Source organism: Geobacter hydrogenophilus (assembly GCF_018501225.1).
GTDB classification, from domain to species: domain Bacteria; phylum Desulfobacterota; class Desulfuromonadia; order Geobacterales; family Geobacteraceae; genus Geobacter; species Geobacter hydrogenophilus.
This window is the reverse complement of record NZ_JAHCZI010000002.1, coordinates 1-57,671: the sequence shown is the minus strand read 5'-3', so window position 1 is coordinate 57,671 and position 57,671 is coordinate 1. Positions and strand designations below refer to the sequence as shown.

Here is a 57,671-nt window from a genome sequence, read left to right as displayed (position 1 = left end):
CCGTCGTTATCAGTCAACAGGGAGAGTTCACCTCGGCGGTGCAGATAGCCAAGGCAGCGGCCGATATCAAGGATCTACTGAAAAAATCTCCCGGCAGCAACTACCTGATCAACCGACGCAGGAATCCCCGATGACTTCACGCATGATCATCATAATTCTGGTTACGGCTTGCCTCTCCGCCTGCACCACCGTCCAGAAGTCCCTGGAAGGTCAACGTCTGCGCTCCGCACAACAAGACAAGCTCGAGCAAGCGGTGAAATTCATTGAAAGGGGAAACTCGGAAAAGGCCGAAGTCCTCCTTGAGGAGGTCGTGGCGGCACCAGGAGTGCGGGGGATCACCGACGAAGCCCTTTTTCGTCTTGCTCTCCTGTCCATGCCATCGGATCTGGATCGGGAAGATTTAGCCAATGCAGTAAAATACCTCGACCGACTTCAGAAAGAGTATCCGGTCAGCCCCTGGGCAACCCAGTCGTCATCACTTACCGACTTACTCGCCGTCCTGCCGCGTCACCTCCAATCAACAACGGAACTCCGTCGTCAGATAAAGAGCCTTAGGGACCTGAACCTCTCTCTGACTCGCGAAAACAAGGAAATGAGACTTAATATCGAGAAGATAAAAAACCTGGACCTGCAACTGGAGAAGAAGGTCAAACCCTAATACTTGTTAAATTAACCGACACAATTACTGGCCAAAATTCAAAAAACTTTACAGAAAAGTCTCCACACCCCCCTACAACAATAAAACCCCTTGAAAATACACTGAAATATTAGCACAAAATTCTGGCACTTTTGTTGCGTACCATTACGTGACCCGTTCTTCTTTCAGCACTATTGAAAAAAGATACCCCTCGCGGGAATAGGCGTTCACATGACCTCCGTACCAGACGATCTCCGGCTGTTCGAAAAGAAGTTCTCCATACTGCAGGAAATATCGAATGCTTTGGTTGCCACGGACAATCTGAGTGCAATCGCCAACCTCATGCTCGACCTGGCCATCAACTACACAAGGGCCGAGAAGGGGTCTCTCATGCTCGTCAACGAGCGGGATGAACTCTACATTCTGGCGGGGCGCGGCATAGATCTCAATCTTGTAAGAACCTACCGGGCAAAGATCGGCGAAGGAATTGCCGGGGTTGTGGCAAAGAACCGCACTCCCGTGCTTGTTGAAGATCTGGCCAACGAGCCGCGGTTCAAGGGGATAACCCGTGACCGCTACCGGACCAACTCCTTCGCATCATGCCCCATCATAAGCAAGAACCGGCTCCTTGGCGTCCTCAACATCAACGACAAGGCAGACGGAGCCCCCTTCAACGAAGACGAGTTCTCCCTCATCAAAATCATTGCCAACCAGGCAGCTATTGCCATGGAGAATGCCATACTCGTCGGCCAACTCCGCTTCAAGGCCGCGGAACAGGAAGGGATCAACCGCAAGCTCATCGAAAGCGACGTGGTAAAGACCGAATTCATCACCCGGGTGTCCCACGAATTGCGTACCCCCCTCAACTCCATCAAGGGTTCCGTTTACTACCTGAGACAGTCCGAACGCCTCTCGCGGCGCGAACAGGAAGAGTTTTTCGACATCATCTCCGGCGAGACGGACAAACTGATCGGCATCGTTGAAAACCAGCTTGACTTCCTCCGCTTTGAAGACGAGACGATGCTCATCAACAAGACCCTGGTAAGCCTCAGGGAGGTACTGAATGAAGTGTGCGGCTCAAAGAACATCAAAACCCTCTTTGCCCGCAAAGACATCAGCATTGACGTGGAGATAGGTGATGGACTTTCAGATGTAGTCGGCGACCGAATCAGAATAGTTCAGTTTTTCCTCAATATTCTTGAAGGGTTGAGCTACTTTCTGGAACGGGGCGACGTGGTTCTCATTTCCGCCCGGGAGAACGATGACATTCACGTATCCATAGAACTTCCGCGCAGACTGCCCGACAGCATCACCCCTTACCTCTTCAGTTCAAATCATATGTTTCAGACCGATTCCCCCGACGAAAAACTTAAACTCTACCTGGCCCGCAAGGTAGTGGACATTCATCGCTGGGATCTGGTCGCCGAGAACACTGCCACGGGTCTCCTGGTTTCTCTTATCATACCAAAGAGCGCCCGGCAGAAGGTAGACGCCGTCGTCAATACAACCCTCGATATGTTCCTGGAGTTCATTGCCGAGGTTCTCGATGTGAACATGTGCTCCGTGATGCTCTGCGACGACATGACGGGCGATCTCATGATCAAGGGCGCGAGAGGCCTTGACGATCACATGATCAAGCAGACCCGCGTGCGGATGGGAGACCGGATCGCCGGGTGGGTCGCCCTTGAGGGTGAGCCGCTCTTTATCGAAGATATCGAGCAGGATCCCCGTTTTGGGAGAAAGAGCGTTCCCCAATACAACAGCAAATCGCTCATTTCGCTCCCCCTCAAGGTGGGCGGCAAGGTCATCGGTGTCCTGAACCTCAATAACAAACGCTCAGCCAGTCCTTTCACCGGTCGGGACTTCGATCTGGCCCAGGCGATGTGCGAACGGGTTGCCTACTTCATGGGTCGGGTCCACGGGGGGGATCACCAGGGGGACGAATTTCGGCAACTGATGACCTCGTTCGACAGCCTCATCACTGCCGAAAAGAAATACCACAAGAAAGATCCCCGCCTCCCCGACATTGCCATGGGAATCGCTGCTCAAATCGGACTCGGAGAAGAGGAACGAAGGTCGATACTCTTTGCGTCGGTTCTCTACGACCTGGGGCTTGTGCTCCTCGAAGAGAGCATCCTGAACAAGAAGGGAAAACTCCTCCCCTCGGAAGAACACACCCTCAAGATTCACCCTTACACAACGGTGGGGCTCCTGGATTCATTCGAATTCTCCGAAGAGATCAAGCGGGGGATTCTCCACCACCATGAACGATATGACGGGACAGGTTATCCCGACGGACTCAAGGGAGACGAGATTCCGCTCATCTCACGGATCCTGTCGGTTGTGGACGCCTTTTGCGCCATGACGTCGGAACGGCCGTACCGTCCCCGAATGGCCACGGCCGATGCCCTTGCAGAAGTTCGCACGCATGCGGGGACGCTCTACGACCCGAAGGTGGTGGAGGCGTTGGATTTCGTCGTTGGCCAGGGTGTGGGGTAGCACGGAGCAAGATAGACCAGTGGACGGCCGTTCCGCCGCGCCAGTCACCAATCATGCGTTAATGCCGTGCTTCCTCATGAGATCATAGAGTGTTGGCCTGCTGATTCCCAACTCTTCCGCAGCCTTGGCAATATTCCCCTTGCTATTGGTAATAGCCCCCCTGATCATCTCCCGCTCAACCTGTTCCCTGGCTTCACGCAGGGTTGTCACCTCACCAATGCCTGCTTTTCGTGCCGATGGTCGCTCGGTGAAGCCCAGGTCGTCGGGCTCGATTACTGCCCCCGATGCCATGAGCACTGCCCGCTGAACCTTGTTTTCCAATTCGCGCACGTTCCCCGGCCAACCATAATTTTCAATGTATTCACGGGATGTTTCACTAAAACCTTTTATCTTCTTTTTGAACTCATTGACGCACCGCTTCAGGAAGAAATTGGCTAAAAGCATAACATCGTCGCCTCGGTTCCTGAGGGGAGGAAGCGTGACAGTTACCACCCCGATCCGGTAATAGAGGTCTTCCCGAAACCTCCCCTCTTCCATGGCGCGAACGATATCGACATTGGTGGCCGCTATGATCCGGGAGTCAATGGAGATATCCTCCCTCCCCCCAACCCGTTGAATGGCTTTTTCCTGTAGGAAACGAAGGAGCTTGACCTGAAGGTTGAGGGGAAGCTCACCGATTTCATCCAGGAAGAGTGTCCCCTTGTGGGCATACTCCACCTTCCCCTGAACCCGGGCCATTGCTCCCGTGAACGCGCCTTTCTCATGCCCGAACAACTCGGACTCAAGAAGATTTTCAGGGATTGCGCCGCAGTTGATGGGAATGAACGGACCGTCCTTGCGCAGACTCTGAGTATGGATGGCGCGAGCCACAAGCTCCTTGCCGGTGCCACTCTCGCCGTGGATAAGAACCGAGATGTCAGAAGTGGCAACCTTCCTGATCGTTGAGAACACCTGCTGCATTTCGGCACACTGGCCGATTATCCCTTTTACATCCGGACCGCTCCCCCCAAGGGCGCTCTGCAGGCGACGGTTCTCATCCTCAAGGGTCTGCAGGTGAAAAGCCCGCTTGATGATAACCTTGAGCTCATTCAGATCGATGGGCTTCTGGTAAAAGTCATAGGCCCCCATCTGCACCGCCTTCACGGCGTTCTCCTTCCCCTCGTTGCCGGTTATGACGATCACCTTTGCGTCGGGGGCGATGCGAAGCATCTCTCCGAGGCAGTGAAACCCCTCTTCTGAACTGTCCTCATGGGGAGGGAGCCCCAGATCGAGAGTAACGACCTGGGGGCGGTGCTTGCGGAAGAGTTCCAGCGCCTCCGTGCCATCGGCGGCCAGATGAAGGGAATACTCCTTCCCAATCCCCCATCTGAGTTGGCGACGGATATCTTCGTTATCATCAACTATGAGAAGCTTTTCCATCAATTGCACCTCTATTTATTTACGGTTATTCCGAGCGCCGGCCCCTAAACTCCGCTGTTAAGCCATACGGTGAAGACCGTCCCGACCCCCACGGTGCTCTCCACGTCTATTCGACCGCCATGGGCTTCCACGATCTGCCGGCACTGATACAGCCCGATGCCGAGGCCCTTTTTCTTGGTGGTCTTGAAGGGCGAAAAGAGCTGTGTCCGTAGGAAATCTTCCGGTATCCCGCAGCCGCCATCGCTTACCTGGATAAAGGGAGCACTGCCGCTGCCGACCTCTACCCTCACGGGGCCCTTGCCGTCAGTTGCCTCTAAGGCATTGACTAAGAGATTCATCACCACCTTCTGAATCTCCTCACGGTCGGCTTCTGCCGGCGTATCGGCGCCGGAGACAGAAATCACTCCACTGCCCGGCACCATGGCAGCCGTGTCGACGGCAAGACGATGGAGGTCAACCCGCTCAAGCTCCAGCGACCGTTTCTCCGGGAGGTTCTTGAGCCGCGAAATCAGGACTTTCATCCGGTTGACGGTGTTCGACAGGGTGTCGAGCAAGTCATCCTGAAACTCGGGGTCGGCAATATGCTCTCGGCCGTTGTCCACTGTCAGCGACAGCGTGTAGACCAAATTCTTGAGGTCGTGGATAATGAAGGCCGAAACCCGTCCCATGACTTCCAGTTCCCTCGAACGGGCCAGTTGTTCGGAAAGACGGTAGTTCATAAGCGCCGATGCCGCCTGGCGGGCAAGGGTCTTCATCAGGTCGTAGTCCTCGTAAAGATACTGCTCATTCTTGTTAACGGGCCTGCCGAGGACCAGAACGGCCTCCAACCTGTCGGGGCCAAAAAGCGGCACCAGAAACTGGATACCATTGGCGGTGAAATAGGTTTCCTGCTCGGGAAGGCGCACAGGTGCGTCCTCCCGCAGATTGATAACCCATGACCGTTCGATCATGGGGGTCAGGACCGGATCATCCGGACTCAGAACGACGGCGGTGCCAGGGAGTTCGTGGCCGGCCACCCAGTTGAACTCATTGCTATCGGAATTGCGAACGAAAAGTCCGCCGCACCCCATGGCGAATATCGCGCAGTAGCCCGAAAGAATGGCAGCCATCAATTCCTCCCCCTGCCGTGCCGATGCCAGGCGATCGGTGAACTGGAGCCACTGGGTACGATAATCGTACTTGCTCTGGTAGAAATTCTTGTGGAGAAAGACCTTGATCTTGCGCTTTGCAGTCTCTGAAAGGAGAACCACCAGGAGGCAGATACCGACGACAAACGCCACACCCAGAGCCAGTGTCTTCTGGTGTCCCTCCCCAAAATACCGGAGTCCCTCCCCCATAATCCCCAAAGCTACCAGGTAGAGACCCACCGCAAAGAGGACCACTGATTTGTACGCCATGCTTTTGGAGACGGCGATCCTGACCCCGTTGCCGCGAACCAGCAGAGAATAGAGCATCATCACCAGGGCAAGGATGAAGACCAGGGACCGTAGCGGCATCAGATTCATGTTTATGGTCCGGTAGAGAAGTCCCTGACTGTAATAAAATATAAGCACGGCCAGGAAACTTCCCGTACCGATGAAATCGAACTTGATCTTCCACCGCGACGAAAGCGAAGCGTTACTGAAAGTGGCCTCCAGATTGATAAGCGAGATCACAACGTAGACCAGGAGCCCGCAGTAGAAGACATATCCGGCGTTTGAGAGAAAAAGTATCCGTTCAGAATCGAAGTCGGGCGAGTAGAAAAACGATGAACGCGGGAGTGCAAGGACGGAAGCGGGAAATACCAGGCTTGCCGTCAAGAGGATCCTCTGGGCAACCGGGACAAACCGAACCCCCACGGCGCGGGCATGGGTGAGGCTGAAGGCAAGCCACGCCGCCGGCACAACCCCTTCGGCAATGAGGCTGTAACGCTTCCAGTCGAGCGGATCGCCGAGGTACCCTGCCACTGAGGCCAGATCGCAGAATTCAACGGACGCCGAGACAGCAATGGCCGCCACCGACATGTAAGCGGCGATGGTGCGCCCGCTCCGCCAGATCGTACTGGAAACGTAGACCGCAGCCAGGATCAGAGCTATCGATGAAAGGACGATTTGAATCATTCGTTACCCGTAACGCTACAGCCTCCAGAGCCTGATGCCGGCGGCACGGACCGCGTCTGGATCGTAGATACCCTTCACATCCACGAGCACCGGCCCATCCCCCATCAGCCCCTTGACCCCTTCCACAGACAGTTCCCGGTAGTCGCGATGCGCAACAGCGGCAACCACCGCAGCGGCCGGCTTCAGCTCCCCGAAGGGGACGAGCCTGACGCCATACTCGTGGGAAGCCTCTTCCGAATCGGCCAAGGGATCGTGCACCTGCACCTCGATGCCGTAATCCTCCAACTCGCGGATGATGTCGATCACCTTGGAGTTGCGGAGATCGGGGCAGTCCTCCTTGAAGGTGAGCCCCAGCACCGTCACCGTGCAGCCACGTACGCAGTGCCCCGCATGGATCATCCCCTTCACCGCCTGCTGGGCAATGTACTTCCCCATGCCGTCGTTGATCCGGCGGCCCGCAAGGATAACCTGGGGAATGTAGCCGATCTTCTCGGCCTTATGAGTCAAGTAATAGGGGTCGACGCCGATGCAGTGTCCCCCGACAAGCCCCGGCCGGAACTTCAAGAAGTTCCATTTGGTTCCGGCCGCCTCCAGCACATCATTGGTGTCGATGCCGAGACGATCGAAAATAAGGGCCAGTTCATTCATGAGAGCGATATTCAGATCCCGCTGGGTATTCTCGATGACCTTTGCAGCCTCGGCCACCTTGATGTTCGCCGCCCGGTGGACCCCGGCAGTCACCACCGACTCGTAAACCCGGGCGACGGTCTCCAGGGTCGCCGCATCCTGCCCCGCCACCACTTTCTTGATCTTTGTGAAGGTGTGTTCCTTGTCGCCGGGGTTGATCCGCTCGGGGCTGTAGCCAACCGTGAAGTCACTGCCGCTCTTCAGGCCCGACACCCGCTCCAGCACCGGAACGCACTCATCCTCGGTGACTCCGGGATAAACCGTTGACTCGTACACAACGATATCGCCTTTTTTCAGAGCCTTGCCCACCGTTTCCGATGCCTTCAGCATCAGGGTGAGATCGGGCTGGTTGGCCTCGTCAACCGGCGTCGGCACCGCGACGATATGGAAATCCGCCTGCTTCAGCTCGTCGATGGAATCGGTGAAAAGGATATCAGCAGCCTTCAGATCCTCCGTTTCCACTTCCCCTGTCCGGTCATGTCCTTCCCTGAGCTCTCTGATGCGCACCGGGTTGATATCAAAGCCGACTGTTTTCCTGACCTTGCCAAAAGCCACTGCCACGGGAAGCCCCACATAGCCGAGACCAACGACGGAAACCGTACGATTGAGAGAATTCATGCATGCTCCTGATCCAATTAATTAACACTGACAACATTGTCAGCTCTCACGCTACAGTGAATTTATCTTTACCAGACAACACCGGGCGTGTAAAGAATATCGACACAAAAAATGAGGCTACATTGTAAACTGATCCGACAGGCAGAATCTGGTATACTCTTCGAGTTCCGCCATTCAATGAGGTATTCCTCCATGCTCAGTACCTACGCCGCCCGAATACTTCTCGCAGCAACCATCTTCGTTTTCAGCATCACAGCCAAAACCCTGGCCAGGGAAAACCTGGAGCCCTATGCTGCTACTCCGGACCGGGTTCTCGTCATCTACAACGCCGACTGGAAAAACAGGAGTGAAGGGAGCACTGCGGAACAGGATTCGCGGGAAGTAGCCGAGTACTACGCGGCCATGCACGCCGATCCGAAAACCGGCAAGAAACCCTATCTCCTCGGCCTGAGCTGCCGCCACCCGGGCAAGAAGCATCTGAATGACTGGGCCATCCGGGAAGAGAGCACCGATAACCGCAACGGCATCGCGTTCAGAGGCAAGGGACCAGCCCCGGGCCGTGGTGAACTGGTCCGTGATTCACGCAAGGTGGAAGTCCACATTTCGGAGCCGGACGCCGATTGGGAGACCCTCCGCATTTCCTGCCGTTCCGAGGTGACCGGAGAGGAAAAAGTCGTCCCCCCCATCTCAACGGCTTTGCAGATCAGCGGCATTCCGGCCAAACCGGGCAACGATGCCGTCTATCCTCCCCCTGCGGACGGCAAGGGCAGGAGCATCCGGCTCGACGCCACCAGATTCTTTGCCGGGACCGTCACTGTTTCTATCACTTTAAAAAACCATGCCGGCACGGTGCTTCGAGACCTCACGCTCCGCTACCATGACATCCGGAACTTCATTTTCTCCCCCACCGGTCCCGATGGCATTCCCGACGACAGAATCCTTGAGGAAGATGTACTGACACCCGTGCGAAATTTCCTCGAAGACCCGCGAAATGCCCTTCCCGACGGCACACGCCTCAAGGATCATATCCTCTACATCGTCGTGGTGCATGGCGTCCCCTATGCGGGAAACGGCGTCTTCGGCCTTGACCACGGCGTCACTGCGAGCTGGGGCGAACACGGCTCCCTCACCTCTGTCGAGCAGCGGTTGCAGACCATCTACTATCCTTGGGCAACCTTGCGACCGCCCATAATTTCCCTCTACAGTTCCCGGGGCAAAGACTCCGACAAGGGGGTAATCAACCACCTGATAACGACAGCCATGCGGAATCCCCTCGGAGGAACCCGCTGGAATCCCTACATGCATCCTGATGCATACTCCTTCCTTAGGAAAGGAGCTCCACCCCCCACATTCGTCAATCTCCCACCCCTTGAACGGGAGCGGCGGGAAAAGGAAGAGTCCTTTTTCGCCTACGCCGTGTCCCGACTGGACGGCAGCACTCCCGAAGAGGCCAAGCGGCTGGTCGATTATGCCATCTACGCCTCGAAGTACCTCCGCCCCGAGATGGACGATGAAGAGCGGAGAGATGGCATCAAGCGGCTTTTCTCCTCAAAACTCCCGGTGCTTCTGGAATCGGCCGTGACTAAGAAACTCTCCGGGGGGAAAGAGTTGGCCGCACTTGGATTTCCCATCCGAGAATCGGAAAGTGGGCAGGGAGTACCCTTCTTGGCCCGTCCAGCAGGCGACACCGCCAGCAGCGACAAACCCGGAACGAGGGACTGGCGGCGCTTCGGATTCTACCCGGGAGGCATCGAGAGGTTCGTTTCCAGTTCCAACGGGCTTAACCATAAAAAAGCCGGTGTCTGGCAGCTCATCTCGCAAGGGGTCACCGTTACTGCGGCAGGCTCACCGGCTGGCAGCGGTGGCCCCCACATCACCAACACCACCTTCTGGGACAACCGGATTCTCCAGAAATACCTCCTGCGCGGTAGGGACCTGGGGGAATGCTTCCTCCGCTCCACCTATCACGTGAACTGGTCCACGTCGCTGATCGGCGATCCCCTCTTCCACCCCGACCTGAACCATACCGTTATGGACCAAACCCTGCCGCGGGCATCCAAGGGACTCGCTATCCGGTGGGCAGTCAGAGACGACAAAACCACCGCTATAGTCGGCACGGAGCTGGACTTCGATCCAAGCGCACCGGAAGTAGCCCTCATGAATGTCACCGTCACGGCAGCCGATACTCACCCTTCCACAACCCAAACGGCTCTTTATTCGCGGAGGCCAACCATTGTCGTCACCGGCTTAAAACCCGGCATCTCCTATCACTTCACCGCAGAACTGACCGATCCTTACGGAAATCGGTCCGTCCTGCGCGAGGTCGTCAGCGCAGCTCCCGGATCAGGGCAATAATCCTGCCGCGAACCTCATCAAAGCTTCCAGGTGGCCATGCGCCGTAGTTCCCCTCCGCCTCCGTCGGACCTGCGCCAAGACTCTTTTTCAGGCGCTCCAGTTCACGCTCAACACGGACGCCCCGCCCGTCGCCCCGAGACTTTGCCCGGGCAATGAGTCCGCGGAGTGTCTGGATATAGCGATAGTCATTGATGCCATCCCGGATTGTTTCCCAGACCGGCGTGGAAAGCGGACCAGCAGCACCCGGATAGGCTACCATAACCTCGGGACCATCCAGCACAGTGAAGGGGTTGCCATTGCTTCCCTGGCTCATCTGGTAGGTCCATGGCACGACACCGTTCACCCCCCAGCGCCACGCGCCGAAGCCGAAGACATAGCGGGTATAGCTCAGATTCTGCCCCGTCAGTGCCCCGTTAGGATAGATCCACCATTCATGCGCTGTTTTCCTGAGTCTGTCGGCCTCGGCATCGTTATCCGGATCACCGGTACAGATTACATCCATTTTCGGCCAGGGACGGGTAATCAGGGTCCTGAATCCCATCTCGCGCACGATTCCATTGAGCGTTTCACCGACTTTGGTGCGCATCTTGTCCCGTCGGTCTGGCTCATCCACCACCTGGATCAACACCCGTTCCTTCGCGACTCCCTTTTCGCGGCACAATCGTTCCAACTCGGAGAGAAGAGCCCGCAGACGCCGCACGGCCACCGCTTCGTCATACAACAGAATGCTCCCGGGATGTTGCGGCTTGGCTGTATGGAGCAGATGCCCGAGATACCAGACAAAGGGACCGGAGAATCCCTGACTGCGATATGACTCAAGAGCAGCCTTCAGTCCTTCGAGCACAGGTCGTCCCTTGTCGTCAGTGCGATAGAAGAAATGGGAATGGGGATAGGCGACGTTCATGCCGTGGGTGCGGAAATCCCGATAGATCTCCTCTCCCCGCTTGGCGAGGATTCGCTTCTCCTCAGCGCTCCATCCGGGATTATCCAGTTCGTAGAAGGCGTAATCCATCATCATGCCGAAGCGGATGTCCGGTTCCGGCAGCGTGAATGGCAGGACTTCCACCATTACCGGCAATGTGAGCAGTCCTCCTGACTTGGTCCTGACCTCAAAAGCCCCCTGGTAGGTGCCGGGAACCGCGTCAACTGGAACGGCGAGCGTCAGCCAGAAGCCGCGAGTCTCATCCTTGCCGACTGTCACCGTCCCTGGTTCGATGAGTCGGGGAGCCCGGCGGACATGCAGCGTGGTTGATTTAGCGTCCTCCCGTACCACTTCGGACAAGTCTCGTACAACTCCACAAGATACCCCCAGGCGAAGGACCAAGCGGTCGGCGTTCTGCGGGGGCGACACCTGGGGAGATACAACGCCGAGATCCCTCCTCGCATGAAGGGAAAGCGCGACGGAACGCAGTTCACCCCGAGCCACGCGAATGGTAATCATCTTACCAGCCGGCTCTTTGCCAGGCACGCTCCCGATAAAGACTCGCTCCTGAGGGCTGTGTGCGAATAACGTTCCCTCGTCGCAGTCGACACGCGCATAGACCGAACGAACCACCTGGCTACCGCCTTTATCCTGGTCAGGGAGAATCCGGAACGGTTTATACTCATAACCAGATGACACAAAAGTGCGCCCCAGTTGGTTTCGACTGAACTCTTTTCGGAGTTGGGCAACCACCCTGCCTTCACGGTCCTTGACTCGAAGTTGAACCGAGTAGAGCCCTTCGGGTATGAAATAGGGATGATCCCTGTCAGCCAGGTCCACATTATCAAGAATATCGAAACTGAGGCTCCCCGTGGGCCCATCAAGGGTAGAAATAGTGTCTCGTCCGACCGGGATGCCGTTAAGGCTCAATTCGCCATCGACCGCAGACTTTTCAAGGGAGAGATTGCCGGTTCCGACCTTGAATCCGACAATGAGGGAGGAACGGAGGTATGGTTGCTGGAGGTAAACGACGCGGTTGCGGATTTGGTAAGAAATGATATTGACTGATTCAGTCTCAACCGGTGGCAGGGAGCAGGCAGCAAGGGCCGCAAAAAAGATAACCGCAACACTGCCATTGAAAATTGTCTTTAGCCTGATCTTCATACAACCCGCAACTGATATGTCTGATTGAGTGATTGAGAAAAAGAAAAAGCTCCTTGTGATGGGATTTCATTCGACAACCGCGACAATCACGAGGAGCTTAAATTTTATTATAGCACGGATATGAAACAAATTTTAGTTTAGAGTTGTTCTCTTCCCCGCAGCATTATGCGGAACTGTCGTTACCTCAATAGGCATTAAGGTCCACATACCAGGAGTCAGGAAGATTTATCTGGTAAAGATCATATTTCCCCCCCGATGAATACGGAGTTCCCCAGTTGGAGCCGAAGAATATCTTTGTGCCTCTCTTGTTGATCTTGGCAAACGGATCATCGCTGTAACTTTTTCTCTCACTGCGCGTATTGGCTACCCGCCAAACCGGGGCGTGGTTGAGATTATCCGGCGTATTGGCCATTCTCTTCAGCCTCACCATATAAATGGATTGATCTGCCCACTTTGTCGGCGCGGATGGGAAATTTGGCGTATAGGTCGAAACAACCGCCCATCCCGGCTTTTGGCGAGAGAGCCCTGAAATATGGTATCCACCCGAGCCCATGGGAGCCAACCAGTTAGATTCGCCTGTTTCGATATCCACCATCTTGAGCCATGTGCCGAGATCGGTATACCCGCCCTTATAATACCTCTGTCCGCACACCACAACCTCCTTGCCTCCCGAATCGTAAGTTATGTCAGCATGGTTGGCGCAACCCAAATCTCTTCGAGTGGTAAAGTTCCTGTCGTAAATCCTGTGAACGTCTCCAGTCCAGACATATTTGCCCGAAGGACTCATGGATACGAAACCCGCGTCTTGCCAGATGGGATTGTCAGGGGTAATGCTGGAAATGATCTTCCCCTTGTCCTTTTCGTAAAAATCCTTGTCGTAAACCACCTTGGCAACGTCGAACCAGGTCGGGTTCTTCGAGGGATCGTAGCAACGTATATTGAATGCCCAGTATCGTGAATCATCCGAAGGCTTCCCCTCTTCCTGCATGGTTTGACTGCACGAAGGGTAATTGGTTCCCGCCACCGCGGGAAAATCTTTCCCAAAGTCATGCAAGGCTATGTTTTCATCCGTAACAACGTTGTACTTCCACATAGTCTTTTTCCACTGGTAGTAAAGAACGTTGGGATCTTTTGCATCCCATCTTGCGTCTATGGGACTCCCCCAGCCCACATACTTGATAGGAATCTCTTTTATCTTGTTGTATGGAGGGGTTGCATTGTAGATGTGCCAAGCACTGCTGCCAGAAGCATAAGACTGAACAAGGAGCTTGGTTCCGTCGGCATTTTCGATGTCATGCTTGGGATACCCAGGTTGAGCATACCCCGATTTCCCAGTTGAGGCTATTCTCGGGACTTCAGTAATGGAATCGGTAATCCTGGTAATCTGGGTATTGAACAGAGGATCGACATAACTTTGACCTTTTGCCGGCTGAGGGACAGACGGGATTGGATAAAAATTCGTATCATTGACAACGTAATTGATCTTTGCGGTGCCAGTTGCTGCAATTGCTTGATGCGACGTCATTATCACTGTCGAAATAACCGTGTAAACCGATAATACAGCAAGTTTTTTTATCATCTTATACTCCCTGAGTCTTGCATAATGGTTTCATATTCCAGGTGATTCAAACGCTGAAATATCCCGTCTTGCGACAGTTGATTACTATCTCTTGCGTAATTCACATCTCTTCACCTCCTTCCATGCGTAATCTCAAACCGCTTGATTTCTAACAGACTTTAGATAAAAAAAAGCCGGGGCCAAAATATGAAAGATATTTCGGCGACCCGGCTGTCTCAATGAGACCCTTTAGGCTTTCCGTCCCATCCTCACGGATGGTTTAGTATTATCGTATATCGGTTATTGGTATTTATTGTTCCTTATCGGCTGGCTAGGTTTAAAACTTTAATGCTAATTTGTCAACACTATCAACCTAAGCTTTATCAATGCTTGCAGTAGTTTTTACACTAATTAACCTAACTTATTTAATGTAAGCTCAGTCATATCTTATTCTTGGTGCTATATATTTTTTTACCTGCATCGAAAATATCAATATTCATATTAGAATCTCTCTTGCTCAGTTCCATATAATATCTGTATTTATGTCCCCGCACATCCAGTTTAATAATTTCCTTTTCTTTAACAACTGATATATTATTAGTAATAATATTTTTTTTGTTAATTAAACTATCAGAATTACATGGCTCCATAACATGGAGAAATAAATTATTCCTCTCCGGATCCATCGGTTCAACCTCTACCCGCCAACTCCCATGCTGCATGATGTACGGACCGGCATTTGCCACGGACTCCCCACTCATTCCCCATTGGTTATATTCCGCATCCATAAATTCATACGAACCGGCATTCGCATGATCGCTTCGTACTGCCCCGGTTCCTTGAGGGAATTTGGGCAAGCCGAATCGATATGCACTGAATGTTACCCGTCCCGTCGTCGAATCGACGTTACTGACGTTCCCCCACCCTTGGTAGTACACATCATCGACCAGCCAGTTGGGTTTCCCGGAACTCCCCTTATCATAGGGATTGCCTGTCTCCCCAATATAGACGAAGTCGCCGGGCGCGATCCCCGACGCGTCACGCAGATAAACGGTATCCCCGCCTTCGTAAGGCCTGGCGAGGGAGGTTCGGCGAACTCCTTTGCGATCTCCGCCCCCCACTACCCGCGTTATATGCCGTTCCGGCAACAAAGTCCTGACCAGAAGACGCCCTTCTGACGGACCGAAGTTCCATCCCTTTATGGCAATGACATCCGTATCCCGTGACTCGGATATTCCCCCACGCACATCTCCCTGCAACCTCACCCCCTGGGATTTGCCGGGAATTTTTTGGCTGGAAGATATGACACCTGAAAAACTTTCCTTCCCGTTCAATTCAGGCCTGTAAATGGAATGAAGAAGCCACCTTGTCGGAGATGTATCTTTCGTGGTGTTAACCTTGTCGAACACAATTATGATGTCGTCAGGTCTGAGATAGATGAGGCTCCTTGTGACGAGAGAAACCTTTGCTTTGTGCCCTTCCGAAGTGATTTCAGTGGAATTGTAAGATCTTGTTATATCAGATTGAACAAAATCGAATAGATTCGGTACGCTCTTGAAAGCAGTAATCCCGCCAAGGAACTGGCTGCCGTCATTAAGTTCTTTCAGGTTCTTGGGAGGCTCAACCCAACGTTGCCCCCCATCATTGGCATACCCCTTCCAAACTGCATCGGTCTTGTTACTATCAAGCCTTTCATCCGGATTGTAAACGAGGAGGGAATTGTGGGCTACCGTACGGGATGTATAGTTGCCACGGTGTGCAGTTTCCTCATATTGGCCGCTGTCGATCGCCAACCATCCTTTCTTGTAGATCTGAAAACTCCCCTGATCCCGATGGTCATGTACGACAGGCGTGCTTGACGCCTTGAACCAGATAAGCGTGCCGTCAGGATCATCCCAGGAACTTCGCATAACAGTGATCCCAGCCCCCTCCGGTCTGCCGTTCGGGAAATCAGGCTTAATCGCCTTGCCGGTGTTGATAGTGCCAAAATGCTTGGCCAGAGGAAGGCTGAGCTTTTTCGGTGATTTAGCCTCAATCGTACCCTCGCGGAAAATTATATCCCAAACAAGGATCGGATTAGGCCCTATCCATTTATCTGTACGAAAAGGGCCGCCCAACGGCGATTCCTTAAAATCCCCCTGTTGTTGTATCAGCCAGTTTAAAGCAGCAGCACTATCTTTATCCCCTTTTTGCCAGGCAACCCCTTGAGCCTGAGCAATGTTTGTGAAATTGAAGCGGCTCGCCACCGGAGTGAAGCCAACGTATCGGTAATCGCCATAACGAACAATGCCGTTTGCCCCACCCGCCCTCCCGTTTGCGTTGTCATATCTTACGTGAGTGGGATAGGGAAGCATCTGGTAAAGAAAGAATAACGGAAACTCTGTTATCGACGTTTTGTCATCATAAAAGCTTAAATCACTAGCCGTGGCCCACGCATCGTAGGCCCACAGCTTAAAGGGATATGGAGCTTCACCGTACATGGTCCCCGCGGGATAAGCCCCTCCCTTGCAAGTTGCCTCCAGAATCCCGAGATTCTGATCTCTCCACCATGACACGAAAAAGTCTGAATAGCCCCTCGCTCTCTTGTCAACCGCTTCGGCCAATACCCGATCATCGGGATATATATGCTTACCATCTCCCCAAAAGGCCAAACCATAGAACGCGTACATTTCCCTGGATTCCCTGAACCTTCCGCCGATCGGCTTGCTCAAGGACATGCACATCTTCTCTGCCGATGATATGAGATTGCCGTACACAAGAGCGCGTTCCTGGGGCTTCATTGCCTGGAAAAGCCAGTCATAACAAGCAATAAATAAGGGGGTCTGCCGCTTGAAATAATCGTAGTCCTGGGGAGGGCTCAGTTGGAGCAGGATATCGATTGCCGCTCTGCCGTACTCGCTTACGGAACGGCGTGAATAATCAACTCCCGGGATCTCACCCAACGAATAAAGGAAAGCCAGGATAAAACAATCATCAACAGCAGGTTTTGATTTTATTCTATTGTATTTATCACCGTACTCTTTAAGTAAAGCATAATATTTGAACTGTGCAGTACCGGCAGTCGAGCAACGCCTTCGTATTTCTTTCAGCCTTTGCTTATCAAGGTAAATTCTTGGATGTTCAGGATTGATACTATAGTTAGATACCTTTGCGTTTCCGTCACTATTTCCGCAAGCATACAATATCGACAAGATAATTGTTAGTGCTGCAAAAATGACAGTAACAATAATATTTTTAGATTTAATTAGCGGCATACAAAATCTTTCAGCTTGATTTTTTTATAAGAGATTCAACTATTATCTTCTCAAGATTCAGCGATTCCTCCAAAGGCATCTCAATGTTATAGTCATCCTTGTAAACGAAGGAAGGCTTCTCTTTATAGGCATAGTGGTGCCATACCGGAGAAAATTCGGTAATCAGGAACCCCTCTCCCGTATAAAGCAAATCTATATTCAGCCAACTGGTACCCAAATCCTTTGCGAGCTTCTCCGATACATCCAGCGCCTCGCGGGGGACTTCGCTCCAGACGCCGATCCCGCCACCATCGATATTGACCTTCCACTGCTCCTCGTTGGCCTGGAAACGCCAGTGGGCTTCCACGACCTTGCCATCCCCCACAACAGTCTTCAGGTCTCGATCAATTTTGACGAATTTCTGTGCCAACAGTGGCGTAGACAAAAACGGATACACCATTCTCTTTGCTTTGATCAGATGATAGTAAAAGATCCTTCTTTTCAGCATCGACGTAAAATATTTGACAGAACTCACATTGAACAGGTCAAGGCTGGACAGGCGATAAAATTCGTAGAGTTCTTCTTTATTGTTGATCTTGAAAACAGAATCTCCTCCGGCACCGTATCTGTTTTTTATGATCATCGGATACCCGAGCTTCGCATCAGCCTCTTCGAGCGATTCCTCTGAAAAAAGAGGGATTGTATGCGGAATCGGATAACCATGTTTGCTTAAGAACAAAAATTGCCTGTATTTATCATTGTAGTATTTAATGATGGCCGGGTCAGGGTACATTTTCAGGTGAGGGTATTCGTTTTTAATAAATATCAGATTGTCATATACCTTATAGAGTGCCAGCGGATGATTGGAGCTGAAATCAAAGGAGGAATAATAAATAAGAAAATCGACCGAACTGTAATCATAACCAACCCACTCCTGCTTATCGAAATCAAGGACAACGCAGGTAATCCCATTGCCTTCCAGAGTCTTCTTAAAGGCTTCAAAGCGTTCTTTCGATTTAATCAGGACAGCTTTCATGTGAATTTCCCCCCTTGCATCGGCTTACAGCCATAATCCGTCCAATCAAGTATCCGCTAAACCCCGGACATTTTCAACGCTGCCTGATAAGTTCGCTCCTGCTCCTCGCACAACTTGCTCCAATCATAGGTGAAGGCACAATCCCGCGCATTAAGTTCCAAAGCTTCGCGCAAATTATTGTCGGCAAGAACAGACATTACCCCTTCCGCAAACGACTCGGGGGTGTCGGCAACAAGTATATTCCTGCCATGCTCCACCGCAAGCCCTTCGCATCCAACCGACGTTGAAACGATAGCCTTTCCCATCCCCATGGCATCCAGTATCTTGAGCCGCGTGCCGCTGCCGATCCTTATCGGCACCACCACCACCCGCGCCTCGTCGACGTAGGTGCGGATATCATCAACGAAGCCGGTCACCCTCACCCGCGGGTCGCCGGCAGCGGCATCGGCAATCTCCCGGGGCGGAGCAGTGCCCACAAAGATAATGGTGGCGTCGGGTTTGCGTTGACGGATCAAGGGACAGATCTCGCGCCAGAAATAAAGGACTGCATCGCGATTAGTGTGGACATCCATGTGTCCCAGCCAGAGCACGGAATTCTCAATGGGAGGCCGCCCCATGGGCTTGAAGAACTCGGTATTCGTCCCGTTGGGCACCACGGAAATCGGTATTGTCACCCCCATATTAACAAGAACGTCACGATCCAACTCGGAAACGGCAATGCACCGGTCAAAACGGTTAACCATTTCCTTTTCAAACCGGCAGAGCCTCCGCCACTGCAGCCTCAGAAAAGCCCGCTTCAGCGGACTCGGATCAGATTCCGCCCAACGCTGAAGTCTGACCGATTCAACATTGTGGTTGACCAAAATCTTTGGCAACTTGGCAAATTCATTCAAATAGACCGAGAGGGGAAGCAAGTCCACATGGACAAGGTCAATCTTGTTGTTCCCAATGATCTCCCTGATTTTCGCCCGCATCGCCGGTGAGTCATACTTGGTCGCCACGAAAGGAAGGTCGGACAGCAGGTTGAGGCCAAGTGAAAAGGCGAGTTTTGCGCGTGACTGATCAACAGGAATCGGAAACGTGTGCACTTCCTTGCAGAAACTCTTGAGATGCTCAATATGCTCCGGCTTCAGCTCATGTTCCGGTTGCTGGATGAAGGTCACCAGGGTAACGTCATGGCGTCGCGCCGCATCCCGCAGTGTGTGATAGGTACGCAGACTGTGGCCGTTGATGAGGGGATAGGGGCTCTTGGTGGAGAGAAACAGGACGTTCATCCCTTAGGACCCCCTGTTAGAATCATCTCCCGGTAGATTTCGAGATAACGCTGTGCCATGATTTCAGCAGAATAGTGCTCTTTCACTCGTTCGTACCCTTTCAGCGCCATGTGGCGGGTATTGTCCGCTTCGTCGTGGCTGCAAATTATGGCTTCAGCAAGGACCGGAGCATCTCCGGAAGGAACGATCCGACCGGTGATTCCATTCTGGATGACGCTGGGAATTGCCCCCACGTTGGTAGCGATGACCGGAGCCTTTGCCGCTTGCGCCTCCAGAAGGGCCATGGGAAGCCCTTCGCTGAGGGATGGAAGGACAAAAAGATCGAAGCGAGGCAAAATCGACGGGACATCATCCCGTTTTCCCGCGAAAACAACCGCTTCCGCAATGCCCTGCTCCCGGGCCATCTGCTCAAGGCGGGTTCTCTCAGGGCCATCTCCCACCAGCACGCACACTGCGTTCGGCATCGATTTACGGACGCTAGTCACTGCCTGCAGCAAATAACAGTGTCCCTTTTCCTCCGTAAGCGCCCCCACAGTGCCGATTACGTAGGAATCTTCGGATACTCCGAGCGATCTGCCGGCATCAATCTTGTCCGGCAGGTTTTCGAAACGATTGAAATCGACCCCGTTGTCTATGACCGACAGAACCCTTCTGCTGATTCCCAATGCTGCAAGCTGGTCGGCGATTCTTGGAGACACGGCAACTACCCGGTTGGCCTTCCTCACCAGCAAGGCATCGAGAAGAGCGTAAACGAGCAGTTTAAAACCGGCCCTCCTGCCGTGATTAGTGACGATCCAGCGCGCACCTGTTAGCGCCGCAGCCCTCCGGGCGTAGTAATTACTCTTGTAGTTGTGGGAGTGGACAATATGTGCGCCCGATTTGCGGAGCACCTCCGCAAGGGTGCCGATAACACCCGCATCGAAACGTCCCCCGCACGGGACGACCACGGTGGTCAGCCCAGCCCTGCGGGCAGCCTCTGCCAGTTCCGTATTCGGATTTCGGCTGTTTTTCAAAGCGGCCACGGTCACATTCATGCCGAGTCGACGGGACTGGGACGCCAGTTCAAGCAGCACCCGCTCGGCCCCCAGAAGGCCGGAGGTGCTTATAAGATGGAGGATATGGAGAGGCTTTTCAGTCACGGGTAACCCGGCCTTCGGCCACCCTCTCCCCAGGGAGAGGGTTTAAATTATCCCCTCGCCCTGAGGGAGAGGGGCAGGGGTGAGGGGACAGAATAAATCAGAAAAAAGAGATGAGAGCAGGAGCCAGGGAATTCATATAGCGCGTCACCACTTCCCGCGTCGCATCCACACTCCCCCGCACCGGAATATGCAACTGCACCTGGGCGCCGCTCGGACGCTTGAACTGCATCTGCTGCTGAAGCATCTCCCACCTGAAAGTTGAATACTTGCCGGACATCCGGTCGCCGGACAGATAAAAGTAGTAAATAACCCGGACCGGCTCGGTATAGCCCAGCACCAGCCTGTTGAGATCGATCTGCTCCTGTTTACCACCGGCGAGCGTCACCGTAATCGGGACAATGCGTTCTTCAAGCACCTTCATGCCGACGCCGGTATTGCACGATTCGGGGTTGTGGAAACCGATCTTGTTGTCGGGATAGTAGACCAGGGAGAGATACACATGCTCACCCTGGGGGCTCGTATAATCGCGGCTCAGGATGTACTCGGTCTCCAGGATGTCCTTAACCCGCTCCTCAACGGTATAGGGGGTTCCCCGCCACTCTCCCACAGTAAAGGGGAAATCCTCGAGCTTAACCGTAACCGGCTTGTTGGCCAGATGGTTGTCAATCAGGACAAATCCCGACGTGGCAAGCAACAGCAGTAATATCGTAATCGCTTTCATTCAGGACGCTCCAGAACCCTCATGATGCCGAAAAGAATGGCCATACTGACAAAGAAAACAGCAAGACCAGAGGTGGTGTGGAACCAGTGTTCCGGAGACGCCCATTCTCCCCCCAACTTGTCGGCCACAAAGATAAGGGTACAGACCCTCAACACATTAGTCGCAATGGCCACCGGCACCGCCAGAAGAAAAATAAGAAGTTTTCTGGTAAAGCTGCCCCGAAGGAGATAGGCGAACAGGGCTCCCATGGCCATCAACGCAATGAGGGAGCGGATGCCACTGCAGGGGTCCCCCACGGAAAGCGTGGCGTTGGTCAGGTGGATCACCGCCCCTTCGCGGACAATGGGCATTCCGGACCGCTCCATGATTGCCGTGCCCATGTTGGCGACCATCATCTTTAGGGGAAAGGAAACAGCAGAGATTACCCGCATCGGCAGCGGGAACATGAAGGCGAGGAACCCCAATGGAAACGCAAGTTGCCTGGTGATCGCGGGGCCGTAGAGATAGAGGCAGAGGCCGATGGCCAGGGTCATGATCGAAAAGCCGGAGGTAAAGAAGGTGTGGGTCCAGACGCTCGCCACGTGGACCAGCAAAGCACCGACGATCAGGGCTAACCCCAGCCGCGAACTCGACCGCGGCAGTTCAGCCAGATCTTTCCGCTTCAGCCAGACCAGATAGCCACAGATGAACGGAATCAAGTAACCGTGAGAGTAGTGGGAATCGGGGTTGTCGTACCGCTCCACGAGCCACAGGAAGGTATCGTGGTAAGCATAGAGGAACAGTCCGAGGGAAACCAACCCCAGGAACATTCCCTTTCTGTCGGGCAGTAGACTGCTTTTCGCGGCTAACTCCATCATAGTACCTCTCGCATACTCAAAAACTTTCACCACGAAATCACGAAATTAGGAAAGCACGAAAGAAACAAATAAAACCCTTATATTTTAAGACTTCATCTGTTTTTATGCCTTTTTTCGTGCTTTCAACCTTTCGTGCTTTCGTGAAAAGTTTTTTGATTCATATCTTTTCCAGGCACAACCGAGCATACAGCTTCTCGTGCGCTTCAACCATGGCCCGCACTGAGAATCGCTCCTCGGCAATCTGTCGTGCTGCCGCCCCCATGGCTGCGGCTCGCGGCGGGTCGTCAAGAAGCGCTCCGATCGCCTCCCCCAAGGCGGTCGAATCGGCAGGGGGCACCACCAGACCGGTCACGCCGTCCTGAACCAGCTCAGGGTTCCCCCCCACCCGTGTCGCCACTACCGGCTTGCAAGCCGCCATGGATTCCATGATGACATTGGAAAGCCCTTCGCTCGTTGAACAGAGCACTGAAACATCAAGGTGCGCCAGGATTGCCGGCACATCGCCCCGCTTCCCCAGAAAATGAATCCGCTCCGCAATCCCAAGATCTCGGGCCTGCCGTTCGCAGGCGGCTCGAAGTGCCCCGTCTCCCACCAACACGAAGAGGACGCCGCTTCTTTCCCGAGCCACCCGAGCTGCCGCCTCGATGAAGTAACGGTGGCCCTTGATCTCAAAGTTGAAATTGGCAACCATTCCCACAAGAGGACCCTCCGTGGGTAACCCAAGGTCGGCCCGCGAACCAGAAGGGGAAACAGCCCCCCCTAACGTACCATCCTCCAGGGCATTGTAGATAACCTCTATCTTCCCGGCGGGAAATCCCTCCCTGGTGACGGTTTCATCTTTCGCTGCCCGGCAGACGGCCACAAGACCATCGCAGGATCGGGAGGATATCCGAAAAATCCGGTCATACACCGGCTTGCGCTTGAACCCCAAGTCCCGCCTCGATGTCATCCAGACCGGAACACCGGCAAGCCGTCGTGCCAGCCACCCCATCACCTCAGCCTTCTCAAAGAAGGTCTGGATAATATCCACCCGCTCTTCACGCGCCAGGCGGGCAATCCGGAGCATCTGCCCAAATCCTGAGGGCGAGTAGAACTTGCCTGTCGGAAAATGGAACACCCGCGCGGGACCAAGTGTCCCGTTCTTAAGAGGAACCGCGCCCCTTGGCGCGAGCTGAACAACCAGGGGTCGGAAACGGGACGGATCGAGGGACGACGCCAGAATGCCGAGCTGTTTCTCCGCCCCCCCCTGCATCGGCGAACCGCATGGCGACAGGAAGGTGTCGATAATGTACATGACCGTAATCGGACGATTACAAGATTTCTGCTGACCGGATGCATCACCCATGGAGATACTGCCGCGCCTCCGCAACATTGCCGCCAACCCTTGCCACAAGCTCCCCCATCGCTCCGAACCTGAAATCACCCAGTAGACGATCCAGCCGCCTGCCTGTCTTGCGCAGGTTCACGTAGTGCCTGAACCGGTAATCGTGCCGGATCGGAATCCGCGGCTGTTCCGGGTCAAGCTCCCAAGGGTGGAGATAGAACACCAGCGCCCTCCCCTCGCCATTGATCCGTTGCGCCAGATAGCGGAAAAACGGATAGGGGAAGAGGCGAAAATATCCCCCTCCGGCGGCGGGAATGTTCTTGCCGCCGAACCTTACCGTAGACAGGGGCACCTCCACCAGCCCGTTGCCGAAGCGGAACGGAGAAAGAGAAGAACCGCTGAAGCCGTACCGGTCGTGAAACGAGGTAGGGAATACGCTGGAATCATAGGTGAACCCCTCGTCAACCAGCACGTCGAGAGCCCAGGGCGTTTCCGGGTTGATGGAAAACGAAGGCGCCCGGTACCCCCGGACAACCGTTCCCGCAAGCCCCTCCAGAATATCCTTCGATCGCCGAAGATCCCGGCGGAACTCCTCAGGAGTCTGGGTGTAGACCAGTTCATGCCCATAGCCGTGGCTGGCGATCTCATGCCCCGCATCGGCAATTTCCCGTACAAGGTCGGGGCACCGCTCCGCAACCCATCCGAGAATGAAGAATGTTGCCCGGGTCTGATGGCGCCGCAACAAATCCAAAATTTTGCGGGTATTGTTCACCACCCGCAGGTCGCACGTATTCCAGCTCTCGGCGGCAATGGCCCCCTTCAGGTTTTCCACCTGGAACCAGTCCTCTATGTCGAAACTAAGAGCGTTTAGCATTCAAATTCTTTGACCACGAAAACACGAAATTGAGAAAGCACGAAAATAAACCCAAAACCTCTAAACCAAGTTGTCCCTCTCCCTGAGGGAGAGGGACAGGGTGAGGGGGAAGTGGTTGATCCTTCATTCTCCTACCCCCTCATCCGGCCTTCGGCCACCTTCTCCCTGGGGGAGAAGGGCTAGGCTAATCAGCCTGTTTTTATGCCGTTTTTCGTGCTTTCAACCTTTCGTGCTTTCGTGAGAGGTTTTTTAAATAAACTCCGCAATCTTCCCCAGAAGCTCTGCCGCAAGCTCGATCTCTTCAGGCGTGTTGTAGATATAAAACGACATCCTAGCCGTAGGCCCGATACCAAGCCGATCGTGGAGGGGCTGAGCACAGTGGAAACCCGAGCGGATCATGATGTTCTCCCTCAGGTTCAGCACCTTGGCCACGCCGTGACACCCCATCCCCTTGACGTTGAAGGTGATGACCGAAAGCCGGTCCGTCGGATCGAGGCTACCGTAAAGCTCCACATTGTCGATGGCTTTCATTCTCTCCAGGGCCAACGCCATCAGGGCCTTGTCGTGGGCCAGCACATTCTCCATCCCGATGTCGCTCAGATAATCGATGGCGCTGGCCAGGGCAATGGCACCCTCGATGTTCGGTGTCCCGGCCTCGTAGCAGGTGGGGGGTTCCTCCGGGACATAACTCCCCAGATGGGCCTCCTTGATGGTGCTCCCCCCCATAAGATAGGGCTCCATCCGCTCGTAGAGCTCTTCCCGCACGTAGAGGACACCGATACCCGAGGGCGCCAGCATCTTGTGTCCGCTGAAAACCAGGAAATCGCACCCCATCGCCTTGACGTCGATCTCCATGTGTGGCGCCGACTGGGCCGCGTCCACCAGCGTAAGCGCCCCGTTTTTCCGCGCCTCGGCTATAACCGCTTCCACCGGATTGATCAGTCCGAGCACATTGGAGACATGGGTCACAGCGACCAGAAGCGTCGGTTTCTGCAATTTTCCCTTCAGGTCCTCCACATCGATCCGCCCATGGGCGTCGATGTCCACATAGTCCACGTCCCGTGAACGCCCCCACGGAAGGAGGTTCGAATGGTGCTCGGTAACGGTGGACAGAATCTGCCCCTCACCCTTGAGGCAGGTGCTCACCAGGTTTATCGCCTCGGTCGTATTCCTGACGAACACGATCTCCCGCTCGTCGGCATTGATGAAACGGGCCACGGTCCGACGTGCTTCCTCATAGAGCTCCGACGACTCCTGGGACAGGGTATGGACCCCGCGATGGATGTTGGCGCAGTGATTCGCGTAGTAGTTGGAAAGCGTATCGATCACCTGCCGAGGCTTCTGGGTAGTTGCGGCGCTGTCGAAATAGACAATCGGCTTCCCATTGATGCGCCTCTCAAAGATGGGGAAATCTCCCCGGATTTTCTGGATGTCCATCAAAAATCTCCTCATCTTTCCCCTCACCCCTGCCCCTCTCCCCCAGGGCGAGGGTAAAAATCAAACCCTCTCCCCATGGGGGAGGGTGGCCAAAGGCCGGGTGAGGGGTAACGTTGCAGCCATGAGCAATTACAGCTTGTCGTGCCCCTTTGCCTTGATAAACCTGAACTTACCGCCGTCCTCGGCCTTGATGGTCTTCACCGCGTAAGCCTTGATATTGGCCTCCGGGTCGAAGAACTCCCGGAAATCCCTGGCAATCCCCTCCCGGTCAATCTCCTCACCTTCGACCGGAACGCACAGCAGCTCGTACCGGCCGGAGGATTTCTCCGTCAACTGGAAGTTGTCGATCTCTTTCCGGGCATGGAAAAAGTCGAACACCTCGTCACTGGTGAAAAACTTCCCCTGGGAGTTGACCAGGGTGTCCTGCACCCTCCCCTCCACCTCAAGGCGGATCCCTCTCCTGCCGCATCCGTGGTCATCCTCGAAGTACCGCCCCACATCCCCGATCTCGTACCTGATCCACGGCATGGCCACGTTTTCCAAATCGGTCACGTAGAACTTGCCCAGTTCCCCCGGTGCCGCGGCCCGGTCACCGTGACGGACCTCCACATGGTAGAGATCCATGAAGAGATGGACCCCTTCGTGCTTGGGGCAATCGCAGGCCATAAAGCCCAACTCGCTGCAGCCGTAAGTGTCGTACACCTCGCAGCCAAACGCCGTGGCGATGATCTGCTTCATATAGGGGGTAAGCGAACCACCGAACGGCTTAATGACTCCGACCCGGGGAGCGGGAACACCCTTGTCGAGGATGTATTTGGCAAACGTATAGAGGTAGAGAGGAAGCCCCTCCAGCAGGTGTGGCTGATAGCTCCGGATGGAATCCAGATAGGAAACGATATCGCTTTCGGGGATATTGGTCCCCTCAGGACCGAAGGAAGGGAGGGTCACCCGCTTGTACAGGTCGTGACGCATGCTGTAGAGCCCCTCGTACACATGCCTCCCCGCACCGCCGAAATCGCCCCCCTTCACAAGCTCAACAAGCTTCTTCGTAGAGAGTTTCTCCCCCTTGGGCCCGTCATTGATCCCGCAGATTGTCGTGCACATGTGAGGAGGAATCTCCATCCATTTCATCCCCATCCTGTGGTTGCCGGCAAGCCTGTGTGCCCTGATTCCCGCGGCCCAGTTGAGGGTTGACTTGCGGAAATCGTGGATACCCATGATCTTGCGCGTCGTGCCCGAACTGGCAACGTACTTCCAGCGGCTGCGGTCCATCCCCTCGGCCGTGATTCCCTCGGGGAAGTTGGCCATAATGTCATCCTTGGTGGTCGGCGGAATCCGCTCGATATCCTCAAGGGACTTGATATCTTCAGGATGCAGCCCGATCGACTCGAACCGCTGTCGGTAAAAAGGGACGTTCTCGTAGGCATGGCGGACAATGGCCCGAAGCTTGGTCAACTGCATCTGGCGCAGTTGCTCAAGACTCAGCCTCTCCGATTTCATCATTGCCTTGTACTCGTCCCATATTTTGAGGTCGGTGAACCGCGACGCGGCCGGCATGACGAGCCTGTTCATGATCAGCGGGTATACCTGCATGGTTTATCTCCTTCTTAAATTCTCCCTCACCCGGCCTTCGGCCACCCTCTCCCTCAAGGAGAGGGTTTGATTTCTCCCCTCGCCCCAGGGGAGAGGGGCAGGGGTGAGGGGAAAAGAGCCTCATACACTGCTGCAAGAACAGTGTCCGTATTGCTTATTACATCATTGTTCCAGAAGCGAAGAACTCTGATACCAGCCGCCTCAAGTGCTCTAGTGCGCTCGTCATCATAAGCACGTTGCTCCTCTGCGGCATGACCACCGCCATCCAATTCGATGGCCAGCAGCGAATCATGACAATAAAAATCCAATATGAATCCGCCAACAGGATGTTGACGACGAAACTTTACCCCGCAGAAACGGCGCCCACGCAGGATACCCCAAAGCAAACTTTCCGCATCCGTCTGATTGGCCCTCAATACCCGTGCTTTGTCAAGAATAGTGGATGGAACGGCCACTGGCGTTTCCTTCCCCCTCACCCCTGCCCCTCTCTCACAAGGAGAGGGGTAAAATCAAACCCTCTCCTGAGGGGAGAGGGTGGCCGAAGGCCGGGTGAGGGGTAATACGAGCTTTACTTCCGCACCGTCTCCCACGTAACCATCTTCTGCCCCGCAAGGGTCTTGAAAAACGCAATCAGCGACGCCGTATTCACGATGCAGAAATAGAGCGGCACTGCGGCTGGCTTAAACTTCTTACCCACCCGGTCGGCGCCGAAACCAATCAACGCCAGCAGATAAAACGCCGCCTGAAGCGCGAAGGTCATAACATAAAACTGCTTGTCGAGCAGAAACGCATTAGCCACCAGCAACCCGATCAGGAAGAACGGAATAAGCCAGCGGAGCACTTTGTGGGATAAGAGCTGAAAGGCGACGAAGGGGAAGCGGAAGGGATTCAGAAGCCCCCGGGCATAGAGGATTCCCCGCATGGCCCGGGTGATGACCCGAATCCGCATCCGGAACTCCTCGTGGGACTTTTCGGTAGTCTCCTCGTAGGCAACCGCCTCTTGCTCGAAGACCACCCGATACCCGCGCTGGATCACCATGAGGGGTTCCACCAGGTCGCTGATGATGTCGCCTGGGAGCGGCACATAGGCAGCCTTGCGCACCGAGTAGATGCAGCCGCAGCACCCCGAGATGGTCCTTATCCGCGTCTGCATGCTCTTGATGAAGTTCTCGTACTTCCAGAAGAGAATCGAGCCGGTTCCCACCGGCGCGCCTGTTGGGTTCACGTACTCGTAGCGGCCGCTCACTGCCCCCACCTCAGGGTCGTTGTAGTTGCGGACCAGCTTGCGGATAGCGTCTTTCTCATAGACCGTCGTGGCATCTGAGAAGATAATCACATCGCCGGTGGCCGCCTTCACCGCCTCGTTCTGAGTGGTCGTTTTCCCTACCCTACCCTCAACCCGCTTCAGAACCACCCCCTGGCCGCGAAACTCACCCACTATATCGTCGGTGCGGTCAGTGGAACCGTCGGAGGCAACCATCACCTCCAACTGCTCCCGGGGATAGTCGAGGGCCAGCACCTCAGTCAGCTTCTTGCGGATGTTTTTCTCCTCGTTGTAGGCAGTGATCAGAAAGGTCACCCGAGGCGTTATGTCGCGCCGGTCCAACGGCCTTTTCACAAAAAGACCGATGAGAGGAATCAGCAATGCATAGCCGAAATAGGTGTAAATAATAACAGCTATCAGTATCCAGAAAAGATATTCCATCAAGGCGACTCCGCCGGTTGAACATCCAGCAAATCATCAGTGACATATTTTTGGTTAAGACTTGCAACCAATCCCATGAAAATCCAGAATATCGCCATTAGATTATAGTAAAGAGACTCGTCGCCGCTTATGCTTCCGGCTAAATGGGCCACAATGCACAGCAAAAATCCCAATCCAATTCCTTGACAGAATTTCTCTGTCGACTTCTTGAATAATCGGTAAGCCTGCCTGATCAGTACCAGCATGAACAAGATAAAGATACTCATTCCAAGCATTCCCTGTTCGGCGAGTATTTTCATGTACATGCTGTGAGTAATCATTCCTTCGCGATGCCTGAAAGTATCAAAGCCGATACCTATAATGGGCTGTTCATAGAAATATTCTTTTGCCTTGTCCCACAACTCTTTTCTTCCAACCGTATCAAGCGAAACGCCACCTATATCAACTTCACTCGACTGGGCAACAGATGCAGAAACATCTCCCTTATTCAAAAATGTCATGTCGATACGTTCAACGACGGAATTCGGCAGAAGTATCCTGTAACCGATGATAACCACGAACAGAGCGAAGAACACCCTTCTGTCCTTGAGGATGCCAAGCGCGATGAATCCTGCCACCGTGCTTATATACGCCGCCCTCGAATAGGAAAAAAGAATCGGATAAAAATTGCACGCAATGACGAACAGGACTGCGTATTTCAGCTTCTTTTCCTCTAGATAATAGAAAATACCGATGAGCAGGAAGGTGTACATGGCGAAGAAAGCGCCAACTTCATTGGGGCCGAGGAAGCTGAAAGGCCCGGATATCCTGATGGAATGGGAATAGTGCTCGGCGCGTATCCATCTGAAGGTACTGTAAAAGTTAAAGTCCATCCCTATCAGGGATATGACTATGCAGATGATCATGGAACGCACCTGTTTGAAATCATCCACATTGTTGACGGTAACGAAGTAAAGGACCGGGAGGATCATGTAATTCTTCCAGGCCATAAGTCTTACCAAATTTATGTCGTCCGACATCCCCATGTAGGTGTAACCACGGATAAGATTTATCAGGCTACCCAGGATGACCAGCATGACAACCGTATTCTCAGGCGCCTTAGTGAAAAAGGGTTTCGACTCCCGTGAAGAGTTAGAGAACCAACCGATGATCATCGCCAGCAGAAAACCGTCCACAACATTGTTACCGCCAGGCAACTCCGTTATTTTCTTCATAACAGCAATAACGGGAACAAACGTGAGAAAGAAATAGAGTCCGATCTCAACCCGGGCCGCCGTCGCAAACATGAGCGGAAACGACATCAGATACACAAGAAATGGCAGAACCTTTGTCAGCATTGGCAGTTATCTCTTGAGAACATTGCTCTTGGGGAAAACCACTTTTCCCCCCGTGTACATTGGGAAACCGAATCTGGTCATTGCCTTGTAGCCGCCATTCACAACACTCACCTTTTTATATCCTTTTTGAATCAACGTAAGCGCTACACTAGCGCTTGTGCTCTCGCCAGCTCAATCGCAATAGACGATAATTTCCTGGCCCAGAGGCACAGGTTCTGCCATCTGTCTGATCTTGTTCAGATCATCCTCCCCATCTCCCGGAAGGCTCACCGCGCCAAGAACATGGTACTTGGCATAAGTCCTCTCGTTCATGGAATCGACAAGAATGACATCACCTTTCATGAACTTCGAGTAGGCCTGAGCAGCTGATATCCTTGGCACGTCATCTATCTTCGAGATATCGGCTATTGCTAGTGCACTGCACATCAGAACCAGAAGAAATGTGACCCCCAAGCCCCTTCTCATACCGAACTCCTTTCTACTGACGTTTATCCGTCAGATTCGAACGCAACCGGCTTTTCATCACTTCCGGCCACCCTTGCGGCAAATCTATCTGATACAGATCATATTGACCATCTTTGAATGAATTCCCCCACCCGCTTCCAAACCAGATCTTGGTCCCCTTTTTATTGATCTTGGCAAAGGGATCATCAGCATAACTCTTCCTCACGGTGTGGGTGTGGGCAACCCGCCAGACTCTCGGCTCCGGCGCTTTCCGCCTTGTCAGTTCGATCATGCTTATGGAATGGTCGTACCATTTCGAGGGCCGCGCCGGCGCAGTGGGCTCATAAATGGAAACGACCGCCCAACCGGGAACATCATGGGAATTTCCAGAAATATGATAGGCCGCCTTGCCGGCCGGTGACAGCCAAGTGAACTCCCCGTTCTCCAAATCAATCATCTTGTACCAGACACCAAGGTCCTTGGTCCCGCTGTAGCGTTCACCGCCGCAAACAACAACTTCCCTTCCCTCATCACTAAACGCCATGTCAGCGTGATTACTACAGCCCAAATCACGGTACGAAGAAAAGTCTCTCTGATAGACCCTGTGTGTATCGCCTATCCAGACGTATCTGCCTGAAGGACTCATGGAGATGAATCCCGCTTCGCGCCACGCGGGCTGTTTGTTCGTTAGGGTAGAGATAATCTTCCCCTTGTCCTTCCCGTGATAATCCTTGTCGTAGACAACGTACGCAGCATTATACCAGGGATCGCGTTTCTGTTTGATGCGCTCCGGGTCCTTGCACCTGATTAAGAATGCCCAATAACGCCTGTCATCGGAGGCATCCCCCTCTTCCAGTGTCGTGGCTGCCACGACCGGTTCGTCGGGAAAATCCTTCTTGAAATCGTGCAGCATCACAGATTTGTTATCAGTTACACTGTATTTGAAAAACTGAGTTCCCTTGTAATAGTAAAGAATATCCGGGTCGGCGTTGTCCCAGCGGGCATCGATGGGCATGCCCCACCCTATCAGCGACGCCGGAATTTCGCGTATTTTATTGTACGGCGGACGGGCATTCCAAATCTGCCAGCAACTGCCGGAAAATGACTGGACAATGAGCATGGAGCCGTCCGCATTCTCTATGTCGTGCTTGGGATAACCGGGCTGGGCGTAGTGGTTATGGCGGCCCGGTACATCAACCGGTGCGTCGGTAATTCTGGTGATCCTCGAATGAAAGACTGGGTCCACATACACCTGGCCCTTTGGAGGGCGGCCAGATGCAGGAATCTCGTAAAAGTTGAAATCATCCACAACAAAACTGGATTCCTGTGAATGGGCCTTTGTCCGCTGAACGGGGAGGCCGACAGATGGCAACAGCAATGACAGAAACAATGCCCCCACAACGCCGGAGATTACGGCAGGGGCCGTGCGACGCACATTTCTTTCACAGGACTGTGTTGAACGTGACAGGAAGAAGTACCTCGCCACCTCGCACGCGAAAACATGCATCGGAGGAGGCGGAATGACGCGCCTGAGCGAAAAGAGATCATCGCCCCCCGAAACCGGTCCCGCATCAGTCGTTACCACTGTTTGGAAACCGATGGTGCGGCAGTAATCGCGCAGGTCTTCCGTAAAGTCTTCACGCTTGCCGTTGGGGATAGCGAAGTGCTTTACCTTCGCACCCAATTTTTCTTCAATCCGCTCCCGGGATTCCCTGATTTCTTTCTGCGCCTCGTGCTGGGGTAGAACCGGCAGGAAGGGGTGAGTCAACGTATGGGCGGCAAACGTGATTCCATTGGCTGCCATTTCCTTCACCTCATTCCATGTCATCATGGTGCGCTCGCGTCGGGCCAGATCCACCGCCGTCACCCCCAGGCTGTGGGTCAGGCAGTCAACGATGTGTCGCCGCTCATGATTGTTGCGGGGAAGCATGGCACGGTACAACTCCTTCAGGGCATCGCGCTTCCCTTCGACCGTAGAGATATCCACCAGCCTTTCACCAAATACCTCCGGGAGAGTAAACCGGTTCTCCCTCGCATGGGTCAGGACAAATTCCATATCGTCGAGCCAAAGCCCGTTGTTGGTGTCCATCAACCCAGCGGTGAGGTAGACAAGAGCCGCCACGCCATGCTTTTTGAGCACCGGATAGGCAAGCGTGTAGTTGTCCCTGTAGCCGTCATCGATGGTTATCGCCACAACTGGGGCGGCAAACGGATTGCCTTTGGCTACGCTATCAGCAACAGCATCCATGGTTGCGACAGAATACATGCGCTTCAAGTGCCCGACCTGCTTCTCGAACTCCCGAACGTGCAGAGACGGAAGGAGATGATCAGAGCTTCCATCGTCGAAACGGTGAAAGAAGAGAATGAGCCCTCTGTGATTCCTTGATACCAAGCGCATGAGCATGATCAACGCATGCAATGCGCCGGAATAGTAAACTATGAAATAAAGCAAGTTCTTAAAGTATTGCTTTATGTTCATAGCGTTATTTTCTTTTGGAACAAGATTTTTTTAAAATAGTTACGGACCTCTTCCTCAAGAATCAAGGCAATGCCGGCATATAAAGCAATGCCGGTCAGGACCTGTACCAGTAAACTCATAGCGGCGTTTTCAAGGCGAATATTCACCACCACAAAGAACATGAACAGGGATGCCATGAAATAGAAGATAACAGGCTTCATCTCCACCTTGAAACTGAACTCCCTGAAGGCGTAGTAGGTTATTATGATTGCGTACAGGACATACGAAACGAGCGTGGCCTGGGCAGCCCCGACGATGCCGTTGACCCGAATGAGAACAAGGTTGAGGATCACGTTGACAACACAGGTAAACAACATCACCCTGTTGACGATATACGTCTTCTTGCTGATGAAAAGCCCGCTATTGAGAATGATGGTGCAGGCATACACTGCCTGGCCGATTATCACATACACCAGAACACCATAGGCATCCTGGTACTTGCTCGACGCGAGTACGGTAATGATCTGCTTCCCCGTTGCAGTGACGCCGAAAACCACCGGGATCATCACCAACAGGAAATATTTGAACATTTTCGTAAAGAACTGCCTGGCCGCTTCCGTTCCATCATTGACGAGAATCGACATGTACACGGGGGTCATCGCGTAATTGATCGGATAGATGATAGCTTCCGCGATGTGGGTCGCCAGATTGTATCCGGCCGTATAGATCCCTAGGGGCGCCGGTCCAAGGAAATATTGAATCAGATATCGATCAACATAATTGAGCACCAGGTGACCGAACTCCGCCCAGACCAGAGGAACCCCGTAACAGACCGATGCCTTGAGGAGAGTCGCTGAGAATTTCCCTGTGCTCACCTCATACCTTCTGAACGTCAGATAGAACAGCGCCGCCATTATCGCAACGCTCACCAAAAGCTGACCAATAAAGAACCCCTGGAGCCCCTTCACAAGATAGAACGTGAAGAGAACACCAAGGCCGAGAGAACCGTAACGCTTGATGATGGTCAGGAGATTGTAAAGCTTTGTTCGCTGTTCGGCCCTGAGGAAACTGGTCAACACATCGGAAATGCTCCCCGTCACCAGTAATAGTGTCACAATGACGATAAGGCCCAACTCCAGCGATGCGGGCCTGACGATGGCCCCAAGAGCCACAACGGGAACCGCTGTAATGACAGAAATCCCCACAATTCCGAAAACCATGGTACTCGCCAAGTTGTCGAGGGTACCGGCAACCTTATGTTCTCCATAAAAACGGACTATCGAATTGGGGATTCCGAACTTGGCAATGGCGATCAGGATGAACAGCGTCGTGAGGATAAGACTGAGTTGGCCATAGTCGCTGACGCTGAAAATCCTGGTCAGGATCGGGAACGAAATGAAACCTGCAGCCATGAGCGCGACTTGGCCGACAAAATAATGGGATGATTGTTTGAAAAGCGTCTTCAGACTGGACAATATCGTGTTCCTTCAGTGCTGCATCAAATCGGCGAATTCGGTCAGAACCCGTTCGATCATGGCCGGCTCAAGATCCTGATGGACAGGGAGACCGAACAGGTGCTTTTTCAGGTAAACCGCATCGGGATACTCATCCCACGGCACGGCGGGATGAAACCTATCCCACCAGGGATACGTCGTTATGCCCCGCTCTTTCATCCTGGCATGCACAATCTCGCGTTTCCCTTCCTCTTCGAAAATAAGCGGGAAAAAGAGTGGGCAGACGCCTTCGGGTAGTTCGGTAAAGGGAAGCGTTATGCCTGCGGGACGTTCAGCCAAAAACCAGGCAAGATATTTGCCAAAATTATCTCTCCTCGTTTTCTTTACCCTGCTCATATCCGTGCCGGCAATGATGCGCTCGGATGCCTTCGATGTTCCCCAAGGGATCAAGTCTTCCCTGAAATCATACGAATCAGGGCGTGCAAGAGAAAGACCTCTGGAATTGCTTATCTTCCTTGCGGCAGCGATAAATCTCTTGGCAATGTTCATCCCTTGGTAAAAAGCACCATAAGCTCCCGACTCAAGAGCAACATTAAGGCCTCCCCTTGGAAGGGTCTTCTGTCTTAAGAGGTCGGCAACGTAAAATGCGCTTGAAAAACGGCTAGGCTCAAGTTGTTGGTGCGCCCACCTGAAATTATTGTTGTTAACGACCAGAACTCCGCCGTTTGGAACTGGAAGTGTCTTGAGAACACTGAAAACCGCTATGTCACCATAGGTGCCGAGATCTGCCCCATTATGGGAACCCAACAAGGCGTGTGCGCAATCTTCAATGAGAAATACACCGTGGTCATTACAAATCGCCTTAATCTGTTCCGTGTCCTGGGGAAAACCGAGATAATGAGTCACAAGGAGTGCCGCGATGTTCCCCTTTATTTTCTCGCGCAGATCGGGGAGAGAAACCTTCAACTCTTTGTCTATCTGGTAAAATTCCGTCCTTAAACCGAAGTAGTGAAACGGCTCAATCTCTATTCCGCAGTTGTACGCGGGAAGAAGTACTGTATCTCCGCGCCGAAGCCCAAGAGCCCTGATACCGTCGGCAAGTGCATAGCGAGAACTGAAATAAAAAAAACTGCGTTGGCAAGAAAATGGATAATGCTGTTGTTTTGGATGCTGTGGCTTCCTTAGATATTCAATTATATGTGCGGTCGGCCTCCCACCGATTCTTGGTTCCATTGATGATTACCGCAACCGTCTGAAAACGCTTTCCTTGATCTTTCTTACAATTTTATTCCCATTGATCACAGGGATTACAGTTTTGTCCATAAAAGAAAGGTATTTACCCCTAAGGTTGTTATTGTAAATAGTGATGCCTTTCCTCGCTCTTCTCTTATCGACCCAATGCCTCTTATATTCGTCATCTCCCCGAAGGAAATCTATTGTCGAAACCGAATCCATGTCAATGACGTGCCTGATCATCTCATAGAGACATACAGAACCGGCCCCGAGACCTTTGTATTTTTCATCGTACGCAATCTTCTCGAAATAAGCACGGCCACCGGTAACAATAGCGAACCCGGCAGCGATTGGCGTACCATCTAGAAACAACAGGCCAAGACGAAGCCATCCGTTTCTCTCCGCATATTTGACCATCGCGGGGAAAAAAGTCCGGCCGACTCTTTCTTCCTTTTTCCAGCTTCTCGAATATACCTCATTGTAGTGAGTGAAATAGTCGGGACAATCACGCTCACCTGTCACTAACCTGAAGTCAATCTCGCCGTTTTGCTGTAATTTTTTGTAATTTTTTTTGATACTTGCCCTAAAATTCTTTGATCTCTTATCGAGAAAATCCTTACTTGTTCCGTTGATTTCATCGGAATACCAGTTACCGAAGCAATCGTACGACTTTGATTTGAACGTACTTCTATTTATTGCTTCACAAAAGGCCTCAACCCAAGGTTCTTCGCTGGGGAGGTCATCAAAATCTATAATATTCCATTCGTCTTTCGTCTTTTCAAAATAGTCTACGAGACGTTGCATTATGGCTAACAAATTATTTGCAGCAGCGGTAATTATGACAGACTTGATTGGCATGTAAACATTGCCTACAAGTTTTCGTGTTTTGATATCAGCTCCTCTACATTTTTTGTTTTCATATATTAAAGGAACTATCATATTTAAAACATCATCTTTATAAAACATCAATAATTTGCATTTTTCATCTTTTATAAAATGCTCTAACCACATCTTATACCATTCAGCGGTCAGATAAGAATAATAGTTAGTATTGTGATCAAGAATGTTTTCCCATTCCTGTTCGATTCCAGTCATACCAACAGAATCAGATATAATTTTAACACAACTTCTATCGTCAAATTTGATTGTGTGCATAAATATAAATAATCTGGCTTCACTTATTCCTGAGTGTTGGCAGAATTCCTGAATATTGGAAGAAGCTTCCGTAATAAAAAACTAAATATACACCCCATAGCAGTACGATTAAACACGGTTACCCCATATCGCTCCCGCTTGAAAGGAGTCCAATACTCCTTATAAGATTCGTCGCCGCGCATCTGATCAATATTTGAAGTCTGTTCATTATCAATAAGATGTTCAATTACTTTCAGACGGAGAAGGTTTCCCGGACCATATCTGTCATACTGCTTATCATGCAGTGCTTCCATGAAGTAAGCAGTATCGTTCGACACATATCGAATCTGGGCAGCAATCGGTACGTCACCAATATAAAGGAATCCGGAACGGAGCCAACCATTACGAATCGACATTTCCCTGGCTTCACGGAGAAAAGCTTTATCTAGCTCAGGTTTTTTCCAGCTGCGCACCCTCACCTGATCGTACTGATCCATGTAGCGATCAAAATGCTCAGGGTCGCCACCGATCTCAACAGAAACGGCTCCGATCTCGCTTATTCTTTTCTCTCGCCTCTTCAGCTCATCCCTGATCTTTTTCGGCAGTCTGGCAAAATACTCATCAGCAGAATAGTCTATTCCGTTCAGGTACCAGTCACTGAAGCAATTAAACTTGCGTATGGAGCGGCCAGCATTCGTGACGCTACCGACCAGAATATCGGGAGAAATTAGCTCTTCCGGGATTGAGTCCAGTTCAATAATGTCCCAGTCGCAGAATTCTTTCGTCAAATAGATAAAAAGATACTGAAGCGACTCGGCACGGGCAGAAGAATCACTTTCACCAAAAATTACAGTTTTAACCGGAGAATGAACATTCCCGATCAGTTCAATTTTACGAACAGTTGCCAGACGCTTGTAGCGCTCATTTTTCCTGATAAACGGGGCGATAAGAACCGGCACACTATCCCGATACAGGGTGACAATGAATAGCTTGGCATCCAGGAGAAAATACTTAAGCCAAATCCGAAACCAGTCGTGACAGAGAAAAGGTTCGTGGGTTCCATGTATTCTGACAACATGATCCCACATCTCCTTGAGCGACAGGAAACTTTCGATGGTTTCTGTCACGCTGACGCTGTAAGCGCTCGCAATTGTGTGTTCTTTTACGTGCAACTCTCTTGTCATCTGTTGCCAGGTTTTAAATCTGAGTCGCCGGTCAGCAGTAGCTCGCACGGTTCCCCATGCCCCAAAAAGAACAGAGGACTCGCACTATACCCATAGCTCCCCGAATTCAGGAACCCAATCAGATCCCCCACCTCCGGTGCCGCCACCGACACCGCCTTCCCCATCAGATCGAGAGGGGTGCAGAGAGGCCCGACAAGGGTGCAGGTTTGCCGTTCCGCACCGGGCCGCGAGAAATTGCGCACCAGGTAGTTCTTCCTGATGGTCATGCCGAGATTGCCCGAGGCCGACAGGTGGTGGTTCATCCCACCGTCGAGCACATAGAACTGCTCGCCCCGCGACAGCTTTTCGCTCACCACCCGCGTAACGTAGATCCCGGCCTCGGCCACCAGGAACCGCCCCAACTCCATAAGGATGCGGGGTTTGGTCCCCGTGGACTCACGGTACCGGTCGAACTCGGCCCTGAAGAGGGTAGACAGCTTCTCAAGATCGAGTCCCGGATGCTCCTCGTAGTAGGAGACCCCAAGGCCGCCGCCGATGTTGATGACCCTGCACTCCATGCCGTAGTCGGTGGTGACCCGGGCCGCGATGGCCAGGGTATTGGCCAGATTCTGGGCTAGGGACTCCTCATTCAGGCACTGGGTGCCGGCATAGATGTGGATCCCCTTGAAGTCGAAAGCGTCGGCATTGGCCTTGATGAAGTCCAGAGCCGATGGAAGTTCTTCCTCGTCAATGCCGAACTGGGAAGCCTTTCCACCCATCTTGACTGCGAAGTCCTTGATGAGGAGCTGGGGATTGACCCGCACCAGGATGGAGGCCCGCGGCGCCCCGGCACGGACGAGATCGCGCAGGTCGTGAAGCTCGCGCAGGGATTCGACGCTGATGCAGCCTACCCCGGCCTCCAGGGAACGACGCAGCTCCTCGCGGGTCTTCCCCGGCCCGGCAAAGCTGATGCACCCCGCATTGTAGCCAGCCTCCAGGGCGCGGTCTAACTCACCGGCCGAGGCGATGTCGAGCCCTTCCACCTCGCCCCGCATGGCCATCAGGAGCTCCCGGTTCGGGTTGGCCTTGACGGCGTAGAGGAGTTCGAGGCTGTCGCCGAAGGCCTTGCGGATAGCGGCGCACTTCCCCTTCACCGTTTCCAGGTCATAGAGGTAGAAGGGGGTGCCGTAGCGCTCGGCAAGATCCTCGAAGCAGATGTCGCGCAGACAGATTTTTCCGTTTCGTTCCGTCAGGTTCATTCCATTCTTTCCGTTCCCCATTTCCCCTCACCCGGCCTTTGGCCACCCTCTCCCTAAGGGAGAGGGTTATTATTGCTCCCTCTCCTTTGGGGAGAGGGCTGGGGTGAGGGGTTACACTTACTTCCCTGCCGCCAGCCACTCTTTCTTGATCCCCGAGCGGTCGATCTTGCCGTTGGCGGTTTTCCTGAACGCCCTCTCGAAGTGAAGCTCCTGGGGGACCATGTAGGTGGGGAGCCGCTTGCGGCACTCCTTGAGAAGCTCCTTTTTGTGCTCCTCCTCGTGGTCGGTTTCCATAACGGCCACGATGACCTGATCGCCCGACTCCACCTCCTTGCCGAAGACAACCACGTTACTTACGCCGGGAAGACCGATGAGCACCTCTTCCACCTCGGTGGGGCTCACCCGGTAGCCGGAGGTTTTGATCATCTCGTCGCGGCGGGAGACGTAGTAGAGGAAACCATCCTCGTCCTTTTTCACCACGTCGCCGGAGTAGACGACCGTCTCGTGCAGGTGCGGCTGGTCGGCAAGGCGTGGGTTTTTCCTGAATATCACCTTGGTCTTTTCCGGGTCGTTCCAGTAGCCGTGGGTGATGAGGGCGCCACGGTGGACCAGTTCCCCCTCTTCGCCCGGCGCGCACTCTTCGCCCTTGGCGTTCACCACCAGAATCTCCACGTTGGGAATCCCCTTGCCGATGGAGTCGGGCCGGCGGTCCAGCTCTTCAGGGGGAAGGAAGGTGGAGCGGAACGCCTCGGTGAGCCCGTACATGAGGAAGAGCCGGGAGTTTGAGAAGAACTCGCGGATGCGGGAGACCATGATCCGGGGCACCTTGCCACCGCTGTTGGTGAGGTAGCGCAGGTGGGGGAAGTCGGAGCCGTAGGTGAGCTTGATCTTGTCGTTGAAGAGCTTGGCCCAGATGGGAGGCATGCCTGCAAAGCCGGTGATCTCTTCCTTAACGAGGAGGTCCAGGAGATCCTTGACCATGACGAACTGGTGCAGCACCAGGGTCGCACCGTGGAGGACGGCGGTGGTGGCCTGGTTGAGGCCGTAGTCGAAGTTGAAGGGAAGGACGCTGATGATCCGGTCCTTTTCGGTGATTTCCAGGTAGGTGCTGACGATCTCGGCCCCGTCCACCACAGTGCTATGGGGCACCACCACCCCTTTGGGCATGCCGGTAGAGCCTGATGTGTAAATAAGGCAGGCGATGTCCGGAGAGAACCCCGACACCGAAGTGTGGTCAGCCGGGAGCGTGGCCTTGAGCTTGGGCCAGCAGGGGTACCCTTCCCGGTCGTGTTCCGGCTCGTCCACATGGATGAGCTTCTGGGGCGCGGCCAGGTGATTTTTGCGGAACAGCTCACTGGTGGTGATCATGAGCTGGATCTGGCAATCGTTGACGATGTACTCGATCTGCTCTTTCTTGAGGATCGGGTTGATGAAGACGAAGACCGCCCCGGCCAGGGTGGCGCCGAACATGGCGGTGAGCTGCTCGATGGACTTATCGAGGTAGATGCCGACCCGCTCGCCCCGCTTGATGCCGAGCCCGCGAATGAGCCCCTTCATCTTGAGGGCTTCCTCGTGCAGTTGGGCGTAGGTAATGGTCCGGTCGTGGTGTTTGACAGCAACCTTATCGGGCAACCGCGCGGCGGTGTCTTCCAGCAGATGGCCTACCAGGTACGGTCTCAGACTCATGCTTCCCCCCTCTTGGATGTGATCAGGCGCGAAATAGCCGTTACGGTGCCAAGCTTTTCGACAGTCATGTCATCGACGTCGAATTCGACGTCAAAGGTCTGCTGAATGAAAGTTATAAGCTCCATGACACCCATGGAGTCTATGATCCCCTGCTCGATGAGGGGAGTGCCGGCGGAGACATCGGCATCGAGGGTTTCTTTGAAGTAGGTGATGAGTTGGGTTTCGATGGTCATGCTCAGTACCTCTGGTTTTGGAATAAATAAAAAAACTACTCACGAAAGCACGAAAGGTTGAAAGCACGAAAAAAGGCATAAAAAGCAAAAAGCTGTTTAGGTTTTTAAAGGTTTACTTTCGTGCTTTCGAAATTTCGTGTTTTCGTGGTCAAGATTTTTGCAGTTGTTCAGAACATATCAAAATCACCGCATTGGACAACCCACCCCGCCTGGGGCAGATTTTCCGTAAATGCGTGGGTGAGGAAATCGATCTCCCACCGCTTGAGAAAGACCATTTTCCGCAGGAGTGGCTCATACCAGGCGTCGGGCGTCGCATAGATGACGAGCCGCTGAATCCCCTGCTCGCTTGCCAGACGTGCGAGGTGCGACATGGCCTTGCGAAAGAGTGCGTGGTCGTCCCCCTCCACTAGGATGTCGAGGATCTTCCGTTCGCCACCGGTGTCGTAGGTGACGCAGTAGCCGCAAATTTGGTCGCCTGCCACGATCTGGTAGCCGGTTGTCTGGTAGTGGAGGTTGCCGAGAAACTTCCAGTTGAGGAACGCGGCGCTCTTGTGGAAGTAGGCGTGCTTCGACGCGTGGCGATACCGCTCGAGCACGGGGTCAAGCTGCTCGGGGGAGAACCGGGATACAAGGTTAAGACTCAGGTCGGCATGGCGCCTGCCGGGTTTGACAAAGGAAAGTACGCTTTCGGCATTAAGCCCCGAGGCATTGGTAATCTTCTTGTAGACCCCAACTTTGGCAGTTATCTTCCAGTTGAAGTACTTCAGGTAATACTTCTTGGACTCCTCGTTGGCGTATGCAAAGAGGAGATCGACTTTCCGCTCAAGCTCATCGGTGGTGAGACGGCAGAGCTTGCCGAAGACACCGTGGAAGAGCCGGTAGTCGGGATCAACCAGGGTATTGACCCCCATGGCGCTGCGGTAGAGGGTTCCTGCAAAGGCCACTTCCTGGGGAATGTAGTTTTCCTGCCCCACTAGGCGCTCACCGTCGTAGCAGAGCCCCAGATATGGCTCCCCTGCCGGGTTGCCGGCATAGAAGGAGTCGAAGAAGCGCTCGTTGCGGTGGCCGTTGATCCGCTCCCAGAAAGAGTGGATGTTCTGGCGGTGCTCCGCGTAATTGGTCGTGAAGGTATAGTCAAGCGTACGTTTCATGGATTGCTGGTAGTCCCCGTTCCGGAGTCGTCGATGCGGTAGCAGAACCGGTAGAGTTTACGGTAGGTGCCGTACCCCACCAGGCTCTTGACGAAATTCTTTGCCTTTTTGTTGAGGATCATGGGGAGGAGCACCGACCGATCACCGGCAACGATCCGGCCGAAGGTGGCGAGGTCATAGGACCCCGAGACGTTGATTCTCCCCAGTACTGCCGGGTTTCCCCCCCTGTGCCGCACCCCCGGCTCTGAGGTGCTTACGGAGCGGTAGCCAGCCTGAGCGGCCATCTCTATAACGCGGCGGTCGAAGACCCCTTGGGGCATGCTGATGTGGTTGACGGCGCGGCCGATCCGATCCTCGATGGCTTTTTTCGAATCCTCCAGCTCAGTCCGTATCTCACCATCGGCGAGGAGCCCCAGGGGGCGATGGCTGACCGTATGGGACTGGATCGAGATGCCGGCATCGGCCAACTCCCGTACCTGCTCCCACGTCAGGTAGTCGGGCTGTCCCATGAAGCCGGACACCACGAAGATGGTAGCGGTGAGTCCCAGTTCTGTGAGAATGGGCCAGGCAGTGCCGTGGTTATTGTCCCAGCCGTCGTCGAAGGTGATGACGACCCCGCTCGGTCCGGTGTCTCCGGCCATGAGGTCATCCAGTGAGAGGGACCGGAAGCCGCCGGCCGCCAGGTGCTCCATCTGTCTGCGGAACGCATCGAGCGTAACGCAGTAGGCGGGGTTGGTCTTCCTCACCGCCTTGTCCTGCTCGCTGGCGGCGGTCACCTCGTGGTACATGAGAACCGGGGCTGTCATTACCGGAATACTATTCATTATCTTCCTGAAGCCGTTTCCTCTGTTTTTCATCCCCTCTCCCCGGGGGAGAGGGCCAGGGTGAGGGGTAAATTGCCTCGTTCGCGAGCCCCCTCACCCGCCCTTCGGGCACCCTCTCCCTCAAGGAGAGGGAACTACCTGGCTACCCCAGATACTCGTTCAAACTCGGCGGCGTGACGCCGAGGGGATCGTTGGCGAGATAACAGTGGTGCCAGATGTCGAAGGTAAGCAGGAACAAGATCCGGTTGGCCTTGGAGTTGAGGAAGTTGGGCCAGCCGACCGGCCCCTGTTGGAACGACTCGTATTTCTCGAACAGGGTACGGAGGTAGTCGGTGCGGAAATACTCTCCCATGACTTCGGAACGGAGCAGTTTATCGTAAATCCGTTTCCTCAGGACCGGGTCGTTGAGGAAGATCATGACCGGCACGAATCCCCCCTGCTTGGGCTTGGACATGATTTCAGGGGGGAGGATCCCCTCCATGGCCTTGCGGTGCAAGAGCTTGCTCTTGAACCGTCCCCGGAGGTGATCCACAAGCCCCCCTCCCCGCTTGACGGGCATGGGGAGGGACACCAGGAAGTCGGCCACATCGGCGTCCAGGAACGACTCGCGCAGCACCAGGCCCAGCATGTCGGCCATGCGGCCCGATTTGACCATGACGTTCTCGTTGACGTAGTGCCGCATGTCCTGCTCAATCTGGGTTTCCAGGTAGACCTGGGCGAAGGATTCGGGACTGCCACAGGGTTCACCGAAGATGCGCGGCACATGGGCCAGGCGGTTGTTTTTGTAAAGCCGGCTCAGCTCGTGGCCGTCGTAACCGTAGAAGTACCAGTCGTTCAGATCGGCGGCCCGGTTCCAGAAGAGCCGCATCTGGAAGCCCAGGTTGTCGCTGTCGTAAAACAGGGGGCCCCGGAGCAGCCTGGACACCCCCCGGGCCGGCCCGATCATGCCGCTCTTGCGGAAAAGATAGTGGACAGCGGCAGGTCTGCCGCCTGCGAAACCGCCGGTGCCGTACATCTGGTCGGCCCCTTCGCCGCCAATGACCGCCTGGACGTGGCCGCTGGCCGATTTGAGCCCCATGTAGGTGAGGAAGAGGCCAAACTCGAAATAGGGCTCTTCCAGATGCCATACCAGCGAGGGGAGATCGTCGATCTCACGGCCGGTGATGGTGTACTCGTGATGGTCGGTGCCGAAGTGCTTTGCCACGATCCGGGCAAAGGGGCGCTCGTCGAAGCGGGGATCGTCGAAACCTATGGAGAAGGTCTTGACCGGCGTGCTGGAGCATGAGGCGGCCAAGGCCGCGTTGGCGCTGGAATCGAGCCCACCGCTCAACATGACGCCGGTGCTGCCGTCGCTCCCCATGCGCCTGGCGATGGCGCCGCGCAGCAGCTCGCGGTAGGCGGGGATCGCCTCCTCCATGGTCATTCCTGGACGGGTCACGGCGTCGAACTGCCAATAGGGGCCGGTTTCCGCTTTTCCGTCGCGGAAGGTGAGCATGTGTCCCGGCGGCAGCTTGTTGATCCCCTTGAGGACCGACCAGGGAGAGGTGATGTAGGCGTATTTCAGGAACAGGTTAAGGCCTTCGTGGTCCAGTTCCCGCCTTACCCCTGGACAGGCCAGGAGTGTTTTGAGATGGGTGGCGAAGATAAGCCGCCCGTCGGCCACGGTCCAGTAAAGCTGGTGGGCGAGGCCGAAGCGGTCGTTCATGATGCGGAAGGTCTTTTCCCGTTCGTCGAGAATGCCGATGGTGAAGAGTCCGTTGATGGAGCGGGCAAAGCTGGCGCCGTTGCCCCGGTACATGCGCAGAGCAAGGTCAAGGTCGCCGCGGCAGGGACGCCCCGAGGGTGGATGCTGCGAGAGAAGCTCCCGATAGTTGTTGACCTCGCCATGGATGACCGCCGTAAGGCCGGCGTCGGGATCGTGCTCGATGCGGGTCTGGCGGCTCGGGGAGTCGGCGGCGCTCCGCTGCATGCCGATGAGATGGCCAGGCCCCTCCGAGACGGAGAATTCTCCCCTGCCGCTCATCTTCAGGTAGGTCGCCATGGCATTACCCAGCGCATCCCTGTCGGCAATGGCGTTCCTGAAATCGATTATCCCGAAAATCCCCTGACTCATTGGTGGTGTTCCCTTGTGGTCACGTCAAGCCGTTCTCAATCAACGTAATCCCCGCTCGATACTGTCGACTGCCTTCCCCTCACCCGACCTTCGGCCACCCTCTCCCCGGGGGAGAGGGGCAGAAGTTCTCCTCAGATCAGCCTTTTGCCGTTCTGTTTGAATTCCCGCACATGGTCTTTGGTGGGAAAGGAAAAATAGGACCCCTCGGACGCGGGATTCTCGCGGTACGTGGCGGTGCCGTCCCGCAGCGAGGCAATGGCCCGGGCCATGACGTGGGCGCCCAGGATCTTGGTCCGCCGGATGAGGGAGTCGAGGGTTTCGCCAGGGAGGATATCGACCATCTCCTGGCGAAGTATCCGCCCGTCATCAAGCTTCTCGTTCATCTCGTGGATCGTGATCCCCACCTGCCGCTCATTGTGGTACATCTGCCAGAAATTGGGGAGCATGCCCCGGTAGCGGGGAAGCGCGCCGTTGTGGATATTGATGCAGCCAAGCCGCGGCAGTTCCACCAGTTCCTTCTTGAAGATGACCGGGGCGGCAACGGATGCGATGAGATCCAGGTCCATCTCCCGGAGCGACGCAAGGAATTCTGGGGAGTTGACCCGGTTGGTGCTGAAGACCGGCACGCCATGATGGGCGCAGAGCTGGCCGATGCTGTAGAAATTCCCCCCGGCCAGGGCCGGTATCCTGGCTTTCACCTTGTGGGCCGCATAGCGGGTACCGACCCGAACGAAATCCATGGGACCGTAGAAGTCGTACATCTGCCGGGCCAGCTGCACGGGGCCCTTCTTCCCCATGGCAGCGGCGACGACGACACCCTTGATAGTCGCAAGCTCGTTGAAAGACTTGAAGAACTCCTCGAAGAAGAGCCTGACGTAGAAGGGGTCGTCCTGGGTGATGAACAGGACATTCAGTTTTTTGCTTGTCGTTGCGCTCATGGGCATTGTCGTTCCATCAACTCGTCATCCAGTTCCAGAAGCCCTTTTTGGGAGGCTCGGGAAGCTGTTTGCCGCCTTTATCTACCATTTTGATAAGCTTGAAGAGCTCTTCCATGTCGAGGCGCATCTCGCTGATGTTTGCATCGGTGCTGTCTATCCGCGACTGAAGCGCCAGCACGGTACCGTTGAGAATCTTTTCGAGCATCTTGATCTGCTCCGAAAGGTTCGCTAGTTCCGAAGAAGCAGCGCCGCCATCACCAAGGGTGGCCTCCAGGCGAGTCACCTTTGCGGACATCTCCTCAAGGGCTTTGCCGTTGGCGGCGGTCATTCGGGTTTTCTCTCCGTCACTCTCGTCGCCCCAGAACTTGCTCTCCGATTCGATCTCGCCGATAACTTCCTTCACGAGATCGGTGCAGATGACCTTTTTCTCTTCGACAAAGGCCGACAGGAGCAGGAAGTCGCAGATGATGTTGATGAGCCGCGGCACTCCCCGGCTGAAGAGATAGATCAGACCAATGGCCCCCTCGCCGAACTCCACTGCGGCGCGGTTGCCCGCCTTCTCCAGCCGGTGGAAGATGTATTCCTCCACCTCCGCCTTGGAGAGATGATCGATGTGGCAACTGATGCAGATGCGCTGACGGAGCTGCCGGAGCCTGTCGTCCGCAAGGGTTCGCCGCAGCTCGGGCTGCCCCACGAGGATGATCTGGACCAGCTTGGACTTGTCGGTCTCCAGGTTCGAGAGAAGCCTCACTTCTTCGAGAAGATCGATATCGAGGTTCTGGGCCTCGTCGATGAGGATCACCGGTTGGCGGCCGGCAACGAATTCATCCACGAGGAATTCGTTGAGCTGGCGCAGGAGGGCAATCTTGTCCTTGCCGGCCACGTCGAGGCCGAAATCGTCGTTGATCATGGCCAGGAGCTGTTCCGACGTGACCTTGGTGTTGAAGATCTTCGAGAGGGTCACTTTCTCGTCAAGGCTCTTGAGGATGTTGCGAATGATTGTGGTCTTGCCCGAACCGATCTCGCCGGTGATCAGCAGAAAGCCGTTGCGTTCCCTGATGCCGTATTCAAGGTACGTGATGGCCTTCTTGTGGACCCGGCTGAGATAGAGGAACTCGGGATCGGGAACCAGTTCAAAGGGTTTTGCGGTGAAGCCGAAAAATTCTTCGTACATGGTTTTGAGCTTTCAGTAGGTTAATTTACCCTGCAGCCAGACGATGTTGTTGCGGTAATCATTCGTATCGATGTTGGAGTCGTTGAAGTTCCACGTATAGCCAAGGCCCATCGTCATGATCCTGAAGGTGTAGTCAAGGCCCGCCTGGGCACTGAAGCGGTTGGTCTTTTCGGTTATGGGCCTCACGTTGTCGGGGGAAAACTTGTAGTGAGTGTAGATACCGAGGAGGTTTGCCGCCAGGTTAGCCCCCAGGGGGATCCGGGCGTTCAGGGTGGCTCCGGTGGATATATCCTCGCGATCGACCGTCTGATAGCTGCTTTTTGTGTGGAAACCACCAAGGGTGGTCTCGATTGCATGGTTATATTTTATCGAGCCGCCAAAAGTATCCCTCTTGTACACGCCCTGATCCACCGAATCGGTAAAATCCTGGGAATAGTGCGCTTCGAGAGAAAAACGATCGGAGAGGAGGTAGTTCGCCTGGGCGTTCCAGATGAGGGAATCGGTGTTTGCGGGGCTAGTTTGCTGTGATGACGGATAATCCCCGAGATAGATTCCCGATACAGGATGAAATACATGTCTAAGATCCGTCTGAGTTCCCAACACGTAATAATAGTAAATTTTGCCGACGGAACCGTTAAGGGCCAGTTTCGGTGTAATCTGTAAAACCGTTCCTATCATGCCGGTATGGGTGTCGTAGCCATGCCAGCCGGTGCTTTGTGCGGATAACAGCTCGAAATCATAAAACTGTGGTATACCGTTTTTGTAACCAAGGAGCAGAGAGATAAACTCCATGTTGTTCCTGAAATTATCCTTCGGCCGATGTATACGGTAAGCATATTCCCCGTAAACCGACAGCCTCTCGCCGAAGGACTTGGTAAGCCTTCCCGTAATGGTGTGATCCTGGGCACTCTGCCCCTGCGGGTCGTCATACCAGGTGTTCTTGTAGGTATACCCCGCAGTGAGGCTGATGCTGCTCGTGATGGGGTAGACAAGGTACGGATTCACGGTGAAGATATTGGAGTCGGTGGTATTGACGAAATCATTGCCGACCCCCACCTGCCGGCGGTCGTCGATGGGGACCCGGGCGTACACCTCGCTCATCTTGAGGAACAGGATGTCCCGTATGGGGTTGAAGGTCGAATCGAGGCGTATCCGCTGGGTCCTGGCAAGGGATGTATCATTCTTGTCGGAATGTTTCGCGAAGAGTTTGAAGTACAGCCCGTAATCCAGGTTCAGCTTCAGGAGATTGGTATCGATCAGCGCATTGACCGACGGCACGATGGTAGTGATGAAGTCGTCCCGGCGGTTGTCGTTCGTCAGATCGATGTTGTCGTTGTACTCCTCGCGGATAATAAGGCTTGGCGTCAGCTTCAATTCCGCGTGGGCAGTGGTTGCCACGCAACATGACATAAGCATTCCACCCATGACCACTTTTCTCATTGGGCACCGTTATCCTTGTAGTAAGCGTAGTAGTTGCGGTACCGGTAGTTTTCGTCAAACCGGTTGATGCCGACGTTGTTGTAGACCACGCCGTAGACCTTTTCCTTTTTGAGATGACCGAGGGCGTCCTTGACGTTGCTCATGGTGGCGCCCCCCTCTTTCACCACGAATATGACCCCGTCGACCATATTGGCAAGGGAGTAGGTTTCCGCAAAGGAAAGGAGCGGCGGCGTATCGATAATGATATAGCGGTCGGGGTAGCGGTTCTTGATTTCGGCGATGAAGCTCTGCATCCGGCCGGACGAGAGGAGTTCCACCGGGTTCTCCACCCGGCTGCCGGCGGGGAGCACCACGAGCTTGCCAATCCCCGTTTTCACCAGGGCATCCTTTACGTCGACCTTTCCGTACAGGCAGTCGCTCAACCCTACTTCAGCCCTGATGCCGAGATAGCTGCTGGTACCCGGACGACGCAGATCGGCATCGACCAACAGCACGGTGTGGTCGAACTCCTGGGCCAGGGCCACCGCCAGGTTGATGGACGTGATGGTTTTCCCTTCGCCGCTTACGGCGCTGGTGACCATGATGGTGTTCTTGAACTGCCCCGAGTTTGTCAGCTTCAGGATGATCGACTTGAGTTTGCGATACTCTTCGGTGATCGGGGAACGGGGTTCGCTGATTGTAACCAGATAGGGGTTATCCACTGCAATCCTGGTGTCGGGCTGAAACACTTCCGGCTCGATAACCGGCCGGGGCATTTCCCGCTGTTCGACCGCGACCGTATTCCCTTCAGGCGTCTTGTCCTGCCGCATTTTTGCAGCTTTTTCAAGGATGCTCTCTATCCTGCTCATATGCTATACGTTCCTTTCTCTGCTCTGTTGGGCCTCAGCTCATGATGAACTGATCAAGCCCCAGTTTGGTGAGAACTTTCTCGATAAGTGTCAGTTCAAGCAGTTCATGGGTAAGCATCAAGCAAATGAGAGCGAAATAGCACCCCGCAACGACGTATACCTTTCGATCCTTCTTCGTCACCGCGTCAGTCTCTTCCTGATTAAAGATGGTGGGGATGACTGCAAGCACGTCATACCCCAGCTTCTTGAGGGAAGTGACATCCTTGACTGAGGAGTCGAACATCTCCATAACGAAAACTGCTGCTGCGCCTGCGATGAATCCTGCAAGGATGCCCATGATGATCATCTTCACCCGGTCGGGACTGACCGGTTTCTTCGGCACGATGGCCGGATCAACGACCCTGAACGTCGTGGCCTTGTCCTCTACCTCCATCTGCTTGGTGAGCTCCGCCTGGCCCTGACGGGTGAGTAGCTGCTCATAGATCTGGCGGTTCGCGTCGCGCTCCTTGATGAGATCGGTCAGCGTCTTCTGGTCAGCCGGTACATTCCGAAGTTCCTGCTCTTTGCCGCCGATGGTTGCATGGAGCTGGCGCTGTTTGGCGTTGATAGCCTCCAGCTCCGCCTCAACCTGATACAATTGCTGCTCGAGGTTTTGGTACACGGGGTTGGCAGTGCTGAACTCCTCTTTTCCACCTTCAGCGGGCTGACCCGACTGCTGCTTCTTCTTGTGTGATTCGATGAGGCTCTTTATTCGGATGACGTCGGGATAGTTGTCGGTATAGTTCGCAGTGAGCTGCTTAAGCCTGCGCTCAAGCATCTCAACCTCGCTGGAACTCTCTCGTGACATAAGGGCAACAGTAGTGGGTTTGATGTTCTTGAGCTGGCGCCTGAGAGCATCCCGAGTAGCGCTCAGCTCATTCCGCTTGATCCGTATTGCGTCGAGATCTGCCTGAAAGGTGCGGATATCCTTGACGAGGAGCGACTCGTCAACGCCAACGGAAACGCCCCGTTTCTGGCGGAACGCCACGATCTGGTTCTCGGACTGGTCGAGCTTATCCTTGAAGGATTTGAGCTGCTCTGTGATGAACCGGTTGGCGCCATAGGAGTCCTGCCGCTTGCTGGAGACGTTTTCCTCCACATACTTTCGGACAAGCGTGTTGACATAGTCGGTGGCGAGCTTCGGATCCTTGTCCCTGATGCTGACGATAAAGAGATCGTTACCCTTTATGCTGATCTGCGTCCTTTTCTGGAAATCCTCAATGAGTTTTTCCAGCTCCTTTTCATTCTTCACCTTCGTGTCGACATCGAGAGATTTCAGCACGTTGGTCACAAAGGTGCGGCTGAGCATGGCATACCGCAGGATGCGCACCTTGTCCTCGACAGAGGGGGTAAAGGTGATCCCCTTGACCAGATCCTTGATGACGCTCTTTTCGATAAATACCGTGCTCGATGCCTCATATTTCTTGGGGAGGAAAAAGCTCCCCCAGGCAATCACGGACATCACCACAAGAGATACCACAATGAAGAGGTATCTCCTCTTCATGAGCATTTTCAGGTATTTGTTCAACTCTTCCGTCTTTGATACCATTAGTTGATCTCCAGGCTAAAAGATACTTTCCTTGACTATGACAAAATCGCCGGGCTTGAGGTGGACGTTCTGGGTCATGTCCCCCTCTTTCATGAGGTCCTTGACCTTGGCGCTGATCTCCGTTGTGCTGGTTCCTTCCTTCCGGACGATCAGGACATCATTCTCCTTGGCGAACTTGGTAAATCCGCCAGTCTCGATTATCGCATCGAGAATCCGGAGACCGTCACGATAGAAAACATACTTCGGATTAGCCACGGCTCCCATTACATAAATCTTATAGGCTTCATTGTCGGGGATATAGATCATATCCTCGGGTTTGAGGGGTATGTCCTTGGCGACATCTCCCTTGACCAGCAGTGAATGGAAATCCACATCCATCTTCTTGCCGTTACGAAGCAGATAGGCATTCCCCAGATCAATCCCCCTGAAATTACCATAGCGGATCAGGAACTGAAGGAGCGTCGTACGGGAGGGGAGAACCGCCACTCCGGAAGGAACCCCACCGCCAAACACGTAGATCTTGTTGTTGGTAATAGTATTGACCGTTACCGTAACAATCGGCTTATTGACTACCTTGGCGAGCTTCTCCGAAAGGTATTCGCTGAGCTTTGTGGGGGTGAACCCCGAGGCAACAACATCGCCAATGGCCGGCAGCGTAATCTTGCCGTCGGGCCGCACCGTAACCGTACCGCTGAGCTCCTTTTCCCCCCAGACGGAGATCATCAGGGAATCCCCGTCTCCAACGACGTAATCCCCGTCGGAGCCTTCGGACGCCACAGCGCTCTTGCCTGAAAGCATCGTCACGACAAGGACAACGGCAATAAAACCACAGCTAAACTTCAGCATACCTTTCAATCTTTCCATTTCCCCCCCTTATCTGCTTCCTCTTCCGAAAAGGACCACTTTGATAGTCTCTAGAACAATTATGATATCGAGAAGCATGGACATGTTTTTGATGTAGTAGAGATCGTAACGGAGTTTTTCAATGGCGTCGTCCACAGAAGCCCCATAGGGATACTTGACCTGGGCCCAGCCGGTTACTCCCGGCTTGACGAAGTGGCGCTCGGAATAATAGGGAATGACTTCTTTCAGCTTATCGACGAATTCGGGACGCTCGGGCCGCGGCCCCACGAGGCTCATGTCGCCCCGGAGGACGTTGTAGAGCTGGGGCAACTCATCGAGCCGCGAGGTGCGCAGGAATTTGCCGAACCTGGTGATGCGAGGGTCGTCTTTCTGTGCCCAGACCGCGCCGGATGCCTTCTCGGCATCGGCACGCATGGATCTGAACTTGTAAAGGGCAAAGGGACGGTCACCCTGCCCTACGCGCACCTGGCGAAACAGAATGGGACCGGGAGAAGTGATTCTGATCCCGAGGGCTATGAATGGGAGGACCGGAAGGACAAGGATGATGCCCACAAGCGAAAGAACCAGGTCAGTGCTCCTTTTCATGATCCTGCCGAAGCCTGTCCTGCGGAAACCATTGGAAAATATGAACCAGCTCGGCGTGATGTTCTCGATCATCAACTTGCCGGTGATCTCTTCGTAGAACGACGGGGCATCTATGACTTCAATTCCACTGAACTTGCAGTTAAGGACCTCGCTAAGGGGGAATGCCCCCCTTCGCTCGGAGAGGCTCACGACGATCTTGTCGGTCCGTTCCCTGAGGGCTGCGGAAACAAGCCCGTCGCCATTGCCAACTATGTGGTGCGAAGGGACATAGATCGGTTCGTTGGTGCAACCAAAATAACCTGCCAAGACATGATTGTGGTTGGTGGCCGAAACAAGCCCCCCGATTTCCCGGGCCAGTGGTCCGGTCCCAAGCACCAGGACACGGCGTGCCAGACCAGGGTGGTAAAGAGAAACACGGCAGAACAAATGCCAGAGAATCTGCCAGAGGCACAAAATGACCAGGGCCATGGCTAAGAGCCCCCTGCCGATGGTCAAGTCAGGCGCAAGGTAGAAGATGGCTGAGAGAATCAGAAAAGAGACGCTGAGGGAAATCGCCGAGTGGGCGATGCGCTCCCTCAGTTTCATATCTTTGTCGACGTTATAGAATTCAACCATGAACGAGGAGAAGATGACTGCAACCACCAAAAGCACGAGTTGGACAGCTCCCGCGAGGCTCAGGAAACTTTCCATGCCCGGCACGGTGCCGAACCTGACCAGGTAGGCGATACCCAATGCCAGCACCGTACAGACAATATCGCCGGTTATGAGCAGGATGACCATCTTCTTCATATCTTCTTGTCCTCTTCTAGCGCTTCAGTTCGGCAAGGAGTTTCCTTGCCGCGGCACTTTCGGGGAACTCCCCATATTGAAGAGATTTCTGGGCACTGGCGCTGGCCTTTGCCCTGTCACCCATCTCGCGATAGGCCATAGCAAGGTGATAGTGGACGGCCGGATTGTTCGGGAGGAGAGAGACTGCCTTTTCAAGCACTCTGACCGATTCGTTCCTCTTGCCGTTTAACAGCAGCGCATAGCCATAGGTATCCATGACCCCGGCGTTATTGGGCTGAAGTTTGTTTGCGCGACCGGCAAGCGACAAAGCCTCAGTCTTGCTTCCATGCCCTTCGGTGGCCAGATATGCCAGGTTATTAAGCGCGGGCACAAAATCAGGCGCAATTTTGAGTACGGAACGATAGATAGCGGCAGCTTCTTTTTTCTTGCCCGATTGATCGAAAGCCGCTCCTTTGGCAAACATAGCTGAGGCATTCTTGGGACTCTTCTTAAGGATGTCGTCGTAGGTTGCGACAGCCCTGGCAAAATCCCGTTTCTTCTCGTAGAGTCCACCTAAGGCCATGGACGCCCGAAGATTTCCGGGCTCAACAGCTATTCCGCTTCTAACAGCCGAAATGGCACGGTCATAGTCTTTCTGACTCTCGTAGATCGACGCAATAACAAGATGTCCGGCTGCAGACTTGGGGTTGGCGGCGACAAGCTTCTGTGCCTGCTCCACGGCCTTGGGAATGTTTTTGCTTGCCACCAAGGAGCCGATCTTCAGCGGAATCGCACGGGCCGGAGCGACTTTTTCCAACTCATCGTAAACTTTAAGGGCTTCAGCATACTTTTTATCGGCCGCAAGAAGTCCACCCTTCAACTCCAATAGCGCACCATTGTTCGGGGTCCCCTTCAATCCCTCGTTTGCTATAGCAAGGGCCTTGGCCGACTCCTTATTCCTGATATGGTAAGATGCAAGAGAGAGATAGCCGACGGGATCCTTTGTTTCCTTGGCCTTGGTATAGTAGGCGAGTGCCTCCTGCGCCTTCCCCTCTGATTCACTGATCGCGCCGAGGCCGATCAGTGCCTTGATATTGACAGGATCTCGCTTCAGTATCTCGTTGAACAACCCGACTGCTCGTCCGTTGTCCTTCTTGCTGATGTAATATGATGCCAGATTGAAGGAAGCCGGGAGATATGCCTGATCTACTTCTCGCGCCTTTTGAAGATACGAAATACCATCCTTTTCCCGCTTATCGGCGAAGGCGGCAGCGGCCATGATATTATAGAGAGGAGCATCCTGCTTACCTCCCTTCAACCCCGCCTTGAGCACCTCTATGGCACGGGCCTGCTTATTCTGGCGCATGTAGTAGCTTGCCAGCATGTACCGGCTATTGAGGACATCGGGGGCAACCTTTACTGCCGTCTCAAGCTCTTCTTCGCCCTCCGCCCTTTTCCCGCGCGTCAGATTGACGATTCCCTTCTTCATGTGGGCATCGACCAGATTCGGCTCAAGCTCGATCGCACGGTTGAGCTCTTTGAGCGCCTCATTGGTCATCCCCTTTGCAATATAGGCGCTCCCGAGGAGGTTGTGTGCAAAGGCATTTTTGTCGTCCAGCTCAATGACTCGTTTAACCTCGGCGATAGCATCATCGATGCGCTTCTGCTGAAGCAGAACCGTAACGGACATGAGTCGGGCCTGCAGGTGCTTCGGGTTGAGGTCAATCACTTTGCGGAACTGACTCAGGGCAAGCTCGAGATCGTTGCGTTGATAGTGACTCAGGCCGAGATAGTAGTAGGCGCCGGGATTCTGATAGTTTTTCACGACACCTTGGAGTTCTGTAATTGCCTGGTCGTAGTTTTTCCGGGTATAGAGGGCAATCCCTTTGAGCTGGTGTCCTTCCGGCCTCTTGGACGCTTTCCTGATCAGATCGTCGGCAAGGCGTTCGGCTTTGTCTGCTTCACCTTTGCTTATATGCATCATTCCAATCCGGAAGGCCGCGTTGGCATCATCGGGATCCGCCTGCATGATCTTTTGGTAATATTCAAGGGCCTTTTCACTGTTGCCGCGATAACCTTCGTAGTAGGCGGCAAGATAATACGCTTTGGTATTTTTGGGGTCTTTCCGAACGATCTCGTCAATGAGCCCCATCCCCTCCTGTTCCCGCTTTGTCGCCAGATAAACCTTTGCCAGTTGCAGCATTGCCGATGCACGGGCAGGTTCAGCCTGGAGAGACTCCTTCAAGTACTTCTCGGCCTCATCGAACATCTTCTTTTGGCCGTAGCTGGTTCCAATCACTTCCAGAGCATCCGCCGATCCGGCCCGTGCTGAGAGATACGCCTTGGCTTCAGCTATTGCCTCGTCAGGTTTGTTGATTGAATTGTAGAGTTTTGCCAGGTCAAGCCTGATTTCGGGATTGGAAGGATTTTGCCTGAGCGCTTTCTGAAACTCTTTTTCCGCCTGTTCGAATTTGCCCACAGCCATATATGCCTTTGCGAGCTTGTAACGGGCATCGAAATAGTTCTGGTCTTTTTCAACGGCATTTTTCAGAAGGACAATCGCTCCGTTGGCGTTGCCCTTGTCCAACTCCTTGACTGCTTCGGCGTAAAGCTCTTCCTTCGTTTTCCCCCCGCAAGCGGAAAGAGTCGCCACAACAAGAACTATCAGCGCAATACGTCTGTTAAACAATGCTGTATCCTCCCTGGCCAGTATAAGTACCGGCCATCATTTGTCGTACGACAGCGGTGAATTTATTGTAATCAAGGGGTTTTATCATACAGATGGAATTTTCGAATCCCTCGAGCGCAGAGAGGAGATCCTTGCTGATATGATCCGTCAGGACAATAACTGGAAGACTGAACCGGCAGAGATCCTCAAAGAAACGCGATCCGTAAGGGTAACTCGCAATTACTAACCCCACGCCATCATTGCACACTGTTCGCGACTCAAGGCTTTCGTGGGGGATAGTTTCCGCATGATAACCCTCTGCCTCGAGAATTGCGGAACAGACTCGCGAGAAGCCGGCCTCATCAATTATTAGAATTGTTTCGCGTTCCATGCCCACCATTGGAGCAATATGGATACCCAATGGAAGCGCTTTATAAAATTATCTTTATTGGTTATCACATAAATACATTTATCATACTGTATTTATTACAATTATTAATTTAAGTAATGATTACATAATTCTAGTACAGCTTCCCTTAGGGATTGATTTCACACCGCTCAATATAAACGAAACGGCAACTACTGTTCCCTTTGGAAACACTTATTTGTTCCAGCGCAGAAGACAAAAAAAAGGTGTATCCACTGGATACACCTTGAATACAAAACCTGTAATAGTTGTTGTATCTATTGGACACACTTCTAACTCACCCTAAAAAATCTCCATTTCGCCAAGTCGCTTGTAGAGGGCCTTTCGCGAAATCCCCAGCATCTTGGCCGCGCACGATTTATTCCCTCCGCTCTCTTCCAATGCCGCAAGTATTGCCGCCTCTTCAAGTTCACGAAGGGTACGCACCTGCTGACGGCTCTCAACCCGCACTACATAGGGCTTTAGCTCTTCGGGAAGCTCCTTGGTTGTGATTCGGTCCTTCTTCGCAAGGACCACGGCACGTTCAATGATGTTGCCCAACTGGCGTATGTTTCCGGGCCAGTCGTAGTTCAGAAAGGCCTGCATTACTTCGTCGTCAAAACGGAGCACCTTTCCTTCTCGCGCACCGTACTCCCTGACAAGTTCGGCGGCAAGGTGTCAATGGGAACGTAAAAGTGTACCAGTTACGGGAATTGAAAAGTGTACCACTCCCTGGGAGAGAACTTCTCAAT

The 57,671-nt window shown here is 53.8% G+C and carries 45 protein-coding genes, 1 pseudogene and 1 riboswitch (1 of these 47 running past the window's edge); of the genes and pseudogenes, 5 read left to right on the top strand and 41 right to left on the bottom strand.

Annotated features, from left to right (window positions below):
* The 3 genes from KI811_RS03805 to KI811_RS03795 all read left to right on the top strand — a co-directional run.
* On the top strand, positions 1 to 134 hold the final stretch of the coding sequence (locus KI811_RS03805; protein ID WP_214185172.1) for a GGDEF domain-containing protein. The gene continues 1,195 nt to the left of window position 1, outside the view; only the last 134 of its 1,329 coding nucleotides appear in the window; the start codon falls outside the window, past its left edge; the stop codon is at positions 132 to 134.
* A 119-nt stretch (positions 135 to 253) separates the two neighbouring features.
* Positions 254 to 658 (top strand): tetratricopeptide repeat protein, encoded by a 405-nt coding sequence (locus tag KI811_RS03800; RefSeq protein ID WP_246551343.1) that lies wholly within the window; start codon positions 254 to 256, stop codon positions 656 to 658.
* 210 nt (positions 659 to 868) lie between these two features.
* Positions 869 to 3,136 carry a GAF domain-containing protein gene (locus KI811_RS03795; protein ID WP_214185170.1) on the top strand — a complete coding sequence of 756 codons (2,268 nt, stop codon included), beginning with the start codon at positions 869 to 871 and terminating at the stop codon, positions 3,134 to 3,136.
* A 51-nt stretch (positions 3,137 to 3,187) separates the two neighbouring features.
* Here the strand turns inward: KI811_RS03795 and prsR are convergent, their stop codons facing one another.
* From prsR to KI811_RS03780, 3 genes are read right to left on the bottom strand one after another with little or no spacing between them, the layout of a single operon-like run.
* Entirely contained in the window at positions 3,188 to 4,555 is a 1,368-nt protein-coding gene (gene prsR, locus KI811_RS03790) for a PEP-CTERM-box response regulator transcription factor (RefSeq protein WP_214185169.1), read from the bottom strand.
* A 44-nt stretch (positions 4,556 to 4,599) separates the two neighbouring features.
* On the bottom strand, positions 4,600 to 6,654 hold the full coding sequence (gene prsK, locus KI811_RS03785; RefSeq protein ID WP_214185168.1) for an XrtA/PEP-CTERM system histidine kinase PrsK: 2,055 nt from the start codon (positions 6,652 to 6,654) through the stop codon (positions 4,600 to 4,602).
* A 15-nt stretch (positions 6,655 to 6,669) separates the two neighbouring features.
* Positions 6,670 to 7,959: a nucleotide sugar dehydrogenase gene (locus tag KI811_RS03780; protein WP_214185167.1), complete on the bottom strand. Its 1,290-nt coding sequence runs from the start codon at positions 7,957 to 7,959 to the stop codon at positions 6,670 to 6,672.
* A gap of 192 nt (positions 7,960 to 8,151) precedes the next feature.
* Between KI811_RS03780 and KI811_RS03775 the strand changes: the two genes are divergently transcribed.
* Positions 8,152 to 10,314, top strand: a complete 2,163-nt coding sequence (locus KI811_RS03775) for a hypothetical protein (protein ID WP_246551341.1) — start codon at positions 8,152 to 8,154, stop codon at positions 10,312 to 10,314.
* Here the strand turns inward: KI811_RS03775 and KI811_RS03770 are convergent.
* On the bottom strand, positions 10,286 to 11,596 hold the full coding sequence (locus KI811_RS03770) for a glycoside hydrolase domain-containing protein (protein WP_246551339.1): 1,311 nt from the start codon (positions 11,594 to 11,596) through the stop codon (positions 10,286 to 10,288). The two genes, KI811_RS03775 and KI811_RS03770, sit on opposite strands and share 29 nt — an antisense overlap.
* Before the next feature lie 354 nt (positions 11,597 to 11,950).
* Between KI811_RS03770 and KI811_RS18530 the strand changes: the two genes are divergently transcribed.
* Positions 11,951 to 12,304: a hypothetical protein gene (locus tag KI811_RS18530; RefSeq protein ID WP_246551338.1), complete on the top strand. Its 354-nt coding sequence runs from the start codon at positions 11,951 to 11,953 to the stop codon at positions 12,302 to 12,304.
* A gap of 280 nt (positions 12,305 to 12,584) precedes the next feature.
* Here KI811_RS18530 and KI811_RS03765 read toward each other — a convergent pair whose 3' ends face one another.
* From KI811_RS03765 to KI811_RS19000, 37 genes and pseudogenes are all read right to left on the bottom strand, one after another.
* The gene (locus KI811_RS03765) at positions 12,585 to 13,979 is read right to left on the bottom strand and encodes a hypothetical protein (protein WP_214185166.1); all 1,395 of its coding nucleotides are present in this window, start codon (positions 13,977 to 13,979) and stop codon (positions 12,585 to 12,587) included.
* Between the two features lie 197 nt (positions 13,980 to 14,176).
* Positions 14,177 to 14,253, bottom strand: a riboswitch (cyclic di-GMP riboswitch).
* A gap of 145 nt (positions 14,254 to 14,398) precedes the next feature.
* The gene (locus tag KI811_RS03760; protein WP_214185165.1) at positions 14,399 to 17,212 is read right to left on the bottom strand and encodes a heparinase II/III family protein; all 2,814 of its coding nucleotides are present in this window, start codon (positions 17,210 to 17,212) and stop codon (positions 14,399 to 14,401) included.
* Positions 17,213 to 17,222: 10 nt separating this feature from the next.
* Positions 17,223 to 18,227, bottom strand: a complete 1,005-nt coding sequence (locus tag KI811_RS03755; protein ID WP_214185164.1) for an ATP-grasp domain-containing protein — start codon at positions 18,225 to 18,227, stop codon at positions 17,223 to 17,225.
* Positions 18,228 to 18,283: 56 nt separating this feature from the next.
* Positions 18,284 to 19,501: a glycosyltransferase family 4 protein gene (locus KI811_RS03750; RefSeq protein WP_214185163.1), complete on the bottom strand. Its 1,218-nt coding sequence runs from the start codon at positions 19,499 to 19,501 to the stop codon at positions 18,284 to 18,286.
* A complete protein-coding gene (locus KI811_RS03745) occupies positions 19,498 to 20,640 on the bottom strand; it encodes a glycosyltransferase (RefSeq protein WP_214185162.1) in 1,143 nt (380 codons plus the stop codon). The genes KI811_RS03750 and KI811_RS03745 overlap by 4 nt, the downstream gene beginning before the upstream one ends.
* 97 nt (positions 20,641 to 20,737) lie before the next feature.
* On the bottom strand, positions 20,738 to 21,361 hold the full coding sequence (locus KI811_RS03740; RefSeq protein ID WP_214185161.1) for an exosortase C-terminal domain/associated protein EpsI: 624 nt from the start codon (positions 21,359 to 21,361) through the stop codon (positions 20,738 to 20,740).
* Complete coding sequence (xrt, locus tag KI811_RS03735) at positions 21,358 to 22,218, bottom strand: exosortase (RefSeq protein WP_246551337.1); 861 nt, start codon at positions 22,216 to 22,218, stop codon at positions 21,358 to 21,360. Before xrt ends, KI811_RS03740 begins: the two co-directional genes overlap by 4 nt.
* Before the next feature lie 157 nt (positions 22,219 to 22,375).
* Positions 22,376 to 23,512, bottom strand: a complete 1,137-nt coding sequence (locus KI811_RS03730) for a glycosyltransferase (RefSeq protein ID WP_214185160.1) — start codon at positions 23,510 to 23,512, stop codon at positions 22,376 to 22,378.
* A gap of 43 nt (positions 23,513 to 23,555) precedes the next feature.
* Positions 23,556 to 24,416 (bottom strand): XrtA system polysaccharide deacetylase, encoded by an 861-nt coding sequence (locus KI811_RS03725; RefSeq protein ID WP_214185159.1) that lies wholly within the window; start codon positions 24,414 to 24,416, stop codon positions 23,556 to 23,558.
* 249 nt (positions 24,417 to 24,665) lie between these two features.
* Positions 24,666 to 25,853 carry an aminotransferase class V-fold PLP-dependent enzyme gene (locus KI811_RS03720; protein ID WP_214185158.1) on the bottom strand — a complete coding sequence of 396 codons (1,188 nt, stop codon included), beginning with the start codon at positions 25,851 to 25,853 and terminating at the stop codon, positions 24,666 to 24,668.
* Between the two features lie 129 nt (positions 25,854 to 25,982).
* The gene (locus KI811_RS03715) at positions 25,983 to 27,446 is read right to left on the bottom strand and encodes a phenylacetate--CoA ligase family protein (protein WP_214185157.1); all 1,464 of its coding nucleotides are present in this window, start codon (positions 27,444 to 27,446) and stop codon (positions 25,983 to 25,985) included.
* Between the two features lie 53 nt (positions 27,447 to 27,499).
* Entirely contained in the window at positions 27,500 to 27,901 is a 402-nt protein-coding gene (locus KI811_RS03710) for an endonuclease domain-containing protein (RefSeq protein ID WP_214185156.1), read from the bottom strand.
* Between the two features lie 113 nt (positions 27,902 to 28,014).
* The gene (locus KI811_RS03705) at positions 28,015 to 29,151 is read right to left on the bottom strand and encodes a glycosyltransferase family 2 protein (protein WP_246551335.1); all 1,137 of its coding nucleotides are present in this window, start codon (positions 29,149 to 29,151) and stop codon (positions 28,015 to 28,017) included.
* Positions 29,151 to 30,488: an O-antigen ligase family protein gene (locus KI811_RS03700; protein ID WP_214185154.1), complete on the bottom strand. Its 1,338-nt coding sequence runs from the start codon at positions 30,486 to 30,488 to the stop codon at positions 29,151 to 29,153. The genes KI811_RS03705 and KI811_RS03700 overlap by 1 nt, the downstream gene beginning before the upstream one ends.
* A gap of 171 nt (positions 30,489 to 30,659) precedes the next feature.
* Positions 30,660 to 30,953 carry a rhodanese-like domain-containing protein gene (locus tag KI811_RS03695; protein ID WP_214185153.1) on the bottom strand — a complete coding sequence of 98 codons (294 nt, stop codon included), beginning with the start codon at positions 30,951 to 30,953 and terminating at the stop codon, positions 30,660 to 30,662.
* 13 nt (positions 30,954 to 30,966) lie between these two features.
* Entirely contained in the window at positions 30,967 to 33,411 is a 2,445-nt protein-coding gene (locus KI811_RS03690) for a polysaccharide deacetylase family protein (RefSeq protein WP_214185152.1), read from the bottom strand.
* Positions 33,408 to 34,865, bottom strand: coding sequence for a flippase (locus tag KI811_RS03685; RefSeq protein ID WP_214185151.1), 1,458 nt, complete (start codon positions 34,863 to 34,865; stop codon positions 33,408 to 33,410). The genes KI811_RS03690 and KI811_RS03685 overlap by 4 nt, the downstream gene beginning before the upstream one ends.
* 12 nt (positions 34,866 to 34,877) lie before the next feature.
* Entirely contained in the window at positions 34,878 to 36,077 is a 1,200-nt protein-coding gene (locus tag KI811_RS03680; protein ID WP_214185150.1) for a DegT/DnrJ/EryC1/StrS family aminotransferase, read from the bottom strand.
* Between the two features lie 6 nt (positions 36,078 to 36,083).
* Entirely contained in the window at positions 36,084 to 37,172 is a 1,089-nt protein-coding gene (locus KI811_RS03675; protein ID WP_214185149.1) for a GNAT family N-acetyltransferase, read from the bottom strand.
* An 83-nt stretch (positions 37,173 to 37,255) separates the two neighbouring features.
* Positions 37,256 to 38,395, bottom strand: coding sequence for a GNAT family N-acetyltransferase (locus KI811_RS03670; protein ID WP_214185148.1), 1,140 nt, complete (start codon positions 38,393 to 38,395; stop codon positions 37,256 to 37,258).
* Positions 38,392 to 39,633 (bottom strand): pyridoxal-dependent decarboxylase, exosortase A system-associated, encoded by a 1,242-nt coding sequence (locus tag KI811_RS03665; protein ID WP_214185147.1) that lies wholly within the window; start codon positions 39,631 to 39,633, stop codon positions 38,392 to 38,394. Before KI811_RS03665 ends, KI811_RS03670 begins: the two co-directional genes overlap by 4 nt.
* A gap of 117 nt (positions 39,634 to 39,750) precedes the next feature.
* Positions 39,751 to 41,319, bottom strand: a complete 1,569-nt coding sequence (locus KI811_RS03660) for an acyl-CoA ligase (AMP-forming), exosortase A system-associated (RefSeq protein WP_214185146.1) — start codon at positions 41,317 to 41,319, stop codon at positions 39,751 to 39,753.
* Positions 41,316 to 41,552 carry an acyl carrier protein gene (locus KI811_RS03655; protein WP_214185145.1) on the bottom strand — a complete coding sequence of 79 codons (237 nt, stop codon included), beginning with the start codon at positions 41,550 to 41,552 and terminating at the stop codon, positions 41,316 to 41,318. Before KI811_RS03655 ends, KI811_RS03660 begins: the two co-directional genes overlap by 4 nt.
* Before the next feature lie 167 nt (positions 41,553 to 41,719).
* Complete coding sequence (locus KI811_RS03650; RefSeq protein WP_214185144.1) at positions 41,720 to 42,703, bottom strand: GNAT family N-acetyltransferase; 984 nt, start codon at positions 42,701 to 42,703, stop codon at positions 41,720 to 41,722.
* A complete protein-coding gene (locus KI811_RS03645) occupies positions 42,700 to 43,560 on the bottom strand; it encodes a polysaccharide deacetylase family protein (RefSeq protein ID WP_246551333.1) in 861 nt (286 codons plus the stop codon). The genes KI811_RS03650 and KI811_RS03645 overlap by 4 nt, the downstream gene beginning before the upstream one ends.
* Before the next feature lie 109 nt (positions 43,561 to 43,669).
* Complete coding sequence (locus KI811_RS03640; protein WP_214185143.1) at positions 43,670 to 45,640, bottom strand: asparagine synthetase B family protein; 1,971 nt, start codon at positions 45,638 to 45,640, stop codon at positions 43,670 to 43,672.
* A gap of 131 nt (positions 45,641 to 45,771) precedes the next feature.
* The gene (locus KI811_RS03635) at positions 45,772 to 46,578 is read right to left on the bottom strand and encodes a methionyl-tRNA formyltransferase (RefSeq protein ID WP_246551332.1); all 807 of its coding nucleotides are present in this window, start codon (positions 46,576 to 46,578) and stop codon (positions 45,772 to 45,774) included.
* Positions 46,579 to 46,594: 16 nt separating this feature from the next.
* A complete protein-coding gene (locus KI811_RS03630) occupies positions 46,595 to 47,752 on the bottom strand; it encodes an XrtA/PEP-CTERM system-associated ATPase (protein WP_214185141.1) in 1,158 nt (385 codons plus the stop codon).
* Positions 47,753 to 47,764: 12 nt separating this feature from the next.
* Positions 47,765 to 49,192: a TIGR03016 family PEP-CTERM system-associated outer membrane protein gene (locus tag KI811_RS03625; RefSeq protein ID WP_214185140.1), complete on the bottom strand. Its 1,428-nt coding sequence runs from the start codon at positions 49,190 to 49,192 to the stop codon at positions 47,765 to 47,767.
* Positions 49,189 to 50,040, bottom strand: a complete 852-nt coding sequence (locus KI811_RS03620) for an XrtA-associated tyrosine autokinase (protein WP_214185139.1) — start codon at positions 50,038 to 50,040, stop codon at positions 49,189 to 49,191. Before KI811_RS03620 ends, KI811_RS03625 begins: the two co-directional genes overlap by 4 nt.
* 34 nt (positions 50,041 to 50,074) lie before the next feature.
* Positions 50,075 to 51,628 carry an XrtA system polysaccharide chain length determinant gene (locus KI811_RS03615; protein ID WP_214185138.1) on the bottom strand — a complete coding sequence of 518 codons (1,554 nt, stop codon included), beginning with the start codon at positions 51,626 to 51,628 and terminating at the stop codon, positions 50,075 to 50,077.
* A gap of 15 nt (positions 51,629 to 51,643) precedes the next feature.
* Positions 51,644 to 52,492, bottom strand: a complete 849-nt coding sequence (locus KI811_RS03610) for a polysaccharide biosynthesis/export family protein (RefSeq protein ID WP_214185137.1) — start codon at positions 52,490 to 52,492, stop codon at positions 51,644 to 51,646.
* A 9-nt stretch (positions 52,493 to 52,501) separates the two neighbouring features.
* Positions 52,502 to 53,866, bottom strand: a complete 1,365-nt coding sequence (locus tag KI811_RS03605; protein WP_214185136.1) for a TIGR03013 family XrtA/PEP-CTERM system glycosyltransferase — start codon at positions 53,864 to 53,866, stop codon at positions 52,502 to 52,504.
* Between the two features lie 16 nt (positions 53,867 to 53,882).
* On the bottom strand, positions 53,883 to 56,534 hold the full coding sequence (gene prsT, locus KI811_RS03600) for an XrtA/PEP-CTERM system TPR-repeat protein PrsT (RefSeq protein WP_214185135.1): 2,652 nt from the start codon (positions 56,532 to 56,534) through the stop codon (positions 53,883 to 53,885).
* On the bottom strand, positions 56,527 to 56,904 hold the full coding sequence (locus tag KI811_RS03595; RefSeq protein WP_214185134.1) for a DNA-binding transcriptional response regulator: 378 nt from the start codon (positions 56,902 to 56,904) through the stop codon (positions 56,527 to 56,529). The genes prsT and KI811_RS03595 overlap by 8 nt, the downstream gene beginning before the upstream one ends.
* Before the next feature lie 318 nt (positions 56,905 to 57,222).
* Complete coding sequence (locus tag KI811_RS19005) at positions 57,223 to 57,366, bottom strand: helix-turn-helix domain-containing protein (protein WP_484840033.1); 144 nt, start codon at positions 57,364 to 57,366, stop codon at positions 57,223 to 57,225.
* 42 nt (positions 57,367 to 57,408) lie between these two features.
* A pseudogene (locus KI811_RS19000) lies at positions 57,409 to 57,582 on the bottom strand (AAA-type ATPase lid domain-containing protein); the annotation flags it as partial.
* Positions 57,583 to 57,671: the final 89 nt, after the last annotated feature.

What these genes read in the sequence shown, in the direction of transcription:
- KI811_RS03640 (WP_214185143.1), bottom strand. Translation starts at nt 45,640, where the DNA reads ATGAGTCAGGGGATTTTCGGGATAATCGATTTCAGGAACGCCATTGCC.
- xrt (WP_246551337.1), bottom strand. Translation starts at nt 22,218, where the DNA reads ATGATGGAGTTAGCCGCGAAAAGCAGTCTACTGCCCGACAGAAAGGGA.
- KI811_RS03615 (WP_214185138.1), bottom strand. Translation starts at nt 51,628, where the DNA reads ATGGTATCAAAGACGGAAGAGTTGAACAAATACCTGAAAATGCTCATG.
- KI811_RS03645 (WP_246551333.1), bottom strand. Translation starts at nt 43,560, where the DNA reads ATGAAAAACAGAGGAAACGGCTTCAGGAAGATAATGAATAGTATTCCG.
- KI811_RS03720 (WP_214185158.1), bottom strand. Translation starts at nt 25,853, where the DNA reads ATGGACATCCAGAAAATCCGGGGAGATTTCCCCATCTTTGAGAGGCGC.
- KI811_RS03700 (WP_214185154.1), bottom strand. Translation starts at nt 30,488, where the DNA reads ATGCTGACAAAGGTTCTGCCATTTCTTGTGTATCTGATGTCGTTTCCG.
- KI811_RS03595 (WP_214185134.1), bottom strand. Translation starts at nt 56,904, where the DNA reads ATGGAACGCGAAACAATTCTAATAATTGATGAGGCCGGCTTCTCGCGA.
- KI811_RS03630 (WP_214185141.1), bottom strand. Translation starts at nt 47,752, where the DNA reads ATGTACGAAGAATTTTTCGGCTTCACCGCAAAACCCTTTGAACTGGTT.
- KI811_RS03690 (WP_214185152.1), bottom strand. Translation starts at nt 33,411, where the DNA reads ATGAACATAAAGCAATACTTTAAGAACTTGCTTTATTTCATAGTTTAC.
- KI811_RS03650 (WP_214185144.1), bottom strand. Translation starts at nt 42,703, where the DNA reads ATGAAACGTACGCTTGACTATACCTTCACGACCAATTACGCGGAGCAC.
- KI811_RS03760 (WP_214185165.1), bottom strand. Translation starts at nt 17,212, where the DNA reads ATGCCGCTAATTAAATCTAAAAATATTATTGTTACTGTCATTTTTGCA.
- KI811_RS03660 (WP_214185146.1), bottom strand. Translation starts at nt 41,319, where the DNA reads ATGAGTCTGAGACCGTACCTGGTAGGCCATCTGCTGGAAGACACCGCC.
- KI811_RS03740 (WP_214185161.1), bottom strand. Translation starts at nt 21,361, where the DNA reads ATGAAAGCGATTACGATATTACTGCTGTTGCTTGCCACGTCGGGATTT.
- KI811_RS03775 (WP_246551341.1), top strand. Translation starts at nt 8,152, where the DNA reads ATGCTCAGTACCTACGCCGCCCGAATACTTCTCGCAGCAACCATCTTC.
- prsK (WP_214185168.1), bottom strand. Translation starts at nt 6,654, where the DNA reads ATGATTCAAATCGTCCTTTCATCGATAGCTCTGATCCTGGCTGCGGTC.
- KI811_RS03665 (WP_214185147.1), bottom strand. Translation starts at nt 39,633, where the DNA reads ATGAACCTGACGGAACGAAACGGAAAAATCTGTCTGCGCGACATCTGC.
- KI811_RS03620 (WP_214185139.1), bottom strand. Translation starts at nt 50,040, where the DNA reads ATGAGCAGGATAGAGAGCATCCTTGAAAAAGCTGCAAAAATGCGGCAG.
- KI811_RS03635 (WP_246551332.1), bottom strand. Translation starts at nt 46,578, where the DNA reads ATGAGCGCAACGACAAGCAAAAAACTGAATGTCCTGTTCATCACCCAG.
- KI811_RS03725 (WP_214185159.1), bottom strand. Translation starts at nt 24,416, where the DNA reads ATGCTAAACGCTCTTAGTTTCGACATAGAGGACTGGTTCCAGGTGGAA.
- KI811_RS03670 (WP_214185148.1), bottom strand. Translation starts at nt 38,395, where the DNA reads ATGACAAGAGAGTTGCACGTAAAAGAACACACAATTGCGAGCGCTTAC.
- KI811_RS03755 (WP_214185164.1), bottom strand. Translation starts at nt 18,227, where the DNA reads ATGAAAGCTGTCCTGATTAAATCGAAAGAACGCTTTGAAGCCTTTAAG.
- KI811_RS03780 (WP_214185167.1), bottom strand. Translation starts at nt 7,959, where the DNA reads ATGAATTCTCTCAATCGTACGGTTTCCGTCGTTGGTCTCGGCTATGTG.
- KI811_RS03730 (WP_214185160.1), bottom strand. Translation starts at nt 23,512, where the DNA reads ATGTACATTATCGACACCTTCCTGTCGCCATGCGGTTCGCCGATGCAG.
- KI811_RS03705 (WP_246551335.1), bottom strand. Translation starts at nt 29,151, where the DNA reads ATGGAATATCTTTTCTGGATACTGATAGCTGTTATTATTTACACCTAT.
- KI811_RS03605 (WP_214185136.1), bottom strand. Translation starts at nt 53,866, where the DNA reads ATGAAGAAGATGGTCATCCTGCTCATAACCGGCGATATTGTCTGTACG.
- prsR (WP_214185169.1), bottom strand. Translation starts at nt 4,555, where the DNA reads ATGGAAAAGCTTCTCATAGTTGATGATAACGAAGATATCCGTCGCCAA.
- KI811_RS03610 (WP_214185137.1), bottom strand. Translation starts at nt 52,492, where the DNA reads ATGGAAAGATTGAAAGGTATGCTGAAGTTTAGCTGTGGTTTTATTGCC.
- KI811_RS03625 (WP_214185140.1), bottom strand. Translation starts at nt 49,192, where the DNA reads ATGAGAAAAGTGGTCATGGGTGGAATGCTTATGTCATGTTGCGTGGCA.
- KI811_RS03750 (WP_214185163.1), bottom strand. Translation starts at nt 19,501, where the DNA reads ATGAACGTCCTGTTTCTCTCCACCAAGAGCCCCTATCCCCTCATCAAC.
- KI811_RS03680 (WP_214185150.1), bottom strand. Translation starts at nt 36,077, where the DNA reads ATGGAACCAAGAATCGGTGGGAGGCCGACCGCACATATAATTGAATAT.
- KI811_RS03795 (WP_214185170.1), top strand. Translation starts at nt 869, where the DNA reads ATGACCTCCGTACCAGACGATCTCCGGCTGTTCGAAAAGAAGTTCTCC.
- KI811_RS03655 (WP_214185145.1), bottom strand. Translation starts at nt 41,552, where the DNA reads ATGACCATCGAAACCCAACTCATCACCTACTTCAAAGAAACCCTCGAT.
- KI811_RS03765 (WP_214185166.1), bottom strand. Translation starts at nt 13,979, where the DNA reads ATGATAAAAAAACTTGCTGTATTATCGGTTTACACGGTTATTTCGACA.
- KI811_RS03675 (WP_214185149.1), bottom strand. Translation starts at nt 37,172, where the DNA reads ATGACTGGAATCGAACAGGAATGGGAAAACATTCTTGATCACAATACT.
- KI811_RS03715 (WP_214185157.1), bottom strand. Translation starts at nt 27,446, where the DNA reads ATGCAGGTATACCCGCTGATCATGAACAGGCTCGTCATGCCGGCCGCG.
- KI811_RS03695 (WP_214185153.1), bottom strand. Translation starts at nt 30,953, where the DNA reads ATGAGAAGGGGCTTGGGGGTCACATTTCTTCTGGTTCTGATGTGCAGT.